The following is a 46,358-nucleotide window of genomic DNA, read 5'->3' as shown; positions in this document are numbered from 1 at the left end:
ATTCATTTGGTCCTTTTTGATTTGAAACATAATTACATGAATAATGTTTTTCCAATACTAATTTTACGCATTCGAGCTTAAACGCATAATCATACTTGACTTTTCTTTCCATAAAAAATACCCCCAAATAGTGTCTAACTTTATGGGGGCAGTCTACTCGTTCGGCTTTTTTTATAGATCAAAAACTGAGGTACGCTTAGCGCGTATTAAGTCTTTTAAACGCATCCAAAAAGCAAGCGTTAAATAAACTGCAAACCATAATCCTGCGGTAACGAATGATAAATAAATAAAAAATAATCGGACGCTACTGGCTCTCATACCTAAAGTATCAGCCAAACGCGAGGAAACATGAAAACCGTGTTTTTCAAAAAAAAACTTAAGTTTTATAATTGCAGACATTTTAAAGAATTATTAATTAGGTACAAAAATACAAAATTATCCAGCTGATGCCTTTTAAACCACTACTTGTTTTTTAAGCAGTTCTATTCCTATACGGCATTCTAAACATTTACTTTTGTTACAATATTCATTTTTGAGTTGAATCAATGATTGCGAATCAAAGGCACTTTTTGAAGCAATTCCGAAAGAATTAAACTTATCAATAATAGCATTTTTTTCTGGTGATATTTCCTTTAAGAGTTGAATTAAATCCTCCGAAATTTCTTTTCCCTTACTTTTTGCATAAGCGAATTGAAGCGGAATTATCGTGTTGATAACAATTAAATCGACAAAGGATTTAGATAGTAATTTCTTTTTCTTTGGACTTTCTTTATCAAATTGATAATGATTCAGCCAATATTCAGAAACTGAAACCTGAAACAAATCATAGATACTTTTTAAAGAATTTAGCGTGTTGATTTTCGAGAATAAATTCTGCTGATTATGATATAAATTGGCCAACTGAGACAGTCGAATCGTTGGAAAATTATCGGGACGATGCTTAAAAAATTGAACTGGCTCACTACAACTTTTTTCTAGTTGATATTTATGCAATAAATAGAAATACCTGAATTTTAAATCTTTAAAATAATTATCTTCCTTTTCAGAATCCAATAATCCTGCAGTTCCAAAAACTAAAGCTTCCAGATTTTCGACCTCAAAACTTTCTTTTCTAACAATTGAAAAGGGAATATTTTGCGCGATTTCTAAAAAGATTTCACCATTCGTATTTAGTCCAAAATTCTTCGCCAAAAGACAAAACAAAACTGCTTCCCAATCGTGATTGGTTTGTTCTAATAAATCAAATATCGGTTTTGATTTTCTTTCCAAACGTTCAAAAAATAAACGTTCCTGCCAATTTTTGAATGTAAATTCATCAATTTCTTGAATTTGCTTCTCACAGAAAATCCACGATTTAGGGGAAATTAAAGATTGATAATTAGATATTGTTGCAGCATCTACATACTTTTTAAGTTCTAAAACAGGAATCTCGATATTGTTTTTTCTAAAAATTTCCGAGTCGTGTTCCCATACCACATGAAGAATTACGTTTTCGTAGGCTTCGTCTCTTTCGTGATGATGCACATACCAATCTGAAGATTTAAGATGAATTTCGACATTTCCAGCCCATTTTTGATTCCCAATGGTTATTTGAGCATTGAAAAAATCAGGACCTGCAAGCTCTAAATATTGACCAACATTAATAATTGTGATTTCCTCACCATTGAAAGTTTTCAAATTTAAGACATCAAGCTTCTTAAATTTCCACAGATAATGAAGGAAATCTTCTTTCATATTGAACATATTAGATTGAAGACTAATGTAGTAAAAAAAGGAATAACAAATTATCTAAATTAAAAATTTCAGAAAATTCTTTAGAAAAAGAGTATGGCAATTGAAAGATATAAATTTTTTTATCTCATCATATATAATTTGGCACAAGCACGAGCGTCAGATAATGCTTCGTGATGATTTAGGGCGATATTCATTTCTCGGCAACAATCACTTAATTTGGTTGGCTTTAACCCTTTGGCTTTGTAAATTTTCACGGTACATTCCCAACGGGATGCGATATTCAAATCAGCATAATCCAAACCATAAAGCGCCATTGATTTAGCAAGTACATTTCTATCAAAACTCTCATTATGAGCCACAACCACTCTATTTTTCAGGCGTTTTTGAATTTCAGGAAATACTTGTGCAAATGATTTTGCATTCACCGTATCTCGAGGATATATCCCATGAACTTGAATTGTAAAAGGAGAATATAAATTATTTGGTGGCTTAATTAAACTAACAAACTCATCTGTAATTATCCCATTTTCTACGGTAACAATACCAACGGAACATGGATGGAATGCAGTTGCAGTTTCAAAATCTATTGCAGTGAAGGTCATATTTTAGAATTTCGATAAACGAATAAAGCTGTAGACAAAAGAAAATAAATTCTTCAAATTAAAAGCCACAAATCAAATAAACGGATCCAGACTATGGAAGTTTACTTGATTTGTGGCAAAAAAAATTATTTTATCGACCCAATAATATCATATTTAGTTATTATATGGTGCTTTCCATTTTCTAATTCCACCAAAACAGCTTCATTTTCTTTAGTGAATAATTTAGACACTTCTTCAATAGTTGTTCCGTGTTTTACGATTGGAAACGGTTTACCCATTACTTCTTTAATCGGTTTGTCGGATACATCTTTATCAGCAACGTAACTTTGAAACAAGTCACTTTCGTCAACAGAACCCACAAAACCATTGATATCAATAACCGGAATTTGAGAGATTTTGTATTTACGCATTCTTTCTATTGCATGCGAAACTAACTCTTCCGTACGAACCACGATTAATGGTTTATCGATATGATCTTTTATAACATCCTCCGCTTTTGTAATTTCTTCTTCTAGAAAACCACGTTCGCGCATCCAATCATCGTTGAACATTTTACCTACGTAACGACTGCCTGAATCATGAAACAAAACAACAACAACATCTTCAGGTTTAAAATGATCCTTAAGTTGCAACAACCCTTTAATTGCTGCTCCAGCTGAATTTCCTACAAAAATACCTTCTTCAAGTGCAATTTTACGAGTATAAACCGCAGCATCTTTATCAGTTACTTTTGTAAAACCATCAATTAAAGAGAAATCAACGTTTTTTGGAAGAATATCTTCTCCAATTCCTTCTGTTATATACGAATAGATTTCATTCTCATCAAAAATTCCTGTTTCGTGGTATTTTTTAAATACCGAACCATAGGTGTCAATTCCCCAAATTTTGATATTTGGATTTCTCTCCTTTAAGTATTTGGCAACACCAGAAATTGTACCTCCAGTTCCAACTCCTACAACAAAATGAGTAATCTTACCTTCCGTTTGTTCCCAAATTTCAGGACCCGTTTGCTCGTAGTGCGCTATTGCATTTGACGGATTATCGTATTGATTTACATACCAAGAATTTGGAGTTTCATCGGCTAATCGTTTTGAAACTGAGTAATAAGATCTTGGATCCGTAGGTTCTACATCCGTAGGACAAACCACTACTTTTGCGCCAACGGCACGAAGAATATCCATTTTCTCTTTGGATTGTTTGTCTGAAATTACACAGATTAGCTTATACCCTTTAATTATGGCCACTAATGCCAATCCCATTCCGGTATTCCCTGAAGTACCCTCAATAATGGTACCGCCTGGTTTTAATCTACCATCGGCTTCAGCGTCTTCAATCATTTTTACTGCCATCCTATCCTTCACAGAATTACCTGGATTGAAAGTTTCGACTTTAGCAAGTACCAAGGCATTGACTTCTGCAGTTACTTTATTCAATTTTACTAATGGCGTATTTCCAATGGTGCCTAATATATTTTCTGCGTAGCGCATTTTATTATGAATTTAAGATTTTGATTTGTTGTAAATAATGTTGCAAAGATAGCATTTTGTTACAAAATATTCTTTCTTACAGGATTTTGCGTTCGTGATAAAAGCGGCATCCTTTGCTTGCTTTCTTTAAGCAAGGAAAGATATAGCGGATAGCACGGTAAAACGCCCTAAAAAAGCATTTTAAAATTTAAAATCTGAAAAGTTTTTAGTTAAAAAAGTTCCAAATTAGGCCAAAACGAATTGTGAAATCCCTCGATGGATTATTAGGCGATGCATAGAAATTATTTCCTGTGAATGAAGAGTTAAAATGTTCCGCTTTAAAATAAATTCGGGTCCTTTGAACCTTTGCATTTATAAAAAAATCAAAATTAGGATGATTTCTAATTTGTTTTTCATTTTGCACAAAAAACTCGCCAATTACTGGATTGTATTCATTTGCGTAATAGTTTGAGAAATAATTTAATACAATTCCTGTTTGTAAATACAATGCATTTTTAAACAAATAAATCGAATAATAAATCGAATTTCGTGATACAATTTCAGGCACATTCAAAATCTCATTTTGTTGAGTCACTTTTTGATACAATACGGCATTGTCAAGAGCAAATTTGCCAAAAACGACCTCTCTACTAATTTTTACCGAAAGGTAATTTATAGTACCATCATATTGCGAAGGAGAGACAATCTGCGTTCTGGCTTGCACTTCTGCATCACTTGATGCATCATTAAAATACAAATGATCCTTTAAAATCGAATATTGCACTTCTGCATTAACCCAAGGAGTGGTGGCGTTAGCACTTATTGAATTTATTTTTTCGTTCTTGAATTCATTTGACCAATTGTATTGTAGATAACTACTTTGATGCAGATTATAATTACTGTTGGGCAATTTATTCACATTTTGATACCTAAGTGTAAATTGAATTTCATCATTAAAATCATACCCTAATTTTGCATCAAGATTAGACAATGATTGGGCAGTGATTGATCTCGAATATAAAAAACTACCGTTCCAGTTCTTTTTTTGAACCTCATATTGACCTCCTACACTATTAATATTTTGACTAAAAGCACTTGGAATTATATTCTGATTATCGAAAATTAAGATTTGGTTATAGTAATAATTAGACCTAAAATCATCTGCAAAAAATTGAAACCTACCTAAAGTAACATTCTCATAAACAAGACCAACTTTATTATACATTTTGTTATAACGAGTTTGATCATTGATATCACTATTTTTAAAGGACTCCCCAAATCTGAATACAATTGTACTACCTACCGAAGAAGGTACCGTAGCCTGATTGTACTCAAAAAATTTATTTTCATAATTGAATTGATGTGCTAGATATAAATTGTTGCTTCCCTTTTTTGAATTTATTCTAAAATTATGATCTAGAAAAATTATTTTACCTTTCAAAAAAGACTTTGCATCAGTAAAATAAACTTCAAATCGTTGCCTATTGTCAAAATTAGGATTTTCACTTTCAAAATCATTTGTTGTAGTTATACCGCCATTTTCTTCATTTAAGATATCTTGAAACGTATAATGTGCTTTTGCGAAATAGCGTTTGTTTTTAGTATTGTAACTGGTCGTAAACCTAAAATTACCCGTACTTGATAATTGATTGAGGTATTCACCTTCAGATCGCAAACCTTTGTACGCAATTGAAAAATTAAAATTTTCAGCCGTGTTTAAAGTAATAAACGCATCTACAGATTGTCCTTTACTGATCGTTGTTTTAAAATATAATTCTGTAACTGGAGTGGCAACAGAATAATACCTAATTTGATTGGCTTCTAAAAAATTAAAATGCTTGGCTTTAAATCCAAATTCAGGATACGGATTAAACTCATTCAAACTGTATTGCAGTGTATTGTAGGTTTGTCCATCATTGGCAAACGGCAGTAAACCAAAAATATCTTTACGCAAATAATTGTGACTGTACTCTTTTTGAATAGTTAGAGAAGTATCAATATATGTTGTATCGTTTTCTACAGAAATTACTTTGTAAAGATCGATAGATGCGACTTTTTTATTTTTAAGTGTATCAACAACTCTAATTGATTTCCGTTGCTGTACACTAGTTTCATTATTTACTTGAGCAAAAAATAAAAAAGGGCATATTACTATAATATAAAAAAATAAAAGTCGCTGTTGCATGGAGGAGAGTATAAATTAAAACCTGTCATGCTACAAATGTAGATTATAAAAAAGAAGAAAAAAAAAAAAGGCTTCCTAATTAAAGGAAGCCTTAAAAGAATATTACTAATACCCACTATTTTGCGCTAGATTGGGATTATTATCCCTTTCTCTTTGAGGAATAGGAAATACAACTTTATCAGATGTTGGCGTAGATACAGCAGCACTAGGCATTCCAGCTGATCTTAAAGGAAGATTGTTTCTTAATAAATCCATTCTTCTTAAACCTTCAAAACAAAGCTCTTTTCTTCTTTCTACCAAAATATCATTTATCGAAGATATCGAAACCAACGGAGCTAAACCAGCCCTAACTCTTGTGCGATTTACATCAGACACTGGAGTTGCACCTATAGCAGAACCTGCTCTAAAATTTGCCTCAGCTCTAATTAAATACATTTCTGAAACACGTAGAACGTTGGGATCATCTTGATTACTTGTTCCATTAGGATATTTAGTTGTAAAAACAGAAGTTCTATTTTTAGCATCTACACCTGATCTTGTTAGGGTACTATAACGTAAATCACCTGGTTCAGCAGCAAAAGCAGCTATTAAATTAGTTGAGAAAGGAGTATCACCTCTACCTCCAAAAGCTGTAGGGCTGTATAATTTTGAGAATGACTCTCCAGCACCAGCATCTCCTGCAACATTTTGCACTTGAAAAATATGTTCAGTACTTGGATTGTTGTAAAAAGTATAATTAGCAGCAAGTGATATACCCGCTGTACCAATTACAGTATTAGCAGCAGCAGCAGCTTCCGGGAAGCGCTCTTGGTACAAATACAATCTAGCCAACAGCGCATTAGCCGCAGCCACACTGGCTCTAGATTTTGCAGTGTTGGTAATTGAAGTTTTTGCAAACAATAAGTCATCTTCAATAGAAGCATACACTTCTTTCAACGTATTTCTTACTGGTCTTTGAACAACACCATTATACGGTTCAAGAACTAAAGGAATAGATAAACTATTACCTGTAGGATCTTGCTTCAACTGCTTTCCAAACAATTGCGAGAGTTTGAAGTGCATTAGCGCTCTTACAAATCTTGCTTGACCAATAAAATCATTTTTTTCCGCGTCAGTAAAAGTTGAACCTGGAACGGAAGGCACATTTTTTATAATCATATTAGCTTGATTAAGCGTAAAATAATGAGCGTTCCATACATTTAAAATAGAAGTGTTATCCGACAAGGTATTAAATGTGTAAATCTCATCAAACGTAGGGAATGACCCTACAAATTCTACATTATCTGCTTGCCATTCAGACATAGTATCTGGAATACCTGACAATGTATTTGAACTCTGTAAAGTACTGTACATACCCGTTACAGCATTACCTGTTAGTGCTTCTGTAGAAAAAATGACAGATGGCAGAAGTGAATCCTCAGGAACTAATTCTAAGGAATTATCACAACTTGCTACTGCAAACACAGACAAAACTAAGAGGATGTTTTTTATATTTTTCATAATATTTAGTATTTTAGAAAGTTAATTTTACACCTAGTAAATAAGATTTTGATTGCGGTGGTGTAAAGAAAGCTTCACCTTGAACTTGATTACCAATTGAATTTGTAGTCTCCGGATCAACACCCTTTAACTCTTTCTTTTTTAAGGTATAAACATTTGTTGTAGTAGCGAAAATTCTAGCCGAGGTAAAGAATTTAGAATCCTTAAAAATAGCTGAACTTAAATTGTATCCTAAAGTAACATTATTGATCCTTAAAAAAGAACCATCTTTTAATTGAGCAGTCGATCTACGATTGAATATTGCTCTTGTTGTACTAGTCAAAGATGGAGCATATGCAATTTGACCTGGAGTAGTCCAATAATCTAAAACAGCAGTAGATTTATTAAAATCACCATTTAAATTATCTGTAAATGCCTGACCACCATCATAAATCAGGTTACCAACACTAAAGTTTGCTAAAACATTCAAATCAAAATTCTTGTAATTAAAAGTATTGGTTATACCCCCTGTAAAATCAGGATTAGCAGTTCCTACACGTACTCTATCAGAATCTGTTGGGGCTGTAGTCACGTTTCCGTTTACATCTAACCATTCTGCATTACCTGTTTGTGGATTAACACCAACATATCTAACTAAGAAAAATTCATTTATGGATGCACCTTCGATTGCTCTTTGATTTGTTAACCCAATAAATCTTTTTCCATCGGCACCAAAAGAAGCCCCTGGTAATTCTAGAACTTTATTTTTGTTGATTCCTACGTTAATAGATGTTTTCCATTTGAAATTCTTTGTATCTATATTTACAGTAGCAAGATCAAATTCTAAACCTTTATTTTCCATAGAACCTGCGTTAGCAGCAAGTACTGTAAAACCATTTGTTCCAGGAATTGGAACGTTCAAAATCAAGTCTGTAGTTTTTTTAATATATGCATCTACAGATAATCTAATTCTATTGTTAAGGAAAGCAACATCCAAACCTAAGTTAGTGGTTTTAGATTGCTCCCATCTGTATTCACTATTTTCAGGTTGAGTGTAATTAAAACCGGGAGTACCATTATACGCTCCACCAGTACCTCCAGTGTACAATGGAAAAAATGCGAAATCATTCACACGGTCATTACCAGTAGTTCCGATAGAAGCTCTTAACTTTAATTCAGAAAATAATTTTACATTACTCATGAATTCTTCATTAGCAATGTTCCAACCTCCTGATACGGCCCAAAACTCTCCATACTTTCTGTTTTCTGCAAATCTAGAAGAACCATCTCTTCTACCTGAAACCTCCACTAGATATTTAGAATCAAAATCATACGCTAATCTTGCAAAATATCCGTTTAATCTAGAGTTAAAAGTTCTAGAATCGGTTGTTGTTTTGGTAGCACCCGACAACACGTTTAACTGCAAATCTGATGCGAAACCAGTAGCTTCAACTGTTGCAGATATTATATCATTTTGCTCGTACGTTGAACCTAAAACTCCTGATACATTATGTTTTCCAAAAGCTTTCTCATAACTCAAAGTATTGGTAACAACATATTTACTTTGAAAAACAGTATTGTAGTACCCATAACCCGTAGGAGAATTGATATCTAGAGAACGCTCTTTTTGCTGCAGCGTTAATCTATCGATACCAAAATCAGCTTTGTATTTCAATCCTTTTAAAAGTTGAACTTCTCCAAATATGTTACCAAAAGCTCTTGATGTTTTAGACTCGTTAGTGTCTAATGCCTCAATAGCGACAACGTTTGGAATAAAACCAGGAAGCCTTACAAAATTACCCGTTGCATCATAAGGAGAAACCCAAGGACTTAGTAGGTAAGCAGCAGTTAATGGAGCAAAAACACTGTTTTCAGAACCTACTCTATCATTAATAACCTCACTGTACGAAAGATTACCACCAATTTTAATTCTTTCATTAACCTCTGTATTCAAAGATAATTTTGCATTCGTACTACTCAGATTATTTCCAACCATAAAACCCTGCAAGTCAGATCTTCCAAATCCAGCATAATAAGTAGTTTTATCGCTACCACCAGAAACAGAAACATTAGTTCCTCTTGAAACACCATCTCTTAGTACACCTGCTTGCCAGTCATAATCATTATTCAAAAAATTAACAGGATTGTCTCCTCTTAAAGTCTTAAATTTTCTGTACTGTGTACCATCCATCATCGACAATAAATCAGTTGCTTTGCTAACTGAAAGTGTCTGTTCGAAAGTAACTCGAGCTTGTTGATTTTTTTTACCGGTTTTAGTAGTAATTAAAATTACACCATTAGAACCTCTAGAACCATAAATAGCAGTTGCAGCAGCATCTTTCAAAACAGTTTGAGTTTCGATATCATTTGCATTGATCTCTAACAATGGGTTTAAAGCCTGCCCTCCTTGAGCATTTGTAAATAAACCATCACTCATAGGTACACCATCAATTACATATAATGGTCTACCACCTGCTGTAATAGATGCATTACCTCTAATTTTAACAACAGTAGCAGCACCAAGAACTCCAGATGATTGAACCACCTGAACACCGGCAGCTTGCCCCTGAAGCATTTGCTGTGGAGACAAAACAGTAAGATTGTCCATCGAAGCATTTTCTATTACTTTTTGTGATTGCGTTACTTTTTTTCTTTTCTGAACACCATATCCAACTACTACAACCTCGGTTAAGGCCTTAGCTTCGTCCTGCATGGTAACATTCATAGAACTTGTAGCACCTACAGTTCTAGTAATTTCATTCATTCCTACAAAAGAATAAACTAACACATCACCCGTTTTAGCTTTAATAGAATATTTACCATCAAAGCCTGTTTGCACTCCAACTTTAGTGCCTTTTACTTGAACATTTACACCAGGAACTGGTCCAGCACCATCAGAAACTGTACCCGTGATCGTTCTTTCTTGTGCAAACGCAAATTGCATGGACAAAGCCATTAGCAATGAAAAAATCCATTTGAATTTTGATCTCATATTAAATAATTTGAATTAGTTATTTGACAAAAATCCTAATAATATCTTAAAGAAACAAGACTTTTAGATAATTTAACAAAATATAATCAATAACAGATTTACATAAAAAAAACACATACTTCAATACTTTAATCTTACTACACTTATTAATGTAAGTATTTAAATATATAATCATATTTTTGTCAAAATTAATTTAATGTTAACATCCTTTTATTTAACACCAAATTTAGAAGCCGGAACTGATGAAGCGGGCCGCGGTTGTCTTGCTGGACCTGTTACTGCAGCAGCGGTGATACTTCCTGACTATTTTTTAAACAGCACACTAAACGACAGCAAACAGTTATCTGAAAAGGCACGTGAAAAACTAAGACCTATTATAGAACAACAATGCATTTCATTTGCTGTTACCCATCTTGAGCCTTTACTAATTGATGAAATAAATATTTTAAACGCCTCTGTAAAAGCAATGCAAGAATGTATATTAAAATTAGATCCTAGACCTGTCTCTATTATTGTAGACGGAAATAGTCCTTTTATAGCAAAAGGTGGCATAAAAAATCGTGGTGGTCGAATTTTTACAGCTGCTGAAATAGAAATTTTAAATTCAATACCAAATGCAAGTATTATTAAAGGAGATTCAAAATTTATGAGTATTGCTGCTGCTTCTGTATTAGCCAAGACCTATCGTGATGAATATATGAATACAATTCATGAAGAATTCCCCATGTACAATTGGAAACAGAATAAAGGGTACCCTACTAAGGAACATCGTGAGGCCATTAGAAAATATGGAGTAACAAAATACCACCGAATGACTTTCCGATTATTGCCAGAACAATATTCTTTTGATTTTTGATTGCTGATTTACGATTTTGATTTAAGATTTCTCGAATGTAGCTTCGAACAAATGAGTGAGATGTTTCAGGATTTTATCTTTCACTTCTATTTCATTTACTTTTTCGGCTCCAAGTTCCACATTCAATGAAGTTACTGCTTTGCCTCGAATGCCACACGGAATGATATTATCGAAGTAACCTAAATCGGCATTTACGTTTAATGCAAATCCGTGCATAGTTACCCAGCGGGAAGCACGAACGCCCATGGCACAAATTTTTCTGGCAAATGGCGTACCTGCTCCTAACCAAACTCCAGTTTCGCCCTCGCTCCTACCGCAAATGATTCCGTATTCTTGCAACGTAAGAATAATAGCTTCCTCCAGAAAGCGCAAGTATTTGTGAATATCCGTAAAAAAATTTTCTAAGTCTAGAATAGGATAACCCACAATTTGTCCTGGTCCGTGATAGGTGATATCACCGCCACGATTGATTTTGTAAAAAGTTGCTCCTTTGGTTTCTAGTTGCTTTTCGGATAAAAGTAAATTACTTAAATCACCGCTTTTCCCTAAGGTATATACGTGCGGATGCTCCACAAAAAGAAAATAATTTGGAGTTGGTAATTCAAGATCTTCTCTGCGATTTCGAATTTTTAAATCGACGATTCCTTTGAACAATTCTTCTTGGTATTCCCAAGTTTCCTTGTAATCTTTTGTTCCTAAATCTTGAAGTTGGATGATTTTATTCATTTGTCATTACGAGGAACGAAGCAATCTCATTTCGTTCACTTATTTTTGAAGTACAAAGGTACAAAGGTTTGAAATACGAATGTTGAATAATGAATTAGGAATTTTTAAATTATGAAAATTAAACCCCAAATTATATTTTACCAGAACAAAAAAATGGATAATTATAATCCACTTGTATAGAATTATTATTATCCATTTAATTACTAACTAACACGGCACGAAACAAACACTTAAATCGGTAGAATATGTTGTGCAAAATCTTCAAAACATTTAAAATTTATTTTTTAGCATTTATCATCTCTGGTTTCAGTAACACCTTCGTCCATCCTTTATCGCGGGCATCGAAATGCTTGTAAGCATCTGGAGCCTCGTCTAATGAAAGTTCATGCGAGACAATTAATGATGGCCTTGCTTTACCAGCAGAAATCAAGGTAGAAAGCTGACGGTTATAGGATTTGACATTTGCCTGCCCTGTTGCTATTCGCTGTCCTTTCATCCAGAATTGACCAAAATCAAAATCCATGTGGCCTTCTTTTTGTAATTCCTCTTTAGATTTAGGATCTTTAGGAACAAAGACCCCTACAACACCTATGGAACCAGTTGCTTTTACGGCCTGTACAAGTTCGTTCATGGTTACATTTGAATGTTCCTTACCATGTTTATCACAACACTGGTACCCTACACATTCGCAACCTCTGTCGGCACCCATACCGTTGGTGAGTTCCAACACTTGCTCTACTGCTGACCCTTTTGAGAAATCAATTGCAATAGCGCCCAATTCTTCTGCAAGCTTCAACCGATCAGGATGATTGTCTACCACCATAATCTTACTGGCACCTTTGATACTTGCCGAATGTGCTGCCATTAGTCCAACGGGACCTGCACCATAAATCACCACAGAGTCACCAGGTTTTACACCAGCCAATTCCGTCGCATGATATCCTGTTGGAAAAATATCCGATAACATCACATAATCATTTTCCTTCTCTACGGCATCTTCTGGCAATTTGAGGCAATTAAAATCACCATGAGGCACCCGAAGGTATTCGGCCTGACCACCGCTGTAAGGACCCATCCCCGCAAATCCATAGGCAGCACCCGCGGTTCCCGGATTCATTGTAAGACAAAAACCCGTTAAGCCGCTTTCGCAATTTTGACAATGACCGCATCCAATATTAAATGGAAGACAGACCATGTCCCCTACTTTAATCTGAGTTACGGCTTTTCCAATTTCGACTACCCTACCCATATTTTCATGTCCTAAAATTTTGCCGGCTTCCATATCGGTTCTTCCTTCGTACATGTGAAGGTCGGATCCGCAAATATTTGTCGTCGTTATTTTAACCAGTACGTCCGTCGGCTGCTCAATTTTGGCATCCGGCATTTCTACGACCCTCACATCGCGGGGACCGAAATAAACAAGTGCTTTCATAAGATCATTATTTAAATTATTTTCTATTTACCTGATTTTGAACCATTACGATTTGAAAATTTGCTCTTTATCAAATATAGATTATATATTCGCCATCGTTTTTATAGAATTATTAATGATCTTTACATAATTATTACTATTAAATCACGCTACTTCTTCATGCCTCAATAGGATTAGATTTAATTACTAGATATTTCATATTTTTTTAAATAAAGTTTTAATTGACTTCATTTGTTTCCAAAACCACCTCCAGATTGGTGCTTTCGGGATTTTGCAGACAATCTGATAAAAGAAATTGCAATTCCAGTGATTTTTTGTCTTCGCTAATTTTTGCTTTTAGATTTGAAACCGACTTTATTTTTCTAGGGAAATGGTATTTCAAAATATAAGGCTGAATGATTTTAAATTTTGAAAAGCGAGTTTTCAATCCTTCAATTTCTTCTTGCTGCTTTTTTAATTCTACTGCATCTGTAATTTTGACAATTCTTTTAAATGTAGTGCCGTCAAAAGTAAAGCTGACACTGTAATAATGTTCTTCGGCAACCAATGCGTAATTATTCTCGATGTCATCTGCGTATTCCTCGGTTTTGTATAAATCAGCTACTTCGGATATTGTAGTGAAATTTTGAGTTATAGTTGTGCGGAATTCTTTGTCGAATGAGCTTTTCTTATTGTGTACTTTTACCTTATTGAATTTTTGAAAAATGGCTTTTTCAAGTGCTGGCAATCTGGAAAACGTTTCGTAATGCTTTGCTATCAAATCCTGAAAAACGTAGGTGGTATCCTTAAAAATTTCTTCCTTAGAATATTCTTCACCCATAAGCTGCATGTAACTTTGTTCTTCACGAAGTCTACTAATTTCAATTTTTCCAGTTCCGTCTTGGTTCAAATGGATGGTTTCTGTTACTTGGCAACTGTTTAGAAAGATGAATAGAAATAACACACTATATTTTTTCATTTGAATATTTGCAAAATGATTTGGTTTCAAATATACATTATTTGTACTATTTTTCATGTTCTTTTGAAAATAAAAATTGTACCATAGCCCCGATAGCAGCGGCATCCTTTTTTTCTTGTTTTTTTTTGAACAAGAAAAAAAGATAGAGCTAATAGCGGGACAAATCGTCTTGAAAAAACGAAATATTATGCTTCAAAAAACGATACATTTTAAACTTTAAATTTAAAAACTTATATAGTATCTTTGCGCTCTTAAAATCAGCATAAAATGGCATTATCCGAACAAGAAATATTACGCAGAGAAGCACTTACCGAATTACGCAATTTAGGCATTGAGCCTTATCCCGCAGCCGAATTTATTACAACCGCGTATTCTAGCGAAATCCTAGCCGATTTTGAAAAATATGAGGGGAAAGAAGTTGTTTTAGCTGGCCGATTGATGGGAAAACGCATCATGGGAAAAGCTTCGTTTGCTGAATTGAAAGATGCTGAAGGCCGAATTCAGGTGTATGTTTCTAGAGATGATATTTCAACTGATGAGGAAAAAACAATGTATAATGTGGTTTTCAAAAAACTATTGGATATTGGCGATTTTATTGGAGTTCGCGGAACGGTTTTCAAAACGCAAGTAGGAGAAATATCGGTTCATGTTTATGGATTGACGGTTTTGGCAAAAGCCTTGAAACCGCTTCCAGTAGTAAAAACAGATGCCGATGGAAAAACCTATGATGCCTTTGCCGATCCGGAACAACGTTACCGCAGACGTTATGTAGATTTAACGGTAAACGATCACGTAAAAGAAACGTTTATTAAACGCACCAAATTATTTAATGCCATGCGTAGTTTCTTTAATGATGCGGGATATCTAGAGGTAGAAACACCTGTTTTACAGCCTATTCCTGGTGGTGCTGCGGCGCGACCTTTTATTACACATCACAATTCGCTTGATATGCCTTTGTATATGCGTATTGCGAATGAGTTGTATTTAAAAAGATTGATTGTTGGCGGATTTGATGGCGTGTATGAATTTTCGAAAAACTTCAGAAATGAAGGAATGGATCGAACGCACAACCCAGAATTTACTGCCATGGAAATATATGTAGCCTATAAAGACTACAACTGGATGATGAAATTCACGGAGAACTTACTCGAACATTGCGCTGTTAGTGTAAATGGAACGAGCGAAGCTACTTTTGGCGAACATAAAGTAGACTTTAAAGCCCCTTATGCCCGCGTAACGATGACCGATTCTATCAAGCACTTTACCGGCTTTGATATTTCTGGAAAAGATGAAACCGAACTGTTTGAAGCAGCAAGAGGTATGGGAATTGACGTGGATAAAACCATGGGAAAGGGAAAATTAATTGATGAGATTTTTGGTGCTAAATGCGAGGGCAATTATATTCAGCCCACTTTTATCACGGATTATCCAAAAGAGATGTCACCACTTTGCAAGCAACACCGCGATAATCCCGAGCTTACAGAACGTTTTGAATTAATGGTTTGTGGAAAAGAAGTAGCCAATGCCTACTCTGAATTAAACGACCCTATTGACCAAAGAGAACGATTTGAAGAGCAAATGCGTTTGTCTGAAAAAGGAGATGATGAAGCAAACGGAATTATTGATGAAGATTTCTTGAGAGCATTAGAGTACGGAATGCCACCAACTTCTGGATTAGGAATAGGAATGGATCGTTTGATGATGTATTTGACAAACAACTCCTCTATTCAGGAAGTTTTATTATTCCCTCAAATGCGACCGGAGAAAAAACAGATTAAAATTGAATTAGAAGAAGATGAGAAATTGATTGTTGTGTTATTGCAAACAAACAACAACCAAATGGAATTTGGCGCACTAAAAATGACCTCTGGATTGAGCGGTAAAAAATGGGACAAAGCCATGAAAAACTTATCTTCTTTGGGATTGACCGAAGTAGTTGATGAAGGAGATTTAAAGAGTTGTCGATTGAAAGAGTAATTTATTTTATATCAGAATATCAAAAAGGGGCTTCATAATGGAGTTCCTTTTTTTTATGCCTATTTAAGATTTAAAATACTTTCCTTATGATAAAAAATTAAACCAATAATCACAAAAGGTTAAATAAGTCATAAAATTCATACGTTAATCAATTTTAAAACTATTTTTGGAAGAACAAAAAACAAATCAATATGAAAAAAATTAGTGTATCGATCTTAGCCTTATTTGCTTTTGCCTTTGCCAATGGTCAAGCCAAAGAAGGTCAAGTATCAAAAGGAAAATGGCTTATCGAAGCCAATACTGGCTTTGGTAGAAATGTAGGAACTACCGCAATATATTTTAGTTCTTCAGACGGGATCACTTCCTATAACATTGGAGCTGAAGGAGGTTATTTTATCAAAGATAATCTGGCACTTAAATTAGGATTAGGCTACGGTGAAATAGATGGAAATGGGGAACCGATTGCCTACAAAATTGGAGCCAAATATTATTTGAAAACGATGATTCCTATCGAGCTTTCTTATAATGGAGTAGGTTTTGGTGACGCAGATGCTAATCCAACCTACCTAGGTGCGCAAATTGGTTATGCGGTATTTTTAGGGAAAAATGTAAGTATCGAACCCGGTTTACGTTATAATCTAGCTACTCACAAACAATATTACGACAACAGTTTGCAATTTAATATTGGTTTTGCTTTGCATTTTTAAAATAGTCAGTGCAAAATCATAACAAAAATAATACTAAATACTTATTGCTTTATCAAAAAAAAACCGACTCTAAAATAAAGAGTCGGTTTAATTACTAAATCAAAACTATTTCTTTGTATTAAAAACCTAAACCAACAGCCATTGCAGTAGCTTGAATATTTAAATCTCCCACTTTAGTTGCAGCTCCAGTTACCGTGTTAATAGTATAGATACCAGTAACATTGTTAACTTTTAGCAATGCAAAAGCAGTAGTACTCGTTCCACCTATATCAAATCCGCTATCAGCATCAACATTTACTCCTAAATTTCCAATAGAAACTAATGTACCGTTATTTGGGGGATCTTGACGAAATAAAGCATCCATCTGCGAATCTATTACAAATAAAGCAGTTGTTGTTGCTCCGGCAAAATTATTAGTGTATGCAGCGCCTGTCACGAATGGAGTTCCTGGATTCAAGTTCCCATCAGTAGCCACCACAGTACCCAAATCTGGGTGCAAACGTAAGTTTTGGCCTGTGTTACTCACCAATCTAATTCTATCAACTGTTGGATTAATATCAAATCCAAAAGACGTACCTGATAAAGCTGGCGTCAAACCTGTTCCAATAACAGTTAATGCACCGCTAGCTGTGTTTACAGTAAACAATCTACTTTGGTTAGAAACTGCATACAAACTTCCGTTTGCTGGTCTAAAATCGATACCAACTATCGTTTCGTTTGTTGCTAAACCTGTTAAAGCTACCGAATTATTCGTTCCATTGGTTGGGTTAAAACGCACCAACATATTTGTCGCAGTTGTAGCATAAGCAATTGGATTGGTTTTGAATGCAATACTGATTACTGACGCAGTAAATTTACCAACGTTAACCGCTTTACCAGTCATTAAATCTATAGTGAACAAACTAGAAATTGAATTACTATTTGTTACTGCAAGAGCTGTTGTATTGTCTGGCATAATATCCATATCGCCTACTCCTTCAAAATTCACTCCTAAATTACCAACTAGCTGTAACGCTCCATCATTAGGCAGATTTTGCATATATAATTTATCTTGATCAAAATCAACATCATACAACACAGTCGTTGAAGCGCCAGCCATACTATTAGTATAAGCTATTGCACCAATTTTAGCATTAGCTCCACCATTTATAACTCCATCAGTAGCTACAACGATACCAAGCTCAGGGTGTAATCTTAAGTTCTGTCCTGAATCAGTTACTAATCGTATTCTGTCTACTGTAGGATTAAAATCTACAGATGCATTGTTACTTGCAATTGTAGGAGAGAAAGAGGCAGATCCTAATGCTGTTGCTACTCCACTTTTTTCATTAATTAAATAAAGTCTACTTGAAGACCCTAGTCCGTATAATTGCCCTGTAGCAGGTCTATAATCAATACTTACAATATTTTCTGATGCTGGTAAACCAACAATTGCAGTGCTTGAAGTTGATGTAGCTAAATTTTTAGCATTGTACGTAAGAATCGTGTTATTACTTGCTAATGCTGTAAAATTTACATCTGGTGCCGTAGCCGAAGACATCATATCGCTTGTATCATCATTATTACAAGAAATTGCAGTAAGAGATAACAAGGCCAATCCCATAATGGAGGCAATTCCTAAATTGAGGGTTTTGTTTTTCATTGTTGTGTGATTTATAGTTTATTGAATTAGATACGATATAAACCTATTTTTGGTTTTAAAAGTTGTACTAAGTATCAAATTACTTTACTTCCTTCGCTGCTAATACGTTTTCAAGCTGCTCAAAACTTTGCTGCAAATGAAGTTTTAAGTTCTTAAAACGATGATTCATAGACTATGTAATCAAGACAATTAAACGATAAACTTTTGTTAACGATTAAACTTTTTAAGGGCATCATCATCTTATCTCTATAAACCTAAAAAAATACAAATGAAAAAAGTACTTATCGCCTTAGTTTTACTTGTTGGAATGACAAGCTGGGCACAAGAAAAAAAAGTAAGATCTGAAAGAGCCCAAATGGAACAAATGACCTCTGAACAAAGAAATGAGTTACACTTAAAAAAGATGACTTTAGATTTGGATTTAACAACCACTCAACAAAAAGAGATGAGCAAGATTATTGCCGAGCAAGGCACTAAAAAAGAAGCTCGAATTACAGAACGCAATGCTAACAAGGATGGAACTAAAATACAGCTCACCGCTAATGAAAAGTTTGCTAAAAAAAGTCGAATGCTAGACGAGCAAATCGTGATGAAAGAAAAAATGAAAAAAGTACTTTCTGCTGATCAATTTAAAAAATGGGAGGATATGAAAGACCAAAGAAATCATCGTATGAACAAAAGAATGGCCTACCATAAAAACCAAAAACCAACTAAAATTCATGAAAAAAAGTAGTTCATTCTCGAGACTTATTTCATCACATATCATAAAAAAGACCCTTTCGGGTCTTTTTTAATTTTAAAATATTTTTGAAACTTTATCAATGGCCTGAATCGTAAAATCAAGGTCTTCGTAGGTTAATGCATCGGTGATAAACCACGTTTCATAAGCTGAGGGAGCAATATAAATCCCTTCATTCAACAAGCCATGGAAAAATTTCTTGAATGTTTCGTTATCACCCTTTGCTGCAGTTTGAAAATCAACCACTGGAGCAGCATCAAAATGTATTGAAATCATAGATCCAATTGTATTTATGGTAAAAGCAACACCGTTTGCTGTAAGTACTTTATCAATTCCTGCAGCCAAATATGCTGTTTTCTCTGCTAAGCGGGTGAAAATTTCACGGTTTGCATTTAACGCTTGCAACATGGCTAATCCTGCGGCCATGGCCAAAGGGTTTCCTGATAATGTCCCTGCTTGGTAAACAGGACCTAGTGGAGCTAAATAATCCATTATTTCAGCACGTGCAGCAAAAGCGCCAACAGGTAATCCTCCGCCTATTACTTTTCCAAAGCAAACAATATCTGAAGTAACGTTTAGCAATTCCTGAACACCACCCGCTGAAAGTCTAAATCCAGTCATTACCTCATCAAAAATCAACAGTATGCCATTATCAGTACACATTTGGCGTAAGCCTTCTAAAAATCCATTATTTGGCGGAATACAGCCCATATTCCCTGCTACCGGTTCTACAATAATAGCCGCTATTTCATCTTTATTGGCTTGAATCAATGTTGCTACACTTTCTAGATCATTGTAACGAGCCAATAACGTATCCTTTGCAGTTCCTGCTGTAACTCCGGGACTATTTGGTGAACCAAATGTAATCGCTCCACTTCCCGCTTGAATTAAAAAAGAGTCGGAATGACCATGATAACAGCCAGCAAATTTTATTATTTTATCTCTTTTTGTATATCCACGAGCTAGTCTTATGGCGCTCATACAAGCCTCAGTACCCGAGTTTACAAATCGAATTTTATCGATTCCTGGGACCATGGCAACCGCTAAAGCTGCAATTTGCGTTTCTAATTCTGTTGGCATTCCAAACGAGGTACCTAACTTCGCTTTCTCTATCACGGCTTGTACTACCGGTTCATACGCGTGTCCTAAAATCATTGGTCCCCAAGAATTGATATAATCTATCAAACGGTTTCCATCTTCATCATATAAATAAGCGCCTTTCGCACTTTTTACAAAAATTGGGGTTCCTCCTACTGCTCTAAAAGCTCGAACAGGAGAATTGACGCCTCCAGGTATTACTTTTTCTGCTTCAGCAAAAAGCTGACTACTTCTTTGATATAACATGTAACGAAATATATTTTTGTGTTATTTACTTAATTCACGACTAATCTTTGTCCGATGGAAAGGGTATTATCAGGTAGATTATTTTTTTGTTTTAAAACCTCAACTTTTAAATCGAATTTTTTTGAAATAGAATAAAGGGTATCTCCTTTTTGAACCACATAGGACAACAAATCGGTTGCTGCTATTTCCCTTGATTCGACTGTTAAATCTTCTACCATTTCTTTTTCTTTTGCCACATAATTATCATCCAAAACCTGCTTGTCATATTGATTTAATTTGTAACGTTCAATGTAAGAAATCAGTTTGTCTGGATATCTAGGATCTGTAGCATAACCTGCAGTTCGCAGCCCTTTGGCCCAAGCCTTGTAATCGCCTTTTGAAAAATCAAACAATTTAGAATATCTAGGGCGTCCAGTCAAAAACAGGGCGTGATCTTTAAATGATTCTGATGGATTGTTGTATTTTCTAAAACACTCTTGATCAGAGTCATCATCGTGTTTAACGCTTTCTCCTTTCCAACTTTCATGACATTTGATTCCAAAGTGATTGTTTGCACTTACAGCTAGATCTCCTCTTCCAGCACCAGATTCTAAAATCCCTTGAGCCAAAATAATACTGGCCGGAATTCCATAATTTCTCATGTTTGCCATTGCAATTTCTTTAAATTTGAAAATGTAAGAAACAATCACATCATTTGTAACTACTGTCTTAGAAGTGGATACAATTACTTCTGTTTCTCTAGTATTGGCATCCTTTTTCACGGGTTTTACAACAGTTGTAATTTCTTTAGTAATACTTGGCTCTGAAGGTTTTTTTATTGCACGAGCTACCTCAGATTTAGGTTTTAAAGGAGGCTTCTTTGTAACTATAACTGGCTTTGTAGCATTGCAAGCTATCAAAGTAAGTAGTACAAAAATTAGTAGGATTTTTTTAACCATTATTATTGATTGTTGGTAAATGTTTGTTTTTTAATTTCATATTCATTCCTTGAATCCCTTGAAGTCCACCAGTGTGAATTAGTAAAATTTTTGAACCAGCACGGAAATAGTTTTTCTGAATCAAATCTAAAACGCCAAAAACCATCTTACCCGTGTAAATGGGGTCCAAAGGAATTTTATTTTCAGCATAAAACTGATTAATAAACTCTATTAATACTGGGTTAACTTTCGCGTACCCTCCAAAATGATACTCGTTCATCAACTCCCAATTGTCATTGTGGACAAAATTACGAATTTCATCTTTCAAAAAATCACCTTTTAAAGCCGGAAATCCTAAAACTTTTTGGTGCGGTAAAACACTATTGATAATTCCAGAAATCGTTCCGCCAGTTCCTATGGAGCAACAAATATAATCAAATTCAGCATCTTCAGGAGTTAGAATTTCCTGGCAACCCATTATCGCTAGCGCATTTGTTCCGCCTTCAGGTATTAGATAAAAAGCACCAAATTGTTGTTTTAAGTTTTCGAAAAAAGACGTTTCGTTTTTTGACCGATATTCTTCTCTTGAAATAAATTCAAATTGCATGCCACAGTTTTGAGCAAATAACAAGGTCGGATTTTCTGTTATTTTATCTTGGAGCTCTTCGCCACGAATGATACCGATTGTTTTAAATCCATTTTCTTTGCCAGCATAAGCTACTGCTGCAATATGATTTGAAAAAGCGCCTCCAAAAGTAAGCAGCGTTTCATATTTTTCCTTTTTAGCTTCGAGCAAATTATACTTCAGCTTTCTAAATTTATTTCCGGAAACAAAAGGGTGAATCAAATCTTCCCGTTTAATGGCTACTGAAATAGAGTTTAGAAACGAAACTGTTAAGTGTTGATTCAAGCTAAATGATTTTGGCACAAAGGTAAAATTATATATACCAAAAATGCAACCTAAAAAGATTGCATTTCGGTTAATTCGTGTCTTTCTTTCTATTCTATAATTATTTTATGACCCACTTCAATTTTATCTTTAGTTGCTATTTTAACAATGTAAATACCCGTGCTAAGTCCCGAGGTAGGAAAACTGTATGTGGCATTGGCTCCTAAATCTTTTTTACTAAAAATTAATTTTCCTGCCACATCATAAAGGTTACATGCTGCTAACTCTGTTAATAATGGATTACTAATCATTAAATTCTTTGCCTTGTTATCTTGATAGACTACAAAGCTCTCACGCGTTGTTTCGTCTACACCTAGCGTAACATTGTTTTTAAAAGTTATTTCGAAACGGGTGTTGTTTACTCCCCCAGGTAATGTTAAATCGTAAAAACTATTTTTAATATCATGGTATTTGTCTGTTGTTTTATCGTGTAAATAAACCGCGTTTGTACCTGTAAAATTTACTATTCCTTTGACCGTAATCTTAAAATTTGCTGTATCCGTATTTTTAAATCCGATTGGAATTTTTTTGTCCATATCAAAATTTACTGCATTGATAAGATACTCATCGTCGTTGATAACAAAATACACATCAGCTGGCATTTCATCACTCGAGGACAATGCATCCATGGCTCGATCCACACCATCTGTAGCTTCAGGAATAAATGCTAAGACCATTTGGCGAACTCCTTGATTATTCAGCAATGTATTAAATCGTATTTGTGGCGTAGGTGCTGTACTAACCGTTTTATAATCAAATCCAGATACCGATTTAATGCTAGAAAGGTAATCCTCAGTTGTTTTTGGTTTACTAGAATTGGAGGTTCTTTCAAATTGAGAATTGTTGGCTAATCCCTCTTTTACAAAAACTCTGTAACTATTTTTCATTTGTACAGTACCGTTTACTAATCCATCAATTATAAAACCCTGCCCAATTGGAGAAAAACGTCTTTCAAAAGGGTTTCCTGTACCGGTCGCCGAACCTTCATTACCAGAACCATCATAGGAATAGAAGGTTGCTGGAACATAAATACCCGTCCCACCTCTTTCAACTGGTGAAAAAATACCATAACCGCCTTTATAATCCGCAATAAAATGTGAATTTACTGTTTTGTCTTGTTCCCAGAAATAGGCAATTCCAGTACAGTTGGTTTGTTCAATTAAAAAAGCTGATAAATCGATTGCAGATGGATAAGGGTTTCCTGTCAAGGTAAATTGCAGATTTAAAACAGTAATTGGAATGGTCCCATCATTAGGTTTTCCTCTAAAATCATAGCGCTGTTTACTCCCTGGATTATTTTGAACCCCATTTACAGTAGTTGTGTTTACTCCTGAAGTTCCTTTCATCGTAAATCCTTCACCTGCATTTATAGCTGAAGATGATCCAACTTGTGCCCAATTGGTATAACCTGATGAAGCCACAAGCTTATTTATCCAAAAAGGAGCAATTGCAAACGGACTTGCTGTCCCATTATAGTTGTTCATTGCCAATATAGCTGGATTATTACTCGTTGTTAAGTCCACTATATCTTTGAGTTGAGTTATCCCAAAAGGAGAATTTCCTGCTGTGGCAACATTTCCACCTACAGGAGAACACCAGTAATTGTATTGAAAATTATTAGTAGAACCTTCTTGAAAAACCGATAGATTACCTACTCCACTATTTGTACTCGCAGTTGTAGCGCCTTGCAATAGCTGCGCATCTTTCCTTAAGTAGAAATTACTACTTGAAGCATTTAGCTCTAATTGTTGCTTCACAAAAACAACCTCATTGCTTGCAAAAACATAACTGTTAGGACTTACGTACATTTGTGCATTCGCAATTTGATGCAGTAATAATACACTGCTGATAAACAGCATTCTTTTGAGTAATTTTAGGTACATAGACTGGTATTTTAAATTAATTACTTAGAAATAAATAATATTCTAATTCTCATATTGAAATAGTATTAATGTTTAAAAATCCACTAAACCTCTAATGAGTTTTGAAACAGCTAAATAGCAAATGGATTTCTAAATAAGACCTAATTCAAATTGTTCTAATAAAATTACAAAAAAAAGAACATACAAAATTGATTAAACACCGTTAAAAAGTGCAAAAAATCGATGAAATACATATATTTTAATTTTAAGAATATAATTTCTTACAATTATATTTAAATAATGAAGACGCCTTTATGGAAGGCTTATATTTTAAAAAAACTAAAAGTTAAGGCTAAAATAAAAGTAGAAAAATTCAAAAAATAACTAAAAAAAACATTTTTGAAAGCGTGTTTTTAAATGTATTTCAGGCTCAAAAGAATACTTTGCGCTGCTAATGCCGCAATTATTAAAAAAAATTACAAAACCGATAAAAAGGTCTGTTACGTAGATATAACAAATTTGATTCCTCTGAATAGGCCTCTCTTTCAAAACTAATGTTTCTATAGGCCAGATTTGCATTCCTATATTGAAGCAACCGAACAAAATATTCTGATAAGTACCAGATAAAAAAAGGAATAATTAAAAGTTCAACTTGCTGCCGTATGTGAATTTTTTCATGATTGATAAAAATACTATCATTCAAATCTTCCCGATATTTCACCAGAACAAATGGGTAAATTGTTAACCCACGAAATCCTTTCGGTATTAAATATTTAGCAACAATCAGAAACATTCGCATTAAAATTATAAATTTGTGATACTATTTCGATTCTATTTAGAAATAAACACGATAGTTTGACTGCCTTATTTACTTAACCAAAGGCAATCTCTGACACAGCAACACCACCGTATATGATGCACCAAAGTAATGAAAATAAAATGACTGAGGGCGAAGATTTCTATTTTACACCCGAAGGATATAAATGCTTTACCGCAAAATACCATTTAAAACGAGGTCATTGCTGCAAAAGCGGCTGTCGCCATTGTCCGTATGGTTTTGATAAAAAAACAGGAACTAATAAAAAGTAAGCATTGTTCAGTATTCTTTTTCAGTATCATTAATTGGATAAATGCAGATTTACAACAACACAATACACTTTTAAAAATGACTTTTCAAGAGCAAATACAACAAGGAATTCCGTCGGTTTTACCAAAACAAAAACCCTACGAAACAGATATAAATCACGCACCAAAACGCAAAGAAATCCTTTCGTCTGAAGAAAAAAAACTGGCACTACGCAATGCCTTACGGTATTTTGAACCGCAACATCACGCTGAATTAATCCAAGAATTTTCAGAAGAACTGGAAACCTACGGACGCATTTACATGTACCGTTTGCGTCCTGATTATGAAATGCGTGCGCGTCCAATTAATGAATATCCCGGAAAATCTGAACAGGCCAAAGCCATTATGCTGATGATTCAAAACAACTTGGATTACGCCGTGGCACAACATCCGCATGAATTGATTACATATGGAGGCAATGGCGCTGTGTTCCAAAACTGGGCGCAGTATCTATTGACCATGCAATACCTATCTGAAATGACCGAGGAACAAACCTTGACGATGTATTCTGGTCACCCAATGGGACTTTTTCCTTCTCATAAAGAAGCGCCACGAGTGGTAGTTACTAACGGAATGGTAATCCCGAATTACTCTAAACCAAATGATTGGGAGAAAATGAATGCTTTGGGTGTTTCTCAATACGGACAAATGACGGCAGGAAGTTACATGTACATAGGACCGCAAGGAATTGTGCACGGAACTACCATAACCGTTTTAAATGGTTTTCGTAAAATAAAACGCAGTCCAAAGGGAGGCCTATTCGTTACCTCTGGGTTAGGAGGAATGTCTGGAGCACAACCAAAAGCAGGAAATATTGCAGGCTGCATCACGGTTTGTGCCGAAGTAAATCCAAAAATTACACACATTCGTCACAGTCAAGGCTGGATCAACGAGGTGATAGAAAATGTGGATGAATTAGTAAAAAGAGTTGCTTTGGCGCAAGCCAATAATGAAATTGTTTCTATAGGATATCTAGGAAATGTAGTTGACGTTTGGGAAAAATTTGATCAAGAAAACATCCACATCGATTTAGGCTCTGATCAGACTTCGCTACACAATCCTTGGGCGGGCGGTTATTATCCTGCTGATATTTCCTTTGAAGAAGCGAATAGTATGATGGCTGAAAAACCTGAATTATTCAAAATAAAAGTTCAAGAAACATTACGCCGTCATACTACAGCAATTAATAAACATACCGCCAAAGGAACGTATTTCTTCGATTACGGAAATGCTTTCTTGCTAGAAGCTTCTCGATCAGGTGCTGATATTATGGCTGAAAATCACATCGATTTCAGGTATCCAAGTTATGTACAGGACATTATGGGACCCATGTGTTTTGATTACGGTTTTGGCCCTTTCCGATGGGTTTGTGCTTCGGGAAAACCAGAAGATTTAGCCAAAACAGATGTAATTGCTTGCCAAGTTCTCGAAGAAATGGCAAAAACTGCTCCAGAAGAAATTCAGCAACAAATGCAAGATAATATTCAATGGATCAAGGGTGCACAGGAAAATAAATTAGTAGTAGGTTCACAAGCCCGAATCCTTTATGCGGATGCGGAAGGACGTGTAAAAATTGCCGAAGCTTTTAATCAGGCTATTGCCAAAGGTGAAATAGGTACTGTCATTTTAGGTAGAGATCATCATGATGTTTCTGGGACTGATTCGCCGTACAGAGAAACGTCAAATATTTATGATGGCTCCCGTTTTACCGCTGACATGGCCATTCAAAACGTAATAGGAGATAGTTTTCGTGGCGCCACTTGGGTATCTATTCACAACGGTGGAGGTGTAGGTTGGGGCGAGGTAATTAACGGTGGTTTTGGCATGGTTCTTGATGGTTCAAATGAGGCTTCAAAACGCTTAGCATCAATGCTTTTCTGGGATGTAAACAATGGGATTTCAAGACGAAGCTGGGCAAGAAATGAAGGTGCCATTTTTGCAATAAAAAGAGCAATGGAAACGCAACCTTTATTAAAAGTAACCATCCCTAATCTAGTTGCAGATGATTTATTAGAATTCTAAAACTGAAAAAACACAGTTAATTACTTAATACTATACATTATGAAAACTATCAAACTACTCACCGCAGTATTACTGCTTGTATTCGCCTCCTGCGCTTCTGTTCGGGTATATTCTGATTTTGACAACAAAGTAGATTTTACTCCTTATAAAACCTACGCTTTTCACAAAAACGGAATCGACAAAGCCGAAATATCACAATTAGACAAAAAAAGAATATTGAACGCAATAGATCGTGAACTAAGCAATAAAGGCATGACCAAAAGCGAAAATCCTGACTTATTGATCAATATTTTCACTAAAGAACGAGAAAAAATAGATGTCAATCAATTCAATATGGGTTGGGGATACGGCTGGGGCTGGGGTTGGAATCCTTTCTTGTGGGGTGGACAAAACACTTTTGCTACTTCCTCTACTGAAGGCACCTTGTTTATTGATTTAATTGATGCCAAGAAAAAAGAACTGGTTTGGCAAGGCGAAGGTATCGGTTATCTTAACCAAAATCGGGGAGATAAAGAAAAACGAATCAATGAATTTGTTGCAGCGATTTTAAAACAATATCCACCGCAAGTAAAATAGTTTCTCTTAAGATTCAAACAGAAAAGCCTACCTTTGCGTAGGTTTTTTTACACCCAATTATGACTGCAAAAAACGATATTGCTTCACTCGAAGACATCAAATTATTAGTGAATACTTTTTACTCTCAAGTGCAAAAAGACGACTTCATTGGTCCTATTTTTAATGAAAAAATAGGCAATGGTTGGCCAGAACATCTTGAAAAAATGTATCGTTTTTGGCAAACCATCTTGCTAGAAGTACATACGTATTCTGGAAGTCCTTTTCCGCCTCACAAACAATTGCCCGTTGCCAAAGAACATTTTGATCGCTGGATGGAACTATTTACTCAAACTACCGATAGTTTATTTACTGGTGCGCTAGCTGATGAAGCTAAATTTCGTGCAAAGAACATGGCAGAAATGTTTAATTACAAAATTGAATATTTTCGAAACGAAGAGAAAAATCAAAAGAATCATTCCTAAAATTTATCTGAAGTATCAATCTGACTTTTTTTTAATTGTAAACCTATTTCTATGCGTAAATTAGCGTTTCTTTTGGTTTTTTCCTTTTTTATTTTCTCATGTTCAAATTTAAAAAACAGTACTGAAAACAGGTCGATTCCCAGTTTAAAACTAATGAGCGTTATCGAAATTCCCTTCAATAAAACATTTCAAAATACAAAAGTAGGCGGATTATCTGGTATCGATTATGATGAGAAAAATGATTTGTATTATCTCATTTGCGACGATCGATCTGTGTATAATAATTCCAGGTTTTACACCGCTAAAATTCCGCTACTTGAAAATAAAATACAAAGTGTCGATTTTGAAAGTGTTACTACTTTAAAAAATGAAAGTAGAACTGCTTTTGGCAATTGGAATTCCAGTCCTAGCACCTCAGCAGATCCCGAAGACATTCGATTCAACCCAAAAACAAATACATTGATTTGGAGTAGCGAAGGCGCTCGTGTTGTTACTGGTGAAAAGCAAATCTTGCAAAACCCTTCCTTGAATATCATGGATTTAAAAGGAAATTTTCTAAACACTTTCACCTTACCAGAAAATTTAAAAATGCAAGAGGTAGAAAAAGGGCCAAGAAACAATGGAACTTTAGAAGGAATTGCATTTGATTCGAAATTCAAAACGATATACGCGCATACTGAAGAACCGTTATTTGAAGATGGTGATCAAGCTACTACCGGCAAAGGAGGTTTAATCAGACTCTATGAATTTGATGTCAAAACCAAAAAGAACACTGCACAATTTGGCTATAAGTTAGAGCCTATTGCTCTTGAACCCAATCCGAAAGGTAGCTTCGCTGTCAATGGTGTTTCGGCGATTCAGTATTATGGTGAAAATCAGTTATTGGTAGTAGAACGATCCTACTCTACCGGAACACAAGCTTGCACAGTAAAAGTGTTTTTATGCGATTTGAATAAAGCAACCAATGTTACGGATTATCCCTCCTTACAGAACCAAAAATTCAATTTAGCTTCAAAAAAACTAATTCTGAATATGGATGATTTGGGAATTTTTATTGATAATGTTGAGGGAATTACTTTTGGTCCAAAACTGGCTAATGGCAATCAATCTCTGGTTTTAGTAACCGATAATAATTTTTCTGACAAACAAAAAACACAGGTTTTGGTGTTTGAAGTGGTGAAGTAGTAAAATACAACTTTAAAATAAATACGTAAAAAACCTTAATAGTAACGTTACGATTTTTTAATATTTTTTTAGTTTATCAGGATTTTGTTTTCCGTTAAAAATATCCAAAATTAATACTTTATTTATTGTTCGCTCATATATGATTTCGTAAGTCCAAATACTTATATGGCAGAATTTCTCTTTATTGATAATGGGTCAATTGCATAATCATAGCGCTCATCCTGCAACGACTCTGCTAAATCAATTATCTTATTCAACACTTTCTCTGCATTTTGTGGACTATCCTCAAAAATATAATTATAAATTTCAGAAAGCGATTTTTTAGCTTCCAGAGACCAAACTACAATCACTTCTTTCGAGATAAAACATGACTTCTAACTTGTTCCGAAGTATAGGTTTCAGCTCCATCTGCAACAGATTGACTAATAGATTCTATGTGCTCTATGTACTGGGATTTAGTGAAAGACTTACCTTCAAAAGTATTTGCAACAACAGAATTTCCGTTTAAAACAGATTCTATTTGCTCTAATAGCTTCTGATCTTGAACATCTATTAATTTAGCGATTATCTGGTTTTTATATGCCTCAATATTCATTTTATTTTTATTTAATATAGTAAAGGTACGAATTTTATAACGCACCGTATAGCTGACGATATCGTGCATTTGTAACCCTTAGAAAAACCTAATAAAATTTGAATGGTACTATTTCATGAACCCGAACTCCCTAGCCCCGAGTGAAATGAAAAGCTTTTTGCGAAAGCCGTTTTTGTTTTTCTTGTTTATAAAAAGCGACCGGAGGAAGCTCTTTTATGAACTTTGGAAAAACTAACGGGTTTGCAAAAACTTGCAATGAAAAGCGGGAAATAGCTCCTGAAATTCGTACTTTTGCAACTGAACTACAACGTTTTCGATATGAACTCAACAATAGAAAGCAATCTGTTATTAGAACGATTGCCTCAACACTTACGACAATTTATTAAGCCTCAGGATTATAGCGATTACACGCCTATAAACCAAGCAGTATGGCGTTATGTGATGCGCAAAAATGTAGATTATTTATCGAAAGTGGCGCATAGTTCGTACTTGGAAGGTTTGAAGAAAACAGGAATTGAAGTAGATAACATTCCGAGTATGTACGGAATGAATCGGATTTTAACCGAAATTGGTTGGGCTGCCGTTGCGGTAGACGGTTTTATTCCGCCTAATGCGTTTATGGAGTTTCAAGCGTATAATGTGCTTGTTATTGCATCGGATATCCGCCAACTAGAACATATAGAATACACACCTGCACCAGATATTATTCACGAAGGTGCTGGACATGCACCCATTATTGCGAATCCTGAATATGCAGAATACTTACGCCGTTTTGGAGAGATAGGCTGCAAAGCAATCTCTTCGCACAAAGACTACGAAATGTATGAGGCTATCCGATTGCTTTCGATTGTGAAAGAGGCCGAGGATACGCCACAAGCTACGATTGATGCCGCTGAAAAAGCAGTAGAGCATTTGCAGCATAATATGGGAGAACTGTCTGAGATGGCCCAAATACGCAACCTTCACTGGTGGACGGTGGAATACGGATTGATTGGAACGGTAGAAAATCCAAAGATTTATGGTGCTGGATTGCTGTCATCTATAGGCGAGAGTGCGCACTGCATGACTCCTGAGGTTACTAAAATTCCTTATGATATTTCGGCTGCTACACAAAATTTTGATATTACTAAACTCCAACCGCAGTTGTATGTTACGCCTACATTTGCGTATTTGAATTTGGTTTTAGAGGAATTTGCGAATAAAATGGCGTTGCGCACCGGTGGTTTATCTGGAATTAATAAATTGATAGACTCGAATGCTTTGGGAACAATTGAATTGAGTACCGGTTTACAAATTTCGGGGATTTTCAGCTCGGTTATTGAGTATGAAGGCAAACCAATTTACATACAAACAACTGGAAAAACAGCGTTAGCTTACCGAGAAAAAGAACTAGTAGGACATGGAACTTCGACACACCCAGAAGGTTTTGGAAGCCCGATAGGAAAATTAGAAGGAATCAATCTTGCTATTGAAGACATGAGTCCAAAAGATCTAAATGCGTACGATATCTTAGAATCTAAAACAGTGAAGCTGGAGTTTGAAGGCGGTATTATTGTTGAAGGTGAGATTGTTACAGGTTCTAGAAACTTACAAGGAGAAATCACGCTGATTCGCTTTAAAAATTGTATTGTGACTCACGGCAAAACCGTTTTATTTCAACCAGAATGGGGCGTTTATGATATGGCTGTAGGAAAGAAAGTGACTTCTGCTTTCTCAGGTCCAGCCGATGTAAATAGCTTTGACTTGATTTCACATCTTCCGTCTAGCAAAACGATTAAAGCCAAACATTCTGCGGAACGTGATGATCTTGAAATTTTATACCAAACGGTTCGAAACATAAGAGTAACCAATGATACGCAAACGTCATTAGCTCCAATTTTTGAAAAATTAGTTACCAATCATCCAAAGGATTGGTTGTTGGCCATTGAGATTACTGAGCTTTTGAAAAACCGAAACAAACCTCAATTATTTCAGGAAATAATGGTTTATCTGGATCAATTAAAACAAAAAAGACCCAAAGTGGCACATTTAATTTCAGGTGGTTTAGACTTGATTTTTGATAAAGAGAAAGCTTAAAAAAAGAATCGCAAATTCACAAACTTTAGACAACTCTAATAATTTGTGAATTTGCGGTTCCTTTTTTAATTATAATTTTATTTGCTTTCCAAAATCCTTTTCGCTTTCTATTACTTTTCCTTCGTATTTTAGAGTCCAACCCAACTGACTCGTTGTGATTAATAGTTTAGATAACTCGCTAATCAATCTATTTTGAGCATTCGTTTTTAAGGACGATTTTTCAATTTTCTTAGCCAGATTTGCTTTTACCGATTTATTAATTTTGTTGTAATCGTCTCCCGTAAATGGATTCAACTTGCTTTGCTCTACATCATAAAACTGAATATCCGGGCTGATTTTAATTTCTTCTTTAGGAATGCTTACAATCGTAATAGTCTTGTTGACCTCATCAATGTCGTATTTCATTTTGTGCAAATCATACGCAACTGTTACATCCGCATTGACAATTACCAACGCTTTTTTCTCAAAAGAAAGCATATCCATCAAGTATTTTTGCTGATTTTTATAGGTAATAACCTCAGAAAAATGCCCTTCAGTTACAACCAATTTCCCTACGTTGAGGATTTGTTGTTGAATTAAATTCGTATTGTAGGTGATGTCTTGATCCTCATTTTTTTTAAAATCGCAATATTTAAACAATAAAAATATTCCAACTATAACTCCTACCACTATAAGTATTCTTTTAAGCATAACTAAAATTTCATGAATGAATATTGATTCTCCAATGTAGTGATTTTTTCTCTGACTTTGGACTCAAACTTTAAATGACTTTCAGAATTTGGGTTAAAAGGCTTGTGTGACAGGCTTTTTTGAATACTTTCTACTTCTTCCATCACAGCAAAAGCAGCTTCAGAAATAGTAGTTTCTACGAAACGTTTCCAGATATAATCGATTGCCACTTGATTGGGATGCAACATATCTTCGGCATAAAAGCGGTAATCCCGTAATTCATCCATCATGATTTCGTAGCTGGGAAAGTAATTTATTTTCGAAAGTCGAAAGTCAAATGTCTTATGAAGCGCACTAATTATATTGGCTTTGCTCCATTGGTTTTCAACAAAACCATCTTTGATGTGTCGCACCGGCGAAACCGTAATAAAAATAGTACCATTTGGATTTACAGAATGAATTAATTTGATTGTATTTGCAATACTCTTTTCTATTTCTTCAACAGAAAGTAATTCCTTCTTAAATTGTTTTTGTGGCACTTTATGGCAATTCGCCACAATGGCATCCCTTTCTAAATTCCGATATACCCATGAAGTTCCATACGTGATGATACTATGTGTTGATTCTGTTAATTGCTGATTTGTTGATTCGAGTATGGAGTTTAATGATTTTAATAATCCCTCTTTACTTGAATTACTCAAATCAGAATGCACATCAAAACAATGCCAGCGTTCATTAAAGAAGAAAACATCCTCCTCGGTGAATAATGTTCCATTTACGGCTTTGTGGATAATTTTTTCAATAGAAACTGGATTGAAAATGATTCCGAACGGATTTATGAAATTTTGGAATTTATAATAGTGGAATTTATCTCCCATATTTTCAGCAAAACAGGAGCCTAATGAAACTATTTTGGAATTATAGTCCAAAGTGGAACTACTTTTAGGAATTGGAATTTGAGTTCTAAAATGCATCGCCGTTTTATTTAATGCAAATTTCAATTATTTTGAACAATAAAATTGAATTTAAATCTTTTTTCATAAATACAAAAAACCCTTTCATCGTTTGGCACCAATGAAAGGGTTTTGATAACATTTTTTTTAATAGAAATATTCTGTTTTTAGATATCCCGTTTTCCCATTTGATAACACAGCTGTTTCTGAAATTTTTTCTAAAGGATATCCTGCAACATCATATTTAAAAAAAGTAATGTGCATTTTAGCAGAAGAAGTAATTTGATCATTCGGATAAATAGTGCTATCCTCTACAATACTCATTAAACTATTATTGACAGACATTAAATCATCGCAGGTTAAAAGCTTTTCAAAACCAAAAATATCCAACATTGGATTGATTTTTTGATCGTATTTAAAAGTCCTATTGTTTTTCACAATTAATCCTTCTTTAACATTGTCAAAAATTCGTTTGTCATACATTAAATTACCATTTTCGATAGATAAAATACCATGATATTCTTTACGTATTTGATTGTTTGTAGTACTTAAAAATCGTTCATAAGCAATCGTTTTATCTGGATTATGAATGTATTTGATAATATACTTCCCCTCAGATTCAACTTGAACTAAATTACCTAGATCGTATGAATATTCAATTATCTCTTTAATCTTATTTTTCTTATTCAGCAATACAATCTTGGAGATGAGACCGTCAGTATATGTAAAAGCTGTACGACTATTAGCACTGTTAATTGAAGTTATTTTGTTTCCATCGTATGCAAACAAAGTTGTTTCTGAAAGACCATCTTCTGTAGTTTCCACCATCTTCTGTAGCATTTTTTGACTACTAACATTTTCATTAGAACATGAATAGAATGCTATTATAAAAAGTGATAGCATCCAAAATATATTTTTTGATTTTTTCATCTTACATAAAATAAAGTCATTCTGCTAGCACACCATCACATCCAGCAACGAATTTAAAATTATAGATTTAAAGTAAATACCGCAATAATTATCGGTACAAGCCCAATATTATCGATAAACTACTATCGATAAACACTTGCATAACAACTACATACAATCAACCCTGTAATTACCTGTAATAAAAAACCCTTTTAGAATTTAAGTTCTAAAAGGGTTTCAATGATAAAAAATATAAATCCTACTTTACAAAATCAATTGCTTTCTCTAAAGCTTGAGGAATACCCGAAATATTCTTCCCTCCTGCTGTTGCAAAAAACGGTTGTCCACCGCCACCACCTTGTATAAATTTACCCAATTCACGTACTACTTGTCCAGCATTAAGGTTTTTCTCTGCCACTAACTCCTTAGAAACATAACACGTTAACATTGGTTTTTCTCCCGAAGCTTCGGGATTCACTGTTGCCAAAACCAGAAATAAGTTATTCCCTAAATTTCCTAATTCATACGCCAAATCTTTGGCTCCTTCCGGACTCAAATCGACTTGTTTTGCTAAAAATTGTATGCCGTTTATTACCTGAATTTCAGCAATTAAACTCGCTCTCAAATTTTTGACTTTATCTTTTACTAAGGCTTCTATTTGTTTCGCTAATTTGGCATTTTCTTCTTGCATCGAATGAACGGCTTTCAGAATATCCTGAGGATTTTTCAAGGCTGTTTTTACTTCATTCAATGTATTTTCATACGCTGCAAAATGTGCTTTTACCGCATCACTTGTAATGGCTTCAATACGACGAATTCCTGCAGCAACTGCTCCTTCAGAAACGATTTTGAAATGCCAGATTTCAGCCGTGTTTTTTACATGGATTCCACCACAAAGTTCCATGCTTTCGCCAAATTTAATCGCACGCACCGTATCTCCATATTTCTCTCCAAACAAAGCCATTGCGCCTTCCTCTAATGCTTGCTGAATAGGAATACTTCTTCTTTCTATAAGTGGTAATTGCTCCTGGATTCTTGCATTTACAAAATCTTCTACTTGTTGCAATTCGGTTTCTGTCATTTTAGCAAAATGCGAAAAGTCAAAACGCAAATAGTTTGGGTTTACCAAAGATCCTTTTTGTTCTACGTGAGTTCCCAAAATACTTCTCAAGGCTTGATGCATCAAGTGCGTAGCCGAGTGATTTCTAGAAGACAAGCTTCTCAGATCCTGATTTACTTTAGCAACAAAACCAGCGTTTATATTCTCCGGCAATTGTTTTGCAAAATGCAAAATCAGGTTATTTTCTTTTTTTGTGTCGATGATTTCGATCGTTTCATTGGCAGAAACCAAGGTTCCTTTATCACCAACCTGTCCTCCACCTTCTGGATAAAATGGGGTGTTATCTAAAACGATTTGGTACAAAACTCCATCTTTTTTACTATCCACTTTTCGAATACGAGTGATTTTCACTTCGTTTTCTGTTTGATCGTAACCTACAAATGTTTCTACATTTCCTGGAATCAACACAGACCAGTCTTCGGTAGAAACTTCAGATGCGGCGCGAGAACGATTTTTTTGTTCTTGCATTGCAATGGTAAAACCAGCTTCGTCCAGTTCCAACCCTTTTTCTCGAAGAATTAATGCAGTCAAGTCAATTGGAAAACCGAAAGTATCATACAATTCAAATGCTTTTGCTCCTGCTACAGTTGTTCCTTTTTCATCTTCAATAACTTTATCCAGCAATTGCAATCCTTGATCTAAAGTCCTCAAGAAAGAAGCTTCTTCTTCACGAATTACATTTGTAACTAATTGTTGTTGCGATTTAATTTCTGGGAAAAATTCTCCCATTTGATTCGCCAAAACGCCAACTAATTGATTAACGAAAGGTTCTTTGGTGTTCAAAAACGTAAATCCGTAACGAATTGCACGACGTAAAATTCTACGAATTACATAACCTGCACCAGTGTTTGACGGCAATTGCCCATCAGCAATAGCAAAAGCTACGGCACGAACGTGATCGACCACTACACGAATAGCGATATTAGTTTTATTTTGCTCTTCAGATTCTTCACTAGCGTTCAGAATGACATCATTGGTAGTGTATTTTAATCCCGTAATTTGTTCTACTTTTTCAATAAGTGGTGTAAAAACATCCGTATCATAATTAGATGTTTTTCCTTGTAATGCCATACACAAACGTTCAAATCCCATTCCGGTATCTACGTGTTTTGCAGGTAATTTTTCCAGAGAACCATCGGCTTTACGGTTGAATTCCATAAATACATTGTTCCAAATCTCTACTACTTGAGGATGGTCATTGTTTACTAAACTCTTTCCTGAAACTAAAGCTTTCTCCTCTGCTGAACGAATGTCAACGTGAATTTCTGAACACGGTCCACAAGGTCCTTGATCGCCCATTTCCCAGAAGTTATCTTTCTTGTTTCCAAGAATAATACGGTCTTCGTCAATTAATTCCTTCCAAATATCCCAAGCTTCCTGATCGAATGGTACGTTCTCGGCGGGATTTCCTTCAAATACAGAAACGTACAAGTTTTCTTTTGGAATTTTGTAGACTTCTGTCAAAAGTTCCCAAGCCCAGTTGATGGCTTCTTTTTTGAAATAATCACCAAAAGACCAGTTGCCTAGCATTTCGAACATCGTGTGGTGATAAGTATCAAAACCTACATCTTCTAGGTCGTTATGTTTTCCTGAAACACGAAGACATTTTTGCGTATCGGCGATTCTATTGCTTTTTGGCGTTCCGTTTCCCAAAAAATATTCTTTGAACTGAGCCATTCCTGAATTGTTGAACATTAAGGTTGGATCATCTTTTAGAACAATAGGAGCCGAAGGAACGATTACGTGTCCTTTTGATGCGAAAAATTCCAGAAATTGCTTGCGTACTTCTTGTGATGTCATTGGTTTAATTTAAATATTTAAAGATTCCAAAATTTAAAGATTGTTTAGGATTGAAATTTTTCAATCTTTAAATCCTCAAATCTTTTATTTTTTGCCCCAGATAAAAGTGGAAAGCTTTGAAGTTTTGAAATCTATTTTTTCTTGAGTGGGCAGAGCGACCGCAGGAAGCTCCTGCAGACTCAATAGAAAAAAAGATTTCAAGACGAGAACTTGCAACGAATAGCTGGAATAGGCACATTAATTTATTTATTCCTAAAAAAAAGGTGGAGCGAATGAAACATTTCTTAAATTTGTTCGTCTAACCTCTTACAGTGTGCAAAAATAGGGTATTTTAAAATATGTCGAAAGTAAAATATTATTACGATTCTGAAAATCTAGCGTACAGAAAAATAAAAACACGAAAAAGAAGAAAATTGGGTGTTATTGTTCTTTTTTTATTGGCAGCAGTATTGTTTGGTTTTTTGAGTTTTATAATTTTATTGAATACTCCTTATTTTGAAACGCCAAAAGATCGATTGCAAGCACGCGAAATTGAAAATTTGAGATTGAATTATGCGTTACTGAACAAAAAAATGGATCAGATTACCGGTGTTATTGAGGCAATTGAAGATCGAGACAATAATTTGTATCGAGTTTATTTCAATAAAGCTGCTATTCCAGATTCACTTCGGGAGGCAGGATTTCAGGAAAAAAACAGGTATAAGGTACTAGAAGGATATAATAATTCGCAGTTGGTCATTAATACCACAAAAAGGATAGACGTTTTGAGTAAGGAATTAGCCATACAATCCAAATCATTAGATGTTATTTTGAAATTGGCAGAGGCAAAAAATGATTTTTTATCAGCTATTCCCGCTATTCAGCCCGTTCGAAATGAAAATTTAAAACAAATGGCTTCAGGTTTTGGATACCGAACCGATCCTTTTACCAAAGCCAGAAAAATGCATGAAGGAATGGATTTTACGGCCAAAACGGGTACTCCTATTTATGCAACTGGAGACGGAGTTGTAGCAAAAGCAGATAATACAGCCTCTGGATATGGAAATCATATTGTGATTCGGCACGGATTTGGATACGAAACTTTATACGCACATTTAAGCAAATATAAAGCTCGTGCAGGACAACGGGTAAAACGAGGAGACGTTATTGGATATGTAGGAAGTACGGGGCGCTCTGAAGCACCTCACTTGCATTACGAGGTGTTGAAGGATAAAAAAGTGGTGAATCCGCTTAATTTTTATTACGGGAATATTTCAGCAGTAGAATATGTGGTTATTGCACAATTAGCCAATCAAGAGAACCAATCGCTTGATTAATACTATAAAATGGTGATGAAGTGCAGAAGTAAAAAGTTTACAGGTAGCAGCATTAAAAGTCAAATAAAGAAACATGCACATTGAACTTTCTAAAGATAAAAGGTATTACAGCATTGGCGAAGTAGCTAAAGCGTTTGATGTAAATGCGTCATTGATTCGTTTTTGGGATAATGAATTTGATATTTTAAAACCCAAAAAGAATGCAAAAGGCAATCGAATGTTTACGCCAGAGGACATTACCAACTTACAATTGATTTATCACCTGGTAAAAGAAAGAGGATTTACGTTGGAAGGTGCCAAAACCCATTTGAAAGAAGGACAAAAGAAAACCTTGGATAAGTTTGAAATTATTCGTAAATTAGAAACAATACGCACACAATTAACAAATATTAAAAATGAGCTTTAAATTGTTTAACACAACCCGCTCAAAAACAATAAATAAAAACTAAATAATAAACATTAAATTAAGTAAACATGAAAAGATTTTTGCCTTGGATTATAGTAGGAGGATTAGTTGTAGTTGCCATAATGTACTACATCAATGTAACTAATGGAGCTGTTGTAGTAGATCAAGCAGTTAAAAAAGAATGGGGTAACGTTGAAACTTCGTACCAAAGACGAAATGATTTAATTGGTAACTTGGTAAACACGGTAAAAGGAGCTGCTGATTTTGAAAAAGAAACCTTAACAGCGGTTATTGAAGCACGTGCAAAAGCTACTTCTGTGACAATTGACCCAGCAAACGTGAGCCCAGAACAATTAGCAGCTTTTAATTCAGCTCAAAGCGGAGTAAGCAGTTCATTATCGAGGTTGTTAGTTTCTGTAGAACGATACCCAGAACTAAAAGCAAATTCTAACTTCATGAAATTGCAAGACGAATTGGCTAGTACAGAAAATCAAATCTTAACAGCTAGAACTCGTTTTAACGAATCAGTAGAAGTGTACAACAATTATGTTTTGAAAAATCCTAGAAAATTATTTTTATCCGACTATAAAGAAAAAGCTGCTTTTAAAGCTGTTGTGGGTGCTGAAAAACCAGTTGAAGTAAAATTCTAAATCCTCCCCAACCCATTCGAAAGAGGGGGTGAAAAAGGAATTAAAAATAAATTTAAAACAAATTCTCACAAATTTTAATCTGTGGGAATTTGTTAAATCTGTGTTCAAAAAATAGAAGGATGTCAAAAGTAGAAGATTTTTTAACCAAAGAAGATGAGCAAGAAATTGTTGAAGCTATTCGTATGGCTGAAAAAAACACTTCTGGCGAGATTAGAGTTCATATAGAAAAAACAACTTCCTTGGATGCGTATGATCGTGCCATGGAAGTTTTTCATGAATTAAAAATGGATGAAACTGAGCTTAAAAATGGTGTTTTAATATACTTAGCGGTAGAAGACCGTAATTTTGTCATTTGCGGAGACCAAGGAATTAATGACGTTGTACCAAATGATTTTTGGAATTGTACGCGCGACGTCATGGTAGCAGAGTTCAAAAAAGGAGATTTCAAACAAGGACTTATTGATGGAATTACCAGAGCCGGAGAGCAATTGCAGCACTATTTCCCTTGGCAAGAAGGCGACACAAATGAATTATCAAACGAAATATCTAGAGGATAATGCTATTACAAAAAAAGAGTACCCTAATTTCCCTAAAGCTATTTGTTTGTTTTTTTGTCACACAAATTGGCTTTGCGCAATTTACCATTCCTGAAAAACCAACTTTACAGACTTCGGTTTATGATTATGCAAATGTGCTTAGCGCAACAGAAAAAGCACAATTAGAAGAAAAACTGATCAAGTATTCTGATTCTACTACTACTCAAATCGTTGTCATTACCATTGAAAGTCTTCAGAACGAAGATGTCAGTCAACTTGCGACAAAATGGGGCCAAACATGGGGCATTGGAGGCACTCAGAAAGACGATAATGGTGTTATTATTTTATTGGCCAAAGCCGAAAAAAAAATAGCTATTAATCCTGGTTATGGATTAGAAGATCGACTAACCGCTGGAATTGGTGGAGAAATAATTCGGAATATTATTGTCCCTGAATTTAAAGCTGGCAGTTATTACAACGGTTTAGACAGAGGTACAGATGCTTTGTTTGATGTTTTTAAAGGAAAATATAAAGGCGAGCGTGTTAAAAAATCAAAAAATAAAGGATTCCCAATCTTACCTTTAGTCGTAATTGTAATTATCATAATCGCACTGATATCGAGAAATAAAGGTGGTGGTGGAAATTCTGGAAACAGAGGTGGTGGCATAGGCCCAAGTTTACTGGATGTCATTATTTTAAGCAGCCTCGGCAGAAACAGCGGCGGAGGTGGTTTCGGTGGTGGTTCCTCTGGTGGTGGATTTGGCGGAGGCGGTTTTGGCGGTGGATTTGGCGGCGGAGGCTTTTCTGGCGGTGGATCTAGCGGTGGCTGGTAATAACTTGATTTTATAAAACATTAATACCCTATCAAAACGATAGGGTATTTTTTTTATATTTGATGCAAATAAAAACCAATGAAGTTTTATTATCTTTTTCTGCTCCTTATTTTTAAAACGCTACCCACAAATGCACAAACTAGTACAAACGTTGACCACCAAAACATACTTTGGACTCGATACTACAATCAATTATCCTTTAATGAAAAATGGGCGTTGCATACTGAAATTGACAATAGAGTATTTTTGAAACCCATACAAGAAAATGTATTTGTTGCCCGCATACAGGGCCGTTACAAGATAAATGAGCATTTAGAAGCTGGAGTGGGCTTTGCCTATTTCTCTGTGGACACCCAAATACCAGAGGTAAATCCAAATTTTAATATTCCTGAATACCGAGGACAACAAGATCTTACTTGGAAAAAAACTGTTGGGAAATTTGGAATTAATCAACGTCTTCAAGTAGAAGAACGATTTATTCACAATGCTAATAAAGAAATGCTACTTCCGGGAACCATTTTTTCATGGCGTTTCAGGTACCGACTGCAAGGAGATTATACGTTTTGGAAAAAAGAAAATCAAGCTATAAAAGCTGTAGTGTCCGATGAAATTATGTTTAATGTTAGTAGCAATAAAATAAAAAACACCTTTGATCAAAACCGAATTTATACTGCACTGCACTTTAGTATAAATTCAAATATAGCGTTTGAACTAGGCTATCTCAATAGTTTTCAGAGACGGGCCAGCGGCGTTGATTTCTTTAATCGTGATATAGTCCGATTGAGTGTTTTTCATAAGATTAAGCTAAACAAAAAAGTCTAATCCAAAAAAAATCCCGAATTTCTTCGGGACAATAGTTCTGCGGCGTGGCGAATTAGCGGCTTCGTGGAATGATTATTTTCTTACTAAAATAGATTTTCTAGCTGAAAATCGAACGTGTTACTTATTGATTTGTATCTATTAAAGTAAACCGTTGGTAGCCGAAGTTTTTATATACAAAAATGTTTAAAGGCATAAAAATAAATTAGTGCAACCAAAATGGAGCTTAAATTTCCAATAAGAAAGTAATCATTTTTAATCTCTTTATGTTCAGAAATTCTAGTTCCTAATTTCAAGGTACCAAATACTATCAAAATTGGAGGAAAATTTGAAATTAAAAATACTGAAATAATAAATCTTTCCATGATTCCTTTGAAAGTTGAAATATTCAAGTAAAGAAATTTCTTATCGTTATTATTATTTTCATTTTTTATCTCTTTTTCTTGTGCAATTACGCTCTTCTCAAAGTATTTCCTGAGATATGCAAACCAAGTAAAATTGAATAAAAATTCTCCAATGATAAATATTATTACAAAGACTAAAATTTTACTTAGGAAGATCATGCTCGTATAGATAAGTTAAATTATTGATTATTCGTTTTACAGTTTCAAATTCCTCTATATTGAGACTTTTTCGTCTACGCCATGCAGTTGATCGATTGATTCGTAGTTTATCAGCAATAACTTTGTAGTCATCATGCATGATAAAATTGCTAGCTATTTTATAATCATTTACTTTCCAAGAGTCAATATAATATTGAAATATCTTAAACGTATCATTTAACATTTTTTCAATTCTCAAATCCTCTTTTTTAAATTTTATTAGAAATCGACTTTCTGAGTTTTTCAAATCGGTTAACGCTTTTCTTGCATCAGTTAAGCCTTCTCCTAACATTTCATAAGCTATTTCTCGATTTATTTCAGTTTCTATTTTTCCAAAATTTAAAACATAACGAAGTTTGAAAGTTAATTCTTTTGCGAGAATGAATTCTTCTATTTCAATAATAATATTTACAGCATTTTGGACATTATCGATGATTGCTTGAAACTCGTCACCTAATGTAATCGTTAGTGGAGAAATTATATTTTTTTGCCAATTATCGTTAATATATTTGACCGTTTTTTTAAACTCCAACATCAATTCATTAGCATCTTTTTCTCCACTTTCAAGAATATCTGCCATTAAAATTACATAGTACATTGTTGCGTGTTTTATGCAAAATTACATAAATTGCACGAATTACGCAACAATGTGTTTATTGTTTAAATTCCGCAACATTTTCAAGCCAGCAACCATTTTTCGTATGAGTTAGGCTACCTCAACAGCTATCAAAGACGACCTAGCGGTGTTGACTTTTTTGATCGTGATATTATTCGATTGAGTGTATTTCATCGTTTGAATTGGAAAAATAAATCCTAAAAAAAGTCCCGAATTTCTTCGGGATTATCTTTCGTTCTGGCACTACAGCGGGTTTGGGATTAAATCAAGACCTATTTTAGGATTTGCCAAATCATCCCAAATACAAAACTAATTTCAAATTAAGCCTAAAACCCAAATTACTTGTCGCGTGTGTTAGCTAATGGCTTTTTTGTTAACTTCAATTATTTTTTCAAATTCAGAGTATCTTTTCATAGCAGTTTCTTTATTCAAATGACCAGGAAAACTATGTAATATTTTTTCATATTCTATTTTCCCTAAAACTTTACAAATATAAGCTTCGTGAACAAAATTTAAATAATAAATAATACTACTTAAAGATTCGTGAAATGTTTTGAAATCTATATCTGCATTTATAAAAGTTTCAACATCGTGATAATTTGCCTTTATTCTCAATCGATACATTATGTTCAAAATTGTCGTTTCGGGAATTGTTTGATAGATTAAATTCCAATGATTTTTTGAAAATGATTTTCTGAATTCACCTTTTGCATTAAGAAACTTTTTGTCTTTATTGTTTTTTAATTTCTCTCTTTTATTTTCGGCTATTTTTTTTCGTGTAGATTTGAGAAACAATGCAATTTGTAATTGAGCTTCATCTAATGATTGAATTCTCGTTAAACCACAACAATCTTTTGGAAAACCGTTAAATGTTTCAATTCCGACATATTCATATTGTTCGTGTAACCCTTTACTAAAAAAACTTATCGCTTCTGGATAATGTCCGTCTTTTATAGAGTTTCCAAATATTTTTATTGATTTTTCGTGTTGTTCATTTGCTAATCCTTGAGTTTCGTGAAATGCAGTTAATGAAAGATAAATTGAATAATAAGCTTGTGGAAAGTTCCAATGCAAAGCAAACTTATAAAATTCTTCATTATTCGCCAAAGTTGTTAATGTAAAAGCATATTCTGTGCTCCACGAATTCCACAATAATTTTCTAATGGTATCCAAATCAAAATTTTCATTCCTCAATTTTAAACCATTAAAAAAAGCATTTTTTTTCAAATCAAAACGTTCTGTATTGCATTCAATATGATATGATACAGCAAAAAAATGATTAAAAAAAACTTGAGAAGGAATAGCTTTTTTTCTTTTTTCTTCTGCTTCTTTAAGTTTTTCGAATACGGTCATTTTATAAATTTCGGTTTTGATTTCTCTTCAGTTTGTTAAGCTATCACCTAATAAATACTTGCCATGAAACAAATCCAATCTATCCTAATACAGATAGCTTCATGCCAATACAATAGCTCTAATTTTTACGAATATAACTACAATAATTATAGTAAAATAAAAAATCTACAAACGGTTAATAAATCTGTTAATTGGTTCAAATACAAACAAAAAAAGCCCAAAAATAAAATCTTAGGCTTTAAGCATCTGTGATAACAAAAAAACCACTTCTTTACAAAGTGGTTTTCTATTCTTATTTCTCTCTAATATAAATATTTAATACTAAAAATCAATTACTTAACATATAAAAGTACAAATAAGGTACAGATATTTACAGATATTTCATTTTTACAATGTTTTAACTTATTTAACAACTTTAAACAGGAGCGTGAACAACTCCCGTTTTTTTATGCTCATTTTTGAAATAAAAAAACCGCTCACTTTTGAACGGTTTTAATTGGTTTATTTTAATTGTGGAATCATTTTAATTTATTGATCAAAATTATATTCATCTCATTTGTACATCCCCAAAAAATTTGAAAATTATCATTGGTTCTCCATGCCATTGTGATTACAGAATTTTCAAGAAATAAAGAAATACTTAAATTGTGAAAATCTCTCAATCCATCGATATTCTTATCAATTAGTGATTTATCAACTTCTGCTTCCATAATATCTAAATCAAAGTGTGCAAGTACGTTTTTTAATTCGTCATAACTTTGTTTATAACCAACTGGTGTTGGTTTCGTTGCAAATGTTTCTACACCCTTATTTAAAAACCAATTGTTGAAAATGAAAGTAGTACTTTTTAATCCCTTGTTATAAGAACTTATTTGTGCATTTATTGTTGAGCAAAATAAAATGAAGATAAATATTAACGTGTTTTTCATTCTGTTAGTTTTTTATATATTACAAAGTACGCTTTTCAAGAACGTAGCTACAATACCCATTTTTAGTGATATTAAAATAAAAAAAAAGGCGTTCCGCTATCGTTCGTATTTTATTTTAACATTATGTCCCGTCCTGAAATAGCGATACACAATAAGTATCCTAATGGAAAAACATGAAGAAACACACTATGTAAAGCGGACTCAAAAAGATTATTCAATGTCTTTTAAATTACAAATTG

The 46,358-nt window shown here is 34.3% G+C and carries 41 protein-coding genes; 16 read left to right on the top strand and 25 right to left on the bottom strand.

Going from position 1 to position 46,358, the window contains the following annotated elements; genetic code table 11:
- Positions 1-171: 171 nt before the first annotated feature.
- The 7 genes from ACNQGO_RS14200 to ACNQGO_RS14170 all read right to left on the bottom strand — a co-directional run bounded on the left by ACNQGO_RS14200 (position 172) and on the right by ACNQGO_RS14170 (position 10,458).
- Positions 172-399: a PspC domain-containing protein gene (locus ACNQGO_RS14200; protein ID WP_309757950.1), complete on the bottom strand. Its 228-nt coding sequence runs from the start codon at positions 397-399 to the stop codon at positions 172-174.
- 54 nt (positions 400-453) lie between these two features.
- The gene (locus ACNQGO_RS14195; RefSeq protein ID WP_417985671.1) at positions 454-1,734 is read right to left on the bottom strand and encodes a DUF2851 family protein; all 1,281 of its coding nucleotides are present in this window, start codon (positions 1,732-1,734) and stop codon (positions 454-456) included.
- A gap of 119 nt (positions 1,735-1,853) precedes the next feature.
- A complete protein-coding gene (locus tag ACNQGO_RS14190; RefSeq protein ID WP_417976807.1) occupies positions 1,854-2,336 on the bottom strand; it encodes a 3'-5' exonuclease in 483 nt (160 codons plus the stop codon).
- 125 nt (positions 2,337-2,461) lie between these two features.
- Positions 2,462-3,823 (bottom strand): pyridoxal-phosphate dependent enzyme, encoded by a 1,362-nt coding sequence (locus ACNQGO_RS14185; protein ID WP_417985670.1) that lies wholly within the window; start codon positions 3,821-3,823, stop codon positions 2,462-2,464.
- Positions 3,824-4,028: 205 nt separating this feature from the next.
- Positions 4,029-5,987 carry a putative porin gene (locus ACNQGO_RS14180; RefSeq protein ID WP_417985669.1) on the bottom strand — a complete coding sequence of 653 codons (1,959 nt, stop codon included), beginning with the start codon at positions 5,985-5,987 and terminating at the stop codon, positions 4,029-4,031.
- 105 nt (positions 5,988-6,092) lie between these two features.
- Positions 6,093-7,487 (bottom strand): RagB/SusD family nutrient uptake outer membrane protein, encoded by a 1,395-nt coding sequence (locus tag ACNQGO_RS14175; protein WP_417946803.1) that lies wholly within the window; start codon positions 7,485-7,487, stop codon positions 6,093-6,095.
- 13 nt (positions 7,488-7,500) lie between these two features.
- Positions 7,501-10,458, bottom strand: coding sequence for a SusC/RagA family TonB-linked outer membrane protein (locus tag ACNQGO_RS14170; RefSeq protein ID WP_417985668.1), 2,958 nt, complete (start codon positions 10,456-10,458; stop codon positions 7,501-7,503).
- 196 nt (positions 10,459-10,654) lie between these two features.
- Here ACNQGO_RS14170 and ACNQGO_RS14165 point away from each other — a divergent pair, with 196 nt between their 5' ends.
- Positions 10,655-11,314, top strand: a complete 660-nt coding sequence (locus ACNQGO_RS14165) for a ribonuclease HII (RefSeq protein WP_417946806.1) — start codon at positions 10,655-10,657, stop codon at positions 11,312-11,314.
- A gap of 21 nt (positions 11,315-11,335) precedes the next feature.
- Here ACNQGO_RS14165 and lipB read toward each other — a convergent pair whose 3' ends face one another.
- From lipB to ACNQGO_RS14150, 3 genes are all read right to left on the bottom strand, one after another.
- Positions 11,336-12,040, bottom strand: coding sequence for a lipoyl(octanoyl) transferase LipB (lipB, locus tag ACNQGO_RS14160; RefSeq protein WP_417946807.1), 705 nt, complete (start codon positions 12,038-12,040; stop codon positions 11,336-11,338).
- A gap of 277 nt (positions 12,041-12,317) precedes the next feature.
- Positions 12,318-13,424 (bottom strand): glutathione-independent formaldehyde dehydrogenase, encoded by a 1,107-nt coding sequence (locus ACNQGO_RS14155; protein ID WP_417985673.1) that lies wholly within the window; start codon positions 13,422-13,424, stop codon positions 12,318-12,320.
- A gap of 265 nt (positions 13,425-13,689) precedes the next feature.
- On the bottom strand, positions 13,690-14,487 hold the full coding sequence (locus tag ACNQGO_RS14150) for a hypothetical protein (protein WP_417985667.1): 798 nt from the start codon (positions 14,485-14,487) through the stop codon (positions 13,690-13,692).
- Positions 14,488-14,697: 210 nt separating this feature from the next.
- Here ACNQGO_RS14150 and lysS point away from each other — a divergent pair, with 210 nt between their 5' ends.
- Together lysS and ACNQGO_RS14140 are read left to right on the top strand one after the other, a co-directional pair.
- Positions 14,698-16,407, top strand: a complete 1,710-nt coding sequence (gene lysS / locus ACNQGO_RS14145) for a lysine--tRNA ligase (RefSeq protein WP_417985666.1) — start codon at positions 14,698-14,700, stop codon at positions 16,405-16,407.
- Positions 16,408-16,598: 191 nt separating this feature from the next.
- Positions 16,599-17,114, top strand: coding sequence for a hypothetical protein (locus tag ACNQGO_RS14140; protein WP_417971584.1), 516 nt, complete (start codon positions 16,599-16,601; stop codon positions 17,112-17,114).
- Between the two features lie 118 nt (positions 17,115-17,232).
- Here the strand turns inward: ACNQGO_RS14140 and ACNQGO_RS14135 are convergent, their stop codons facing one another.
- Positions 17,233-18,756 (bottom strand): DUF4394 domain-containing protein, encoded by a 1,524-nt coding sequence (locus ACNQGO_RS14135; protein WP_417985665.1) that lies wholly within the window; start codon positions 18,754-18,756, stop codon positions 17,233-17,235.
- Between the two features lie 268 nt (positions 18,757-19,024).
- On the opposite strand from ACNQGO_RS14135, the gene ACNQGO_RS14130 reads away from it, so the two are divergent.
- The gene (locus ACNQGO_RS14130) at positions 19,025-19,489 is read left to right on the top strand and encodes a hypothetical protein (RefSeq protein ID WP_417971588.1); all 465 of its coding nucleotides are present in this window, start codon (positions 19,025-19,027) and stop codon (positions 19,487-19,489) included.
- Positions 19,490-19,552: 63 nt separating this feature from the next.
- Here the strand turns inward: ACNQGO_RS14130 and hemL are convergent, their stop codons facing one another.
- The 4 genes from hemL to ACNQGO_RS14110 all read right to left on the bottom strand — a co-directional run bounded on the left by hemL (position 19,553) and on the right by ACNQGO_RS14110 (position 24,588).
- Positions 19,553-20,839 carry a glutamate-1-semialdehyde 2,1-aminomutase gene (gene hemL, locus ACNQGO_RS14125; protein ID WP_417985664.1) on the bottom strand — a complete coding sequence of 429 codons (1,287 nt, stop codon included), beginning with the start codon at positions 20,837-20,839 and terminating at the stop codon, positions 19,553-19,555.
- A 29-nt stretch (positions 20,840-20,868) separates the two neighbouring features.
- Positions 20,869-21,777 (bottom strand): glucosaminidase domain-containing protein, encoded by a 909-nt coding sequence (locus tag ACNQGO_RS14120; RefSeq protein ID WP_417946258.1) that lies wholly within the window; start codon positions 21,775-21,777, stop codon positions 20,869-20,871.
- Positions 21,770-22,666: a 1-aminocyclopropane-1-carboxylate deaminase/D-cysteine desulfhydrase gene (locus tag ACNQGO_RS14115; protein WP_417985663.1), complete on the bottom strand. Its 897-nt coding sequence runs from the start codon at positions 22,664-22,666 to the stop codon at positions 21,770-21,772. The genes ACNQGO_RS14120 and ACNQGO_RS14115 overlap by 8 nt, the downstream gene beginning before the upstream one ends.
- Positions 22,667-22,755: 89 nt before the next feature.
- Positions 22,756-24,588, bottom strand: coding sequence for a T9SS type A sorting domain-containing protein (locus ACNQGO_RS14110; RefSeq protein ID WP_417985662.1), 1,833 nt, complete (start codon positions 24,586-24,588; stop codon positions 22,756-22,758).
- 891 nt (positions 24,589-25,479) lie between these two features.
- Between ACNQGO_RS14110 and ACNQGO_RS14105 the strand changes: the two genes are divergently transcribed.
- From ACNQGO_RS14105 to ACNQGO_RS14085, 5 genes are all read left to right on the top strand, one after another.
- Positions 25,480-25,656 (top strand): DUF5522 domain-containing protein, encoded by a 177-nt coding sequence (locus ACNQGO_RS14105; RefSeq protein ID WP_309756217.1) that lies wholly within the window; start codon positions 25,480-25,482, stop codon positions 25,654-25,656.
- Between the two features lie 76 nt (positions 25,657-25,732).
- Positions 25,733-27,715 carry a urocanate hydratase gene (locus ACNQGO_RS14100; RefSeq protein WP_417985661.1) on the top strand — a complete coding sequence of 661 codons (1,983 nt, stop codon included), beginning with the start codon at positions 25,733-25,735 and terminating at the stop codon, positions 27,713-27,715.
- A gap of 39 nt (positions 27,716-27,754) precedes the next feature.
- Positions 27,755-28,291, top strand: a complete 537-nt coding sequence (locus tag ACNQGO_RS14095) for a DUF4136 domain-containing protein (RefSeq protein WP_417976839.1) — start codon at positions 27,755-27,757, stop codon at positions 28,289-28,291.
- A gap of 59 nt (positions 28,292-28,350) precedes the next feature.
- Positions 28,351-28,752, top strand: a complete 402-nt coding sequence (locus ACNQGO_RS14090) for a group III truncated hemoglobin (protein ID WP_417985660.1) — start codon at positions 28,351-28,353, stop codon at positions 28,750-28,752.
- 153 nt (positions 28,753-28,905) lie between these two features.
- Positions 28,906-29,937, top strand: coding sequence for an esterase-like activity of phytase family protein (locus tag ACNQGO_RS14085; RefSeq protein WP_417985659.1), 1,032 nt, complete (start codon positions 28,906-28,908; stop codon positions 29,935-29,937).
- A gap of 161 nt (positions 29,938-30,098) precedes the next feature.
- On the opposite strand, the gene ACNQGO_RS14080 is transcribed toward ACNQGO_RS14085, so the two are convergent.
- Both ACNQGO_RS14080 and ACNQGO_RS14075 read right to left on the bottom strand, forming a co-directional pair.
- Positions 30,099-30,287 carry a type II toxin-antitoxin system RelE/ParE family toxin gene (locus tag ACNQGO_RS14080; RefSeq protein ID WP_417985658.1) on the bottom strand — a complete coding sequence of 63 codons (189 nt, stop codon included), beginning with the start codon at positions 30,285-30,287 and terminating at the stop codon, positions 30,099-30,101.
- On the bottom strand, positions 30,284-30,601 hold the full coding sequence (locus tag ACNQGO_RS14075) for a hypothetical protein (RefSeq protein ID WP_417985657.1): 318 nt from the start codon (positions 30,599-30,601) through the stop codon (positions 30,284-30,286). The genes ACNQGO_RS14080 and ACNQGO_RS14075 overlap by 4 nt, the downstream gene beginning before the upstream one ends.
- 249 nt (positions 30,602-30,850) lie before the next feature.
- On the opposite strand from ACNQGO_RS14075, the gene ACNQGO_RS14070 reads away from it, so the two are divergent.
- Entirely contained in the window at positions 30,851-32,608 is a 1,758-nt protein-coding gene (locus ACNQGO_RS14070) for an aromatic amino acid hydroxylase (RefSeq protein WP_417985656.1), read from the top strand.
- Positions 32,609-32,677: 69 nt separating this feature from the next.
- Here the strand turns inward: ACNQGO_RS14070 and ACNQGO_RS14065 are convergent, their stop codons facing one another.
- The 4 genes from ACNQGO_RS14065 to alaS form a co-directional block, all read right to left on the bottom strand.
- A complete protein-coding gene (locus ACNQGO_RS14065) occupies positions 32,678-33,298 on the bottom strand; it encodes a DUF4230 domain-containing protein (RefSeq protein ID WP_417985655.1) in 621 nt (206 codons plus the stop codon).
- A 2-nt stretch (positions 33,299-33,300) separates the two neighbouring features.
- Positions 33,301-34,251: a GSCFA domain-containing protein gene (locus tag ACNQGO_RS14060; protein ID WP_417985672.1), complete on the bottom strand. Its 951-nt coding sequence runs from the start codon at positions 34,249-34,251 to the stop codon at positions 33,301-33,303.
- A gap of 126 nt (positions 34,252-34,377) precedes the next feature.
- The gene (locus ACNQGO_RS14055) at positions 34,378-35,070 is read right to left on the bottom strand and encodes a hypothetical protein (RefSeq protein ID WP_417985654.1); all 693 of its coding nucleotides are present in this window, start codon (positions 35,068-35,070) and stop codon (positions 34,378-34,380) included.
- Between the two features lie 328 nt (positions 35,071-35,398).
- Positions 35,399-38,059 (bottom strand): alanine--tRNA ligase, encoded by a 2,661-nt coding sequence (gene alaS, locus ACNQGO_RS14050; RefSeq protein ID WP_417985653.1) that lies wholly within the window; start codon positions 38,057-38,059, stop codon positions 35,399-35,401.
- A 338-nt stretch (positions 38,060-38,397) separates the two neighbouring features.
- Here alaS and ACNQGO_RS14045 point away from each other — a divergent pair, with 338 nt between their 5' ends.
- From ACNQGO_RS14045 to ACNQGO_RS14020, 6 genes are all read left to right on the top strand, one after another.
- Complete coding sequence (locus tag ACNQGO_RS14045; protein ID WP_417985652.1) at positions 38,398-39,375, top strand: M23 family metallopeptidase; 978 nt, start codon at positions 38,398-38,400, stop codon at positions 39,373-39,375.
- A 73-nt stretch (positions 39,376-39,448) separates the two neighbouring features.
- Positions 39,449-39,781: a MerR family transcriptional regulator gene (locus tag ACNQGO_RS14040; RefSeq protein WP_091165014.1), complete on the top strand. Its 333-nt coding sequence runs from the start codon at positions 39,449-39,451 to the stop codon at positions 39,779-39,781.
- Between the two features lie 68 nt (positions 39,782-39,849).
- Positions 39,850-40,431, top strand: coding sequence for a LemA family protein (locus tag ACNQGO_RS14035; RefSeq protein WP_417985651.1), 582 nt, complete (start codon positions 39,850-39,852; stop codon positions 40,429-40,431).
- 119 nt (positions 40,432-40,550) lie between these two features.
- Entirely contained in the window at positions 40,551-40,988 is a 438-nt protein-coding gene (locus tag ACNQGO_RS14030) for a TPM domain-containing protein (protein ID WP_309756195.1), read from the top strand.
- Entirely contained in the window at positions 40,988-41,800 is an 813-nt protein-coding gene (locus ACNQGO_RS14025; RefSeq protein ID WP_417947704.1) for a TPM domain-containing protein, read from the top strand. Before ACNQGO_RS14030 ends, ACNQGO_RS14025 begins: the two co-directional genes overlap by 1 nt.
- 78 nt (positions 41,801-41,878) lie before the next feature.
- Positions 41,879-42,622, top strand: coding sequence for a DUF2490 domain-containing protein (locus ACNQGO_RS14020; protein ID WP_417948200.1), 744 nt, complete (start codon positions 41,879-41,881; stop codon positions 42,620-42,622).
- Between the two features lie 167 nt (positions 42,623-42,789).
- On the opposite strand, the gene ACNQGO_RS14015 is transcribed toward ACNQGO_RS14020, so the two are convergent.
- The 4 genes from ACNQGO_RS14015 to ACNQGO_RS14000 all read right to left on the bottom strand — a co-directional run bounded on the left by ACNQGO_RS14015 (position 42,790) and on the right by ACNQGO_RS14000 (position 46,119).
- Positions 42,790-43,182, bottom strand: coding sequence for a hypothetical protein (locus tag ACNQGO_RS14015; protein ID WP_417985650.1), 393 nt, complete (start codon positions 43,180-43,182; stop codon positions 42,790-42,792).
- On the bottom strand, positions 43,166-43,819 hold the full coding sequence (locus ACNQGO_RS14010) for a SatD family protein (protein ID WP_417985649.1): 654 nt from the start codon (positions 43,817-43,819) through the stop codon (positions 43,166-43,168). Before ACNQGO_RS14010 ends, ACNQGO_RS14015 begins: the two co-directional genes overlap by 17 nt.
- Before the next feature lie 372 nt (positions 43,820-44,191).
- Entirely contained in the window at positions 44,192-45,190 is a 999-nt protein-coding gene (locus ACNQGO_RS14005; protein WP_417985648.1) for a hypothetical protein, read from the bottom strand.
- Positions 45,191-45,708: 518 nt separating this feature from the next.
- The gene (locus tag ACNQGO_RS14000; RefSeq protein ID WP_144889162.1) at positions 45,709-46,119 is read right to left on the bottom strand and encodes a hypothetical protein; all 411 of its coding nucleotides are present in this window, start codon (positions 46,117-46,119) and stop codon (positions 45,709-45,711) included.
- Between the last annotated feature and the right edge of the window lie 239 nt (positions 46,120-46,358).

This window comes from Flavobacterium frigidum, from assembly GCF_048286735.1.
GTDB lineage: Bacteria > Bacteroidota > Bacteroidia > Flavobacteriales > Flavobacteriaceae > Flavobacterium.
This window is presented reverse-complemented; position numbering and strand designations above follow the sequence as displayed.

Coding starts and splice junctions, on each gene's coding strand:
- ACNQGO_RS14165 (WP_417946806.1), top strand. CDS start 10,655: ATGTTAACATCCTTTTATTTAACACCAAATTTAGAAGCCGGAACTGAT.
- ACNQGO_RS14025 (WP_417947704.1), top strand. CDS start 40,988: ATGCTATTACAAAAAAAGAGTACCCTAATTTCCCTAAAGCTATTTGTT.
- ACNQGO_RS14090 (WP_417985660.1), top strand. CDS start 28,351: ATGACTGCAAAAAACGATATTGCTTCACTCGAAGACATCAAATTATTA.
- ACNQGO_RS14105 (WP_309756217.1), top strand. CDS start 25,480: ATGATGCACCAAAGTAATGAAAATAAAATGACTGAGGGCGAAGATTTC.
- ACNQGO_RS14140 (WP_417971584.1), top strand. CDS start 16,599: ATGAAAAAAATTAGTGTATCGATCTTAGCCTTATTTGCTTTTGCCTTT.
- ACNQGO_RS14065 (WP_417985655.1), bottom strand. CDS start 33,298: ATGCTTAAAAGAATACTTATAGTGGTAGGAGTTATAGTTGGAATATTT.
- ACNQGO_RS14170 (WP_417985668.1), bottom strand. CDS start 10,458: ATGAGATCAAAATTCAAATGGATTTTTTCATTGCTAATGGCTTTGTCC.
- ACNQGO_RS14005 (WP_417985648.1), bottom strand. CDS start 45,190: ATGACCGTATTCGAAAAACTTAAAGAAGCAGAAGAAAAAAGAAAAAAA.
- ACNQGO_RS14180 (WP_417985669.1), bottom strand. CDS start 5,987: ATGCAACAGCGACTTTTATTTTTTTATATTATAGTAATATGCCCTTTT.
- ACNQGO_RS14200 (WP_309757950.1), bottom strand. CDS start 399: ATGTCTGCAATTATAAAACTTAAGTTTTTTTTTGAAAAACACGGTTTT.
- ACNQGO_RS14045 (WP_417985652.1), top strand. CDS start 38,398: ATGTCGAAAGTAAAATATTATTACGATTCTGAAAATCTAGCGTACAGA.
- ACNQGO_RS14095 (WP_417976839.1), top strand. CDS start 27,755: ATGAAAACTATCAAACTACTCACCGCAGTATTACTGCTTGTATTCGCC.
- ACNQGO_RS14030 (WP_309756195.1), top strand. CDS start 40,551: ATGTCAAAAGTAGAAGATTTTTTAACCAAAGAAGATGAGCAAGAAATT.
- ACNQGO_RS14020 (WP_417948200.1), top strand. CDS start 41,879: ATGAAGTTTTATTATCTTTTTCTGCTCCTTATTTTTAAAACGCTACCC.
- ACNQGO_RS14150 (WP_417985667.1), bottom strand. CDS start 14,487: ATGAAAAATAGTACAAATAATGTATATTTGAAACCAAATCATTTTGCA.
- ACNQGO_RS14155 (WP_417985673.1), bottom strand. CDS start 13,424: ATGCCGGATGCCAAAATTGAGCAGCCGACGGACGTACTGGTTAAAATA.
- alaS (WP_417985653.1), bottom strand. CDS start 38,059: ATGACATCACAAGAAGTACGCAAGCAATTTCTGGAATTTTTCGCATCA.
- ACNQGO_RS14120 (WP_417946258.1), bottom strand. CDS start 21,777: ATGGTTAAAAAAATCCTACTAATTTTTGTACTACTTACTTTGATAGCT.
- ACNQGO_RS14035 (WP_417985651.1), top strand. CDS start 39,850: ATGAAAAGATTTTTGCCTTGGATTATAGTAGGAGGATTAGTTGTAGTT.
- lipB (WP_417946807.1), bottom strand. CDS start 12,040: ATGAATAAAATCATCCAACTTCAAGATTTAGGAACAAAAGATTACAAG.
- ACNQGO_RS14000 (WP_144889162.1), bottom strand. CDS start 46,119: ATGAAAAACACGTTAATATTTATCTTCATTTTATTTTGCTCAACAATA.
- ACNQGO_RS14130 (WP_417971588.1), top strand. CDS start 19,025: ATGAAAAAAGTACTTATCGCCTTAGTTTTACTTGTTGGAATGACAAGC.
- ACNQGO_RS14190 (WP_417976807.1), bottom strand. CDS start 2,336: ATGACCTTCACTGCAATAGATTTTGAAACTGCAACTGCATTCCATCCA.
- lysS (WP_417985666.1), top strand. CDS start 14,698: ATGGCATTATCCGAACAAGAAATATTACGCAGAGAAGCACTTACCGAA.
- ACNQGO_RS14060 (WP_417985672.1), bottom strand. CDS start 34,251: ATGCATTTTAGAACTCAAATTCCAATTCCTAAAAGTAGTTCCACTTTG.
- ACNQGO_RS14135 (WP_417985665.1), bottom strand. CDS start 18,756: ATGAAAAACAAAACCCTCAATTTAGGAATTGCCTCCATTATGGGATTG.
- ACNQGO_RS14185 (WP_417985670.1), bottom strand. CDS start 3,823: ATGCGCTACGCAGAAAATATATTAGGCACCATTGGAAATACGCCATTA.
- ACNQGO_RS14070 (WP_417985656.1), top strand. CDS start 30,851: ATGAACTCAACAATAGAAAGCAATCTGTTATTAGAACGATTGCCTCAA.
- hemL (WP_417985664.1), bottom strand. CDS start 20,839: ATGTTATATCAAAGAAGTAGTCAGCTTTTTGCTGAAGCAGAAAAAGTA.
- ACNQGO_RS14085 (WP_417985659.1), top strand. CDS start 28,906: ATGAGCGTTATCGAAATTCCCTTCAATAAAACATTTCAAAATACAAAA.
- ACNQGO_RS14195 (WP_417985671.1), bottom strand. CDS start 1,734: ATGAAAGAAGATTTCCTTCATTATCTGTGGAAATTTAAGAAGCTTGAT.
- ACNQGO_RS14055 (WP_417985654.1), bottom strand. CDS start 35,070: ATGCTACAGAAGATGGTGGAAACTACAGAAGATGGTCTTTCAGAAACA.
- ACNQGO_RS14175 (WP_417946803.1), bottom strand. CDS start 7,487: ATGAAAAATATAAAAAACATCCTCTTAGTTTTGTCTGTGTTTGCAGTA.
- ACNQGO_RS14040 (WP_091165014.1), top strand. CDS start 39,449: ATGCACATTGAACTTTCTAAAGATAAAAGGTATTACAGCATTGGCGAA.
- ACNQGO_RS14075 (WP_417985657.1), bottom strand. CDS start 30,601: ATGCACGATATCGTCAGCTATACGGTGCGTTATAAAATTCGTACCTTT.
- ACNQGO_RS14015 (WP_417985650.1), bottom strand. CDS start 43,182: ATGATCTTCCTAAGTAAAATTTTAGTCTTTGTAATAATATTTATCATT.
- ACNQGO_RS14100 (WP_417985661.1), top strand. CDS start 25,733: ATGACTTTTCAAGAGCAAATACAACAAGGAATTCCGTCGGTTTTACCA.
- ACNQGO_RS14110 (WP_417985662.1), bottom strand. CDS start 24,588: ATGTACCTAAAATTACTCAAAAGAATGCTGTTTATCAGCAGTGTATTA.
- ACNQGO_RS14010 (WP_417985649.1), bottom strand. CDS start 43,819: ATGTACTATGTAATTTTAATGGCAGATATTCTTGAAAGTGGAGAAAAA.